Annotated in this window: 62 protein-coding genes (2 of these 62 running past the window's edge); 30 read left to right on the forward strand and 32 right to left on the reverse strand. The window is 34.2% G+C overall.

Translation table 11 applies throughout. The features are described 5' to 3' along the window. From acpP to accA, 3 genes are all read left to right on the forward strand, one after another. Window positions 1-197, forward strand: the 3' portion of a protein-coding gene (gene acpP, locus CVO_RS02080; protein WP_137013889.1) for an acyl carrier protein. Its footprint begins 31 nt before the window's first position; 197 of the gene's 228 nt are visible here — the last part of the coding sequence; its start codon lies beyond the left edge, outside the window; it ends in the stop codon at window positions 195-197. Window positions 198-295: 98 nt separating this feature from the next. Then, the gene (locus CVO_RS02085; RefSeq protein ID WP_159569722.1) at window positions 296-1,513 is read left to right on the forward strand and encodes a beta-ketoacyl-ACP synthase II; all 1,218 of its coding nucleotides are present in this window, start codon (window positions 296-298) and stop codon (window positions 1,511-1,513) included. A gap of 15 nt (window positions 1,514-1,528) precedes the next feature. Then, the gene (gene accA, locus CVO_RS02090) at window positions 1,529-2,464 is read left to right on the forward strand and encodes an acetyl-CoA carboxylase carboxyl transferase subunit alpha (protein ID WP_159569724.1); all 936 of its coding nucleotides are present in this window, start codon (window positions 1,529-1,531) and stop codon (window positions 2,462-2,464) included. Window positions 2,465-2,485: 21 nt separating this feature from the next. On the opposite strand, the gene CVO_RS02095 is transcribed toward accA, so the two are convergent. The 3 genes from CVO_RS02095 to rpe are packed head-to-tail and all read right to left on the reverse strand — an operon-like array spanning window position 2,486 to window position 4,561. Beyond that, window positions 2,486-3,319 (reverse strand): 3'-5' exonuclease, encoded by an 834-nt coding sequence (locus CVO_RS02095; RefSeq protein ID WP_241690988.1) that lies wholly within the window; start codon window positions 3,317-3,319, stop codon window positions 2,486-2,488. Between the two features lie 13 nt (window positions 3,320-3,332). Next, a complete protein-coding gene (locus CVO_RS02100) occupies window positions 3,333-3,917 on the reverse strand; it encodes a phosphoribosylanthranilate isomerase (protein ID WP_152299793.1) in 585 nt (194 codons plus the stop codon). Window positions 3,918-3,919: 2 nt separating this feature from the next. Further along, window positions 3,920-4,561 (reverse strand): ribulose-phosphate 3-epimerase, encoded by a 642-nt coding sequence (gene rpe / locus CVO_RS02105; protein ID WP_152299792.1) that lies wholly within the window; start codon window positions 4,559-4,561, stop codon window positions 3,920-3,922. A 181-nt stretch (window positions 4,562-4,742) separates the two neighbouring features. Here rpe and rpmB point away from each other — a divergent pair, with 181 nt between their 5' ends. From rpmB to argJ, 3 genes are read left to right on the forward strand one after another with little or no spacing between them, the layout of a single operon-like run. Further along, the gene (gene rpmB / locus CVO_RS02110) at window positions 4,743-4,931 is read left to right on the forward strand and encodes a 50S ribosomal protein L28 (protein WP_152299791.1); all 189 of its coding nucleotides are present in this window, start codon (window positions 4,743-4,745) and stop codon (window positions 4,929-4,931) included. Window positions 4,932-4,949: 18 nt separating this feature from the next. Next, entirely contained in the window at window positions 4,950-6,086 is a 1,137-nt protein-coding gene (locus CVO_RS02115) for a potassium channel family protein (protein WP_188093709.1), read from the forward strand. Continuing rightward, on the forward strand, window positions 6,079-7,257 hold the full coding sequence (gene argJ, locus CVO_RS02120; RefSeq protein ID WP_152299790.1) for a bifunctional glutamate N-acetyltransferase/amino-acid acetyltransferase ArgJ: 1,179 nt from the start codon (window positions 6,079-6,081) through the stop codon (window positions 7,255-7,257). Before CVO_RS02115 ends, argJ begins: the two co-directional genes overlap by 8 nt. 78 nt (window positions 7,258-7,335) lie before the next feature. Here argJ and CVO_RS02125 read toward each other — a convergent pair whose 3' ends face one another. From CVO_RS02125 to CVO_RS02140, 4 genes are all read right to left on the reverse strand, one after another. Then, entirely contained in the window at window positions 7,336-7,950 is a 615-nt protein-coding gene (locus CVO_RS02125) for a trimeric intracellular cation channel family protein (protein ID WP_159569726.1), read from the reverse strand. Window positions 7,951-7,958: 8 nt separating this feature from the next. Next, window positions 7,959-8,486, reverse strand: coding sequence for a gamma carbonic anhydrase family protein (locus CVO_RS02130; RefSeq protein WP_159569728.1), 528 nt, complete (start codon window positions 8,484-8,486; stop codon window positions 7,959-7,961). A gap of 3 nt (window positions 8,487-8,489) precedes the next feature. Beyond that, entirely contained in the window at window positions 8,490-10,589 is a 2,100-nt protein-coding gene (locus CVO_RS02135; protein ID WP_152299787.1) for an RNA degradosome polyphosphate kinase, read from the reverse strand. A gap of 82 nt (window positions 10,590-10,671) precedes the next feature. Beyond that, a complete protein-coding gene (locus tag CVO_RS02140) occupies window positions 10,672-11,910 on the reverse strand; it encodes an apolipoprotein N-acyltransferase (protein WP_152299786.1) in 1,239 nt (412 codons plus the stop codon). A 101-nt stretch (window positions 11,911-12,011) separates the two neighbouring features. On the opposite strand from CVO_RS02140, the gene yajC reads away from it, so the two are divergent. The 12 genes from yajC to CVO_RS02200 all read left to right on the forward strand — a co-directional run bounded on the left by yajC (window position 12,012) and on the right by CVO_RS02200 (window position 26,471). Then, entirely contained in the window at window positions 12,012-12,278 is a 267-nt protein-coding gene (gene yajC / locus CVO_RS02145) for a preprotein translocase subunit YajC (RefSeq protein WP_152299785.1), read from the forward strand. Beyond that, complete coding sequence (secD, locus tag CVO_RS02150; RefSeq protein WP_152299784.1) at window positions 12,268-13,833, forward strand: protein translocase subunit SecD; 1,566 nt, start codon at window positions 12,268-12,270, stop codon at window positions 13,831-13,833. The genes yajC and secD overlap by 11 nt, the downstream gene beginning before the upstream one ends. Window positions 13,834-13,835: 2 nt before the next feature. Continuing rightward, a complete protein-coding gene (secF, locus tag CVO_RS02155) occupies window positions 13,836-14,807 on the forward strand; it encodes a protein translocase subunit SecF (RefSeq protein WP_152299783.1) in 972 nt (323 codons plus the stop codon). 168 nt (window positions 14,808-14,975) lie between these two features. Continuing rightward, window positions 14,976-15,314, forward strand: coding sequence for a DUF6394 family protein (locus CVO_RS02160; protein ID WP_152299782.1), 339 nt, complete (start codon window positions 14,976-14,978; stop codon window positions 15,312-15,314). 10 nt (window positions 15,315-15,324) lie between these two features. Then, window positions 15,325-17,793: a leucine--tRNA ligase gene (leuS, locus tag CVO_RS02165; protein WP_159569730.1), complete on the forward strand. Its 2,469-nt coding sequence runs from the start codon at window positions 15,325-15,327 to the stop codon at window positions 17,791-17,793. Window position 17,794: 1 nt separating this feature from the next. Beyond that, window positions 17,795-18,325: an LPS assembly lipoprotein LptE gene (locus tag CVO_RS02170; protein ID WP_241690989.1), complete on the forward strand. Its 531-nt coding sequence runs from the start codon at window positions 17,795-17,797 to the stop codon at window positions 18,323-18,325. A 53-nt stretch (window positions 18,326-18,378) separates the two neighbouring features. Continuing rightward, window positions 18,379-19,527 (forward strand): bifunctional folylpolyglutamate synthase/dihydrofolate synthase, encoded by a 1,149-nt coding sequence (locus CVO_RS02175; RefSeq protein ID WP_159569732.1) that lies wholly within the window; start codon window positions 18,379-18,381, stop codon window positions 19,525-19,527. Beyond that, window positions 19,520-20,467 (forward strand): M23 family metallopeptidase, encoded by a 948-nt coding sequence (locus CVO_RS02180; protein ID WP_159569734.1) that lies wholly within the window; start codon window positions 19,520-19,522, stop codon window positions 20,465-20,467. The genes CVO_RS02175 and CVO_RS02180 overlap by 8 nt, the downstream gene beginning before the upstream one ends. Before the next feature lie 60 nt (window positions 20,468-20,527). Next, complete coding sequence (mfd, locus tag CVO_RS02185; protein WP_159569736.1) at window positions 20,528-23,518, forward strand: transcription-repair coupling factor; 2,991 nt, start codon at window positions 20,528-20,530, stop codon at window positions 23,516-23,518. Continuing rightward, window positions 23,518-24,327: a TIGR00282 family metallophosphoesterase gene (locus CVO_RS02190; protein ID WP_152299777.1), complete on the forward strand. Its 810-nt coding sequence runs from the start codon at window positions 23,518-23,520 to the stop codon at window positions 24,325-24,327. Before mfd ends, CVO_RS02190 begins: the two co-directional genes overlap by 1 nt. A gap of 81 nt (window positions 24,328-24,408) precedes the next feature. After that, a complete protein-coding gene (locus CVO_RS02195) occupies window positions 24,409-25,083 on the forward strand; it encodes a response regulator (protein WP_159569738.1) in 675 nt (224 codons plus the stop codon). Then, the gene (locus CVO_RS02200; RefSeq protein ID WP_159569740.1) at window positions 25,077-26,471 is read left to right on the forward strand and encodes a sensor histidine kinase; all 1,395 of its coding nucleotides are present in this window, start codon (window positions 25,077-25,079) and stop codon (window positions 26,469-26,471) included. The genes CVO_RS02195 and CVO_RS02200 overlap by 7 nt, the downstream gene beginning before the upstream one ends. Here CVO_RS02200 and CVO_RS02205 read toward each other — a convergent pair. From CVO_RS02205 to CVO_RS02215, 3 genes are all read right to left on the reverse strand, one after another. Beyond that, the gene (locus CVO_RS02205; protein WP_159569742.1) at window positions 26,468-28,132 is read right to left on the reverse strand and encodes a DNA polymerase III subunit gamma/tau; all 1,665 of its coding nucleotides are present in this window, start codon (window positions 28,130-28,132) and stop codon (window positions 26,468-26,470) included. The two genes, CVO_RS02200 and CVO_RS02205, sit on opposite strands and share 4 nt — an antisense overlap. A 67-nt stretch (window positions 28,133-28,199) precedes the next feature. Further along, entirely contained in the window at window positions 28,200-29,753 is a 1,554-nt protein-coding gene (locus tag CVO_RS02210) for a GGDEF domain-containing protein (protein WP_159569744.1), read from the reverse strand. Window positions 29,754-29,794: 41 nt separating this feature from the next. Next, a complete protein-coding gene (locus tag CVO_RS02215; protein ID WP_152299772.1) occupies window positions 29,795-30,076 on the reverse strand; it encodes a hypothetical protein in 282 nt (93 codons plus the stop codon). 133 nt (window positions 30,077-30,209) lie between these two features. On the opposite strand from CVO_RS02215, the gene CVO_RS02220 reads away from it, so the two are divergent. After that, window positions 30,210-30,401: a histone protein gene (locus CVO_RS02220; protein ID WP_152299771.1), complete on the forward strand. Its 192-nt coding sequence runs from the start codon at window positions 30,210-30,212 to the stop codon at window positions 30,399-30,401. Window positions 30,402-30,449: 48 nt separating this feature from the next. On the opposite strand, the gene murI is transcribed toward CVO_RS02220, so the two are convergent. From murI to CVO_RS02280, 12 genes are all read right to left on the reverse strand, one after another. Continuing rightward, entirely contained in the window at window positions 30,450-31,193 is a 744-nt protein-coding gene (murI, locus tag CVO_RS02225; RefSeq protein ID WP_152299770.1) for a glutamate racemase, read from the reverse strand. Between the two features lies 1 nt (window position 31,194). Next, window positions 31,195-32,532 (reverse strand): transcription termination factor Rho, encoded by a 1,338-nt coding sequence (gene rho / locus CVO_RS02230; RefSeq protein WP_152299769.1) that lies wholly within the window; start codon window positions 32,530-32,532, stop codon window positions 31,195-31,197. 117 nt (window positions 32,533-32,649) lie between these two features. Next, the gene (locus CVO_RS02235; RefSeq protein WP_152299768.1) at window positions 32,650-33,471 is read right to left on the reverse strand and encodes a sulfite exporter TauE/SafE family protein; all 822 of its coding nucleotides are present in this window, start codon (window positions 33,469-33,471) and stop codon (window positions 32,650-32,652) included. Continuing rightward, window positions 33,468-34,256, reverse strand: a complete 789-nt coding sequence (locus CVO_RS02240; protein ID WP_152299767.1) for an ABC transporter ATP-binding protein — start codon at window positions 34,254-34,256, stop codon at window positions 33,468-33,470. Before CVO_RS02240 ends, CVO_RS02235 begins: the two co-directional genes overlap by 4 nt. Then, the gene (locus CVO_RS02245; protein ID WP_159569745.1) at window positions 34,247-35,272 is read right to left on the reverse strand and encodes a FecCD family ABC transporter permease; all 1,026 of its coding nucleotides are present in this window, start codon (window positions 35,270-35,272) and stop codon (window positions 34,247-34,249) included. Before CVO_RS02245 ends, CVO_RS02240 begins: the two co-directional genes overlap by 10 nt. Before the next feature lie 8 nt (window positions 35,273-35,280). Further along, window positions 35,281-37,518 carry a TonB-dependent receptor gene (locus tag CVO_RS02250; RefSeq protein ID WP_159569746.1) on the reverse strand — a complete coding sequence of 746 codons (2,238 nt, stop codon included), beginning with the start codon at window positions 37,516-37,518 and terminating at the stop codon, window positions 35,281-35,283. Further along, window positions 37,511-38,515 (reverse strand): ABC transporter substrate-binding protein, encoded by a 1,005-nt coding sequence (locus CVO_RS02255; RefSeq protein WP_159569747.1) that lies wholly within the window; start codon window positions 38,513-38,515, stop codon window positions 37,511-37,513. The genes CVO_RS02250 and CVO_RS02255 overlap by 8 nt, the downstream gene beginning before the upstream one ends. Before the next feature lie 10 nt (window positions 38,516-38,525). Further along, a complete protein-coding gene (locus tag CVO_RS02260; protein ID WP_159569748.1) occupies window positions 38,526-38,837 on the reverse strand; it encodes a hypothetical protein in 312 nt (103 codons plus the stop codon). A gap of 132 nt (window positions 38,838-38,969) precedes the next feature. Then, on the reverse strand, window positions 38,970-39,746 hold the full coding sequence (locus CVO_RS02265) for a TOBE domain-containing protein (RefSeq protein WP_159569749.1): 777 nt from the start codon (window positions 39,744-39,746) through the stop codon (window positions 38,970-38,972). Window positions 39,747-39,758: 12 nt separating this feature from the next. Continuing rightward, the gene (locus CVO_RS02270; RefSeq protein ID WP_159569751.1) at window positions 39,759-40,559 is read right to left on the reverse strand and encodes a metal ABC transporter permease; all 801 of its coding nucleotides are present in this window, start codon (window positions 40,557-40,559) and stop codon (window positions 39,759-39,761) included. Next, window positions 40,556-41,308 (reverse strand): metal ABC transporter ATP-binding protein, encoded by a 753-nt coding sequence (locus tag CVO_RS02275; RefSeq protein WP_241690990.1) that lies wholly within the window; start codon window positions 41,306-41,308, stop codon window positions 40,556-40,558. Before CVO_RS02275 ends, CVO_RS02270 begins: the two co-directional genes overlap by 4 nt. Continuing rightward, window positions 41,298-42,125 (reverse strand): metal ABC transporter solute-binding protein, Zn/Mn family, encoded by an 828-nt coding sequence (locus tag CVO_RS02280; RefSeq protein WP_159569753.1) that lies wholly within the window; start codon window positions 42,123-42,125, stop codon window positions 41,298-41,300. Before CVO_RS02280 ends, CVO_RS02275 begins: the two co-directional genes overlap by 11 nt. A gap of 116 nt (window positions 42,126-42,241) precedes the next feature. Between CVO_RS02280 and surE the strand changes: the two genes are divergently transcribed. Genes surE through CVO_RS02335 form a run of 11 tightly spaced genes read left to right on the forward strand, consistent with a single transcriptional unit; the run spans window position 42,242 to window position 51,003 of the window. Further along, the gene (gene surE / locus CVO_RS02285) at window positions 42,242-43,045 is read left to right on the forward strand and encodes a 5'/3'-nucleotidase SurE (RefSeq protein ID WP_152299759.1); all 804 of its coding nucleotides are present in this window, start codon (window positions 42,242-42,244) and stop codon (window positions 43,043-43,045) included. After that, window positions 43,035-43,694: a ThiF family adenylyltransferase gene (locus tag CVO_RS02290; protein ID WP_152299758.1), complete on the forward strand. Its 660-nt coding sequence runs from the start codon at window positions 43,035-43,037 to the stop codon at window positions 43,692-43,694. Before surE ends, CVO_RS02290 begins: the two co-directional genes overlap by 11 nt. Further along, the gene (locus CVO_RS02295) at window positions 43,691-43,942 is read left to right on the forward strand and encodes a thiamine biosynthesis protein ThiF (protein WP_159569755.1); all 252 of its coding nucleotides are present in this window, start codon (window positions 43,691-43,693) and stop codon (window positions 43,940-43,942) included. The genes CVO_RS02290 and CVO_RS02295 overlap by 4 nt, the downstream gene beginning before the upstream one ends. Before the next feature lie 50 nt (window positions 43,943-43,992). Beyond that, window positions 43,993-44,490, forward strand: coding sequence for a transcription elongation factor GreA (gene greA, locus CVO_RS02300; RefSeq protein WP_159569757.1), 498 nt, complete (start codon window positions 43,993-43,995; stop codon window positions 44,488-44,490). Continuing rightward, the gene (gene argC / locus CVO_RS02305) at window positions 44,477-45,481 is read left to right on the forward strand and encodes an N-acetyl-gamma-glutamyl-phosphate reductase (RefSeq protein ID WP_159569759.1); all 1,005 of its coding nucleotides are present in this window, start codon (window positions 44,477-44,479) and stop codon (window positions 45,479-45,481) included. The genes greA and argC overlap by 14 nt, the downstream gene beginning before the upstream one ends. Then, the gene (locus CVO_RS02310) at window positions 45,471-46,217 is read left to right on the forward strand and encodes a UDP-2,3-diacylglucosamine diphosphatase (protein ID WP_159569761.1); all 747 of its coding nucleotides are present in this window, start codon (window positions 45,471-45,473) and stop codon (window positions 46,215-46,217) included. The genes argC and CVO_RS02310 overlap by 11 nt, the downstream gene beginning before the upstream one ends. A gap of 34 nt (window positions 46,218-46,251) precedes the next feature. After that, window positions 46,252-47,376 (forward strand): ABC transporter permease, encoded by a 1,125-nt coding sequence (locus tag CVO_RS02315; protein WP_152299753.1) that lies wholly within the window; start codon window positions 46,252-46,254, stop codon window positions 47,374-47,376. Continuing rightward, window positions 47,376-48,119: an ABC transporter ATP-binding protein gene (locus CVO_RS02320; RefSeq protein ID WP_152299752.1), complete on the forward strand. Its 744-nt coding sequence runs from the start codon at window positions 47,376-47,378 to the stop codon at window positions 48,117-48,119. The genes CVO_RS02315 and CVO_RS02320 overlap by 1 nt, the downstream gene beginning before the upstream one ends. A 39-nt stretch (window positions 48,120-48,158) precedes the next feature. Beyond that, a complete protein-coding gene (locus CVO_RS02325; RefSeq protein WP_241690991.1) occupies window positions 48,159-49,121 on the forward strand; it encodes an MlaD family protein in 963 nt (320 codons plus the stop codon). Window positions 49,122-49,123: 2 nt separating this feature from the next. Then, window positions 49,124-49,726 (forward strand): ABC-type transport auxiliary lipoprotein family protein, encoded by a 603-nt coding sequence (locus CVO_RS02330; protein WP_159569763.1) that lies wholly within the window; start codon window positions 49,124-49,126, stop codon window positions 49,724-49,726. Beyond that, entirely contained in the window at window positions 49,723-51,003 is a 1,281-nt protein-coding gene (locus tag CVO_RS02335) for an aminopeptidase P N-terminal domain-containing protein (protein WP_159569765.1), read from the forward strand. The genes CVO_RS02330 and CVO_RS02335 overlap by 4 nt, the downstream gene beginning before the upstream one ends. Here the strand turns inward: CVO_RS02335 and CVO_RS02340 are convergent. From CVO_RS02340 to napA, 10 genes are all read right to left on the reverse strand, one after another. Then, window positions 50,997-51,428 carry a hypothetical protein gene (locus tag CVO_RS02340; protein WP_152299749.1) on the reverse strand — a complete coding sequence of 144 codons (432 nt, stop codon included), beginning with the start codon at window positions 51,426-51,428 and terminating at the stop codon, window positions 50,997-50,999. The two genes, CVO_RS02335 and CVO_RS02340, sit on opposite strands and share 7 nt — an antisense overlap. Continuing rightward, on the reverse strand, window positions 51,429-51,728 hold the full coding sequence (locus tag CVO_RS02345; protein WP_159569767.1) for a hypothetical protein: 300 nt from the start codon (window positions 51,726-51,728) through the stop codon (window positions 51,429-51,431). Between the two features lie 3 nt (window positions 51,729-51,731). After that, entirely contained in the window at window positions 51,732-52,121 is a 390-nt protein-coding gene (locus CVO_RS02350) for a chaperone NapD (protein ID WP_159569769.1), read from the reverse strand. 82 nt (window positions 52,122-52,203) lie between these two features. Next, window positions 52,204-52,647, reverse strand: coding sequence for a PAS domain-containing protein (locus tag CVO_RS02355; RefSeq protein WP_159569771.1), 444 nt, complete (start codon window positions 52,645-52,647; stop codon window positions 52,204-52,206). 18 nt (window positions 52,648-52,665) lie between these two features. Then, window positions 52,666-53,616 carry a WD40 repeat domain-containing protein gene (locus tag CVO_RS02360; RefSeq protein WP_152299745.1) on the reverse strand — a complete coding sequence of 317 codons (951 nt, stop codon included), beginning with the start codon at window positions 53,614-53,616 and terminating at the stop codon, window positions 52,666-52,668. Continuing rightward, complete coding sequence (locus CVO_RS02365) at window positions 53,616-54,098, reverse strand: ferredoxin-type protein NapF (RefSeq protein ID WP_152299744.1); 483 nt, start codon at window positions 54,096-54,098, stop codon at window positions 53,616-53,618. Before CVO_RS02365 ends, CVO_RS02360 begins: the two co-directional genes overlap by 1 nt. Beyond that, on the reverse strand, window positions 54,098-54,811 hold the full coding sequence (locus CVO_RS02370) for a nitrate reductase cytochrome c-type subunit (RefSeq protein ID WP_152299743.1): 714 nt from the start codon (window positions 54,809-54,811) through the stop codon (window positions 54,098-54,100). The genes CVO_RS02365 and CVO_RS02370 overlap by 1 nt, the downstream gene beginning before the upstream one ends. 2 nt (window positions 54,812-54,813) lie before the next feature. Next, window positions 54,814-55,641 (reverse strand): quinol dehydrogenase ferredoxin subunit NapH, encoded by an 828-nt coding sequence (gene napH / locus CVO_RS02375; RefSeq protein WP_152299742.1) that lies wholly within the window; start codon window positions 55,639-55,641, stop codon window positions 54,814-54,816. Continuing rightward, complete coding sequence (gene napG / locus CVO_RS02380) at window positions 55,641-56,432, reverse strand: ferredoxin-type protein NapG (protein ID WP_152299741.1); 792 nt, start codon at window positions 56,430-56,432, stop codon at window positions 55,641-55,643. Before napG ends, napH begins: the two co-directional genes overlap by 1 nt. Before the next feature lie 57 nt (window positions 56,433-56,489). Beyond that, window positions 56,490-57,671, reverse strand: the 3' portion of a protein-coding gene (gene napA / locus CVO_RS02385; RefSeq protein ID WP_152299740.1) for a nitrate reductase catalytic subunit NapA. The gene runs 1,641 nt beyond the window's last position; 1,182 of the gene's 2,823 nt are visible here — the last part of the coding sequence; its start codon lies off the right edge, out of view; the stop codon is at window positions 56,490-56,492.

Genomic DNA, 57,671 nt, shown 5'->3' on the forward strand with positions numbered 1-57,671 from the left:
TAGTTGAGCAATTAGGCGTTAACGCTGATGAGGTAAAAGAGGATGCAAAGTTTGTTGAAGATTTAGGTGCTGATAGCCTTGATGTAGTTGAATTAGTAATGGCTCTTGAGGAAAAATTTGATATTGAAATTCCTGATGATGAAGCGGAAAAAATTCAAACTGTTAAAGATGTAGTAAACTATATCGAAAACAAGTAATTGTTTTAAACTCTACTGAGGACTCCTCAGTAGTAAGTATTTTTTAGTAATCATTTTTTTGATTTTTAAAAAGTATTTATATTTTTACGGAGATTTTAATGAGAAGAGTTGTAGTTACTGGACTGGGTACGATAAATGCAGTTGGAAATGATAAAGAGAGTTCTTTTAAAGCTATTTGTGAGGGTGAGTGTGGAATTGACACGATCACTCTCTTTGATCCGGAAAATTATAGTGTAAAAATAGCAGCTGAAGTTAAAAACTTTGATCCCTCAACTGTTATGGAAGCAAAAGAGGTTAAAAAAGCTGATAGATTTATTCATCTTGGATTAAAAGCTGCTCAAGAAGCGATGAATGAAGCTAACTTTTCTGAAGACACAGATATGGAAAGATTTGGTATAAGCGCAGCTTCTGGAATTGGCGGTCTTCCCTCTATTGAAAAAAATTCAATTATTATAGAGACAAAAGGTCCAAGAAGAATAAGCCCGTTTTTTATTCCGGGTGCGCTTGTAAATATGCTTGGCGGTTTTATATCTATAGCACAAGGAACAAAAGGACCAAACTTATCAAGTGTAACTGCATGTGCTGCGGGAACACACGCAATCAGTGAAGCTGTAAAAACAATTATGTGTGGCGGTGCGGATAAAATGTTGGTAGTTTCAGCTGAATGCGCTATTACAGGTGCCGGTGTCGGCGGATTTGCTTCTATGAAAGCGCTTTCAACAAGAAATGATGACCCTAAAAAAGCGTCTCGTCCGTTTGATGCAGATCGTGACGGTTTTATTATGGGAGAAGGAGCTGCTGCACTTGTACTAGAGGTATACGAGGATGCTGTTGCTCGTGGAGCAAATATTTATGCTGAAATTGTTGGTTTTGGTGAAAGCGGTGATGCAAATCATATTACTACTCCAAGTCTTGACGGTCCGGCTCGTGCAATGAAAGCTGCTTACAAAATGGCAGGTGAACCTAAAATTGATTATATAAATGCGCATGGAACAAGTACTCCTATCAATGATAAAAATGAAACAGCAGCCATAAAAGAGTTGTTTGGAGGCAAAGAAAATTGTCCTCCGGTAAGTTCTATCAAAGGGCAAATAGGTCATTGTCTCGGAGCTGCAGGAGGTATAGAAGCTGTAATCTCTTTAATGGCAATGCGTGATGGAATAATTCCTCCTACTATAAATTATGAAAATCCAGATGAAAATTGTGATTTAGATGTAGTTCCAAATAAAGCTAGAAAAGCAGAATTAAATACAATAATGAGTAACTCTTTTGGTTTTGGCGGAACAAATGGTGTTATTATATTCAAAAAAATCTAAGTATAAGGATCTGATTTGGCAACATATTTAGACTTTGAGTACAAGATTAAGTTTCTTCAAGAAGATATTATATCTGCGCAGGTTCGTCACGATGAGGGTGCAGTTAAAACACTTCAAGAAAACTTGAATAAAGAAGTTTCAAAAATATTTAATAATTTATCACCTTTTCAGAAGCTTCAACTCGCGCGTCACTTAGATAGGCCATATGCACTTGATTATATTAATTTAATTATGAGAGATAAATATGAGATTCACGGAGATAGACATTTTCGTGATGACGCTGCTATTTTGTGTTATTTAGGATATATCGGTAATGAAAAAGTTATGGTTATCGGTGAGCAGAAAGGTCGTGGAACTAAAAATAAGATAAAAAGAAATTTCGGTATGCCTCATCCGGAGGGATATAGAAAAGCGCTGCGTGCTGCAAAGCTGGCAGAAAAATTCAACATACCTGTTCTTATGCTTATAGACACTCCGGGTGCGTATCCAGGAATTGGAGCTGAAGAGAGAAACCAGAGTGAAGCAATTGCTAGAAATCTGCTTGAACTCTCAGCGCTGAAAACTCCTACTATTTCTGTAGTTATTGGAGAGGGTGGAAGCGGTGGAGCTCTTGCTATAGGGGTTGCAGATAAATTTGCTATGATGCGATACTCTGTGTTTAGTGTAATCTCTCCTGAGGGTTGTTCTGCTATTTTATGGAATGATCCCGCAAAAGCAGAAGCTGCAACAAATGCTATGAAAATAACCAGTCAAGATTTAAAAGAGTTAAACCTTATAGATGACATCGTGGCTGAGCCTTTAATTGGTGCTCATAGAGACAGAGATGGTGCTGCTGCTGCAATAGGCGAGTATTTTTTATCTGAATTATCAAAACTTCGTGAAATGTCTGATGAAGAGAGAATGGAAACTAGATATAAAAAGCTTGTAAGTGTTGGAGCTTTCAGCGAGTAAGTATGCTTTTTTTAGCATTAGTTATTTGATTTTTAATTTATCTTCTTGCGTTTTGCATTGAGACTCTTTTTCTAAAAAAGGGTCAAATTTTAATCTTTTTAATTTTTTTGCCTCTTTAGTGAATTTTATAAAGTCTTCAACTGTCTTCACATCTTTTTTTATATTTGCCATTGATAACTTAAAGAGTTCGTAAGTTGTAAGGACATCGCTCATTGCTCTATGATGTGTTGCACTGGGATGCAGTCCAAATGATTTGTTTAAGTAAGAAAGGGCATATCTATATGATTCTATAGTTCTTTCTGCTAATGATAATGAGCACAAACTTCTATTTAAAAGTGGCGCTAAACCAATTTTTTGCATACTTAATGATATAAATTTATAATCAAACTTTACATCATGCGCAACAAAAACAGCATCTCCCAAAAAGTTTTTAAAATCATACATGACTTTTTTCAGATCTGGTGCATCGCTTGTGTCTTCTGCAGTTATGCCTGTTATTTCTGTTATATGCGGGTTTATCTCTTTGCAGCGAACAAGAGATTCATAGCTATCAATAATTTTGCTATTTTTTACTTTTATGGCAGCTAATTCTATTATTTGATGTTTATCTATTTTGGACCCATTTGTTTCTATGTCAACGATACAAAACTCAGCATCTTCAAGAGAGATAAATTTTGTTGCAAAATAAAAATTTCCCTGGTGTTTTAAAATCTCTAGACCTTGTGAATGCCAAAGTTCAAGCAGGAAATCCAAATCTTCATCTATCTGCTCTTTTAAGGTTTTTAAAGAGAGCCCTTTTGAAGATAATTTATATATGCTTTTAGCATCTAAAGAAAAATTATTATTAAGCAGCATCTACTATAATCCGTTATTTTGCATTTTTTATAAACTCTCTAACTTTAGATGCATCTTTTTTTCCATATGAGAGTTCTACACCGCTGCTTACATCAACAGCGTAAAAACCATACTGTTTAAGAGAGGATACATTTTGAGGATCGAGTCCGCCTGCTAAAATGATTTTGGAACAATCTACATGTTTAAACCACTCTATATTTAGTTTTTTTCCGCTTCCGCCATATGTTTCACAATAGGCATCAATAAGTCTATACTCATTACTAAATTGTAAAATATCTTTAGCCTCTTTTGCTCGTACAACTTTTATATATGGGACGAACAACTGTTCATAAAGTTCATATGGAGCTTCAAAGTGAACCTGGGCAAGTGTCGCCCCGGCTTCTTGGCAGTATGAGTTTATTACCTGTGCATCGCTGTTAACGAAAAGAGCCACTTTTTCTATAAACGGAGGCAGTTTGGCTATAATTTTTTTTGCATCCGATACAGAGATATATCTAGGAGATTTTTCATAAAATACAAATCCCAAAGCATCTGCGCCGGCATCTATTGCTGTCATAGCATCCTCATAAGAAGTAATACCGCAGATTTTAGTACGCATAGTTAAATTTTTAAAGAGGCAATTGCCTCTTTTTTGTCAAAATGATTAAAAACATAACTGCCTGCAACTACGATATCAACGCCCGCATCTTTTAAAAGAGCTATGTTTTTATCATTTACTCCGCCGTCTACTTCTATAAGGCAGTTCGGATTTATTTTATCCCTCATGGCACTTAATTTTTTTGCTTTAGGAATAACACTATCGATAAAACTTTGACCGCCAAAACCCGGGTTTACACTCATTAAAAGAATCATATCCAAATCAGCAAGCAGGTACTCTACAGACTCGGGAAGCGTATGAGGGTTTAAAACGATTGCCGGTTTTATGCCAAGTGAGCGGATTTTTTGGATCAATCTGTGGGGGTGTTTCTCCTCTTCTATATGAAAAGAGATATATTCAGGTTTTAAAGGAGCAAAAAGATCTACAAAAAATGTATTGTTTTCAACCATAAGATGAATATCAAGCGGTTTTGTAGCACATGCGGCAATAGCAGAGACTACAACCGGACCTATTGTCAGATTTGGAACAAAATGTCCATCCATTACATCTACATGTACAAAATCACAACCAGCTTCACAGATGGCTTTAACATCTCTTTCAAGATTGCCAAAATTAGCAGACAGGACACTTGGGGCTACATACATTATATTTCCTTTTTAGCATATAGAGACTTTTTTTGTTATTCTACTGTTTTGGTATTTAGAAGTTGCTTTTATTTTCTTAATTTAACAAAATAAAAATATTTATATTTGCCCTTAAGCAGAAGTTTTGTTTGGGCTTGATATAATTCGCAACTTTAATTAAACCTAACACAAGGAAGCTAAGATGGCAAGAAGATGTGCTATAAGCGGCAAAGGCCCGATGAGCGGGAATAATGTTTCTCATGCTAAAAATAGAACAAAACGTCGTTTTTTATTAAACCTTAGAACAGTGCGTATAACTTTAGAAGATGGCACTACAAAAAAGGTTAAAATCTCTGCAAAAGAACTACGCACGCTTAAGAAAAATTCTTAAGACTAACAGGAAATAAACTTGAATCTCTTAGAGAAGATTCGAAAATTCCTACATTGGGAGTCATCTCCCAAACCTCATATAACACTCAATAATGAGCTGTACTCTCAACTTTTACCATTTAGAACACCTTTAGTATTAATTCAACTTCTTATGATTATAGGAACTTTAGGCTATATTTATATTGAAGATTACACCATAATGAATGCAATTTTTCAAACCGGATATACTTTTACTACAGTCGGATTCGGTGCATTAAATGAGGGAGAATTTTCAGCAGCAGGGCAGATATTTACGGTAACTCTGATTATTTTAGGATTTACGGTATTTACGATTGCAATCGGTATTGTTGTTGATGTTGTCGGAAAAGGAAATCTTAGTAAAATAATTAAGGAGAGAAGAATGTTATATAGTGTAGCAAGATTAAAAAAGCATTTTGTTGTATGTTATCATAATGACTATACCCTTGAAGTCACAAAAGAGTTAAGAAAAAATCATATACCTTTTGTAGTTGTAGATCCAAGAGAAGAGATACATCAATGGGCCGAAGAGCATAACTATACTACATATTTAAAAGCTGAACCGCACGCAGAGCTCACCATGCTTAAAGCGCATCTCTCATCAGCAAAAGGTCTGATAACGCTCTCTAACTCTATATCTGACAATATAGCTTTGATAGCTTCAGTTAGACTTTTTGAAAAAGAGCATTTTTTGCCAAGACCTTATTATGTTATCTCTTCAGCTGAAACGGTAAGTGATATTGGAAAATTAAGAAAACTTGGTGCTGATACTGTCGTCTCTCCTACAAAGTTAACTGCTCAAAGAGTAAGCGCAATGGCAGCTCGTCCAGATATGGAAAATCTGCTTGAAGAATTTTTATATAAAAGCGATAATCCTCTTGATATGGAAGAGATAGAAGTACCAAAATATAGCTGGTCGGTTCTTAAAAAATTAAGAGAGACACATATTAGAGAGATAACAAATACATCTGTAGTAGGTATTACTAAAAAAGATGGTAAATTTTTAGCTATGCCAAAAGGAGATGTTTTGATTACAAGTGAATGCAAACTACTTGTTATAGGAACACAACAAGGTATTAATGTAACAAAAGAGCTCTTAAGAAGAAGAGACAAGCCAAAGGAGCTAAGATTTGTATAATATAGTATATTCGCAAGGCGGAGTATGCGCTAGTGACGGTTTTTTTGCAGATGGCATAAGTGCAGGACTTAAAAAAGGTAACGCTAAAGATATGGCATTTATTTATAGCGAAGATTTGTGTGAGGTGGCTTCTGTTTTTACAACAAACAAGATGTATGCGGCACCAATTAGACATTTTCGCCAAATGGGAGATTTTAAGACAAATTTTGTTCTTATAAATTCTAAAAATGCAAATGCAATGACCGGCCAGGCAGGAGTTGAAGATATAAAAGAGGTACTCTCCTTCTGTCCCTTACAAGCCAAAAATCCTATTATGAGTTCAACAGGTGTAATCGGTGTTCGACTTCCAAAAGCTAAAATTATAGATGGGATGAAACTTTTTGATTTGAGCCGAAGAGATTCTGCTTGCGCAGCAAAAGCTATTATGACAACAGATACATTTCCTAAAGAGATAGCTTTTAAAGTTGAGTTGGATGATGGAAGCAGTTTTAGTATGGGAGCTATAGCAAAAGGTGCCGGGATGATAAATCCTGCCATGGCTACAATGCTATGTTTTATCACAACTGATGCAAATGTTAGTAAAAGTGAAATGCAAGAGGCTTTAGATGAGATAAAAACTACGACCTTTAATGCCATAAGCGTAGATGGAGACACCTCTACAAATGATACTGTTTTGCTTTTATCAAATGGTAGAAGCGGTGCTTACAATAAAGAGGCATTTAAAGAAGTTCTTTTTAAAATTATGCATTTTTTAGCATTAGAGATGGTGCGTGACGGTGAGGGTGCAACAAAACTTGTAACCTACAAAGTAACAGGTGCAAAAGATGATAGAGAGGCGGAGATTGCTGCTAAAGCGCTCTCGGATTCGCTTTTGGTAAAGACTGCACTTTTTGGCGAAGATCCAAACTGGGGAAGAATCGCTTCGACGGTTGGTGCAAGCGGGGTAGAGGCTTATGAAGAGAAGTTGAAAATCTCATTTGACAATCTATGCGTTTATGACAGGGGAGAGATTCTTTTTGATGCTGAGATGGAGAAGAAGTGCGCTGTTATTATGCAGCATCAAAAATTTACTATTTCATGCGACTTAGGTGTTGGAGAGGGCAGTTTTAAAGCGTATGGATGTGATTTAGGACATGAGTATGTAAAGATAAATGCAGATTATAGAACATAAAATCTATTTTTTGCATAATATATTTAATTGACGCTTTTTTTTGCTAGCAAAGAGAGCTGTCCTTTACTTGAAATCTTCTTATTTGTTAAGCCTTGGCAGATGCCATCCTCTTTTAAATGCTAAGAGTCTTAGTGTTATGCTAAGAAGAGCGACAATAATGATATTAAATTCATTAATTGCATTAAAAAAGTTAAGCGCTCCAAGCAAAAACGCTACAATTACTGCGATAGAACCGTAAAAATCGCTAACAAGAACTGTAGGAACTTGATTTATCATAATATCTCTGCTAACTCCTCCGCCTACCGCCGTAATAAAGCTTAAAATAACTATGCCAAAGAAATTATACTCTGCATTTATAGCTAAAAGTGCGCCAGTTATACTAAAAGCGACAAGACCGATTGTATCGCTTACTACAAACATCCACTTTCTTTCTATAGAGTCTTTTTTATAAAGCTTAAATATATATGCAATGAAAATAGTTGTTATAAGTGTCAGAGCAGGATGTAAAGTTGTAAATGCAAAGGGAGCAGAGCTAAGTATGGCATCTCTAATGATTCCGCCTCCAAGAGCAGTAAGTGACGACGCTATTAGCACACCCAAAATATCAAGATCATTTTTAATAGCGATTAAAAAGCCGCTTATAGTAAAAGCAGCAATTCCGATGATATCTGCAAATATAAAATATTCAGGCATAAATCTATCTATTTTTGATAGTGAGACTTAAACTCTACATAGCGTGATGCAGAAGCGTAGAGCTCTTTAACCTCTTCATCGTTTAGCTCTCTTATAACCTTTGCAGGGCTTCCCATGATTAGCGAACGGGGAGGAAAGATTTTATTTTTTGTTACAAGCGCGCCGGCGCCTACAATAGACTCTTTTCCAATGACAGCACCGTCAAGTATAGTAGCACTCATCCCTATAAGGCAGGCATCTTCTATTGTGCATCCATGAAGCATCACACGATGGCCAATTGTTACATCATTGCCGATTATAGTAGGATTTCCATCACTCCTGTCCTCTTTTTTATAGTGAGTTACATGAACCATACTAAGATCTTGTATGCTTACTCTATCGCCTATTTTTATATAGTGAACATCACCTCTTACAACCGTTCCAAACCATATAGAGCAATCTTCTCCGCATGTAACATCACCTATAACATCAGCTGATTGTGCAATCCAGGTATTAGCGCCAAGTTTTGGTTTTATGTTTTTAAATTCATATAACATAAGTTACTCATTTTCCATAAATATGCGAGATGCTAATTCTTCAATTGAACTTGCAGTTTCTTTTGTTGTGGCTTTAACAATTTTATTTACATAATCTTCTAAAAGTTTATGATTGTTTATAGTTTTTGCACTCTCATCTTTTATCTTTATATATGAACCATCGCTTTGAAGTTCATGTGCTAAAGAGTTGTCCGCACATTGAAGATTAAGTATTTGTATAATCTTATCTTTAGATGTTTTATCTTTAATCGCAGTTAAAAGTTCTATACGCCTCATTAGATTTCTTGGCATCCAGTCAGCGCTTGAGATATAAACTTGAGATTCGTCATTTTTGAAATAAAATGCTCTTGCATGTTCAAGATATTTGCCTAAAATGGAGACAACTCTGATGTTTTCGCTTACATCTTTTATCCCTGGTTTTAAACAACATATACCTCGAACGATAAGATCAATCTTTACGCCGGCTCCACTTGCTTTATATAGAGCTTTGATTACATCTTCATCAACAAGTGAGTTTATCTTTGCAATAATACGGCCTTCAGGACCCCTTCTTGTCTCATTTTGAATAAGTGAAAGCAATTTAGGTTTAATTTGTGATGGAGACATATAGAGCTCATTTAGCTTGCCTTTTTTGCTAAAACCTGTCAAAAAGTGAAAAAATCGTGTCATATCGTTTGTAATTACATCTTTTGAGGTTAGGTAACTCATATCTGTATAGATTTTTGCAGTAGAAGGGTTATAGTTTCCAGTTCCTAAATGAGCATATTGCTTAAGTTTACCGTTTTTTCTTCTTGTAATTAGTGTTGCTTTTGCATGAACTTTAAAACCTTTGATTCCGTAGATAACATGTGCACCAGCTTTTTCAAGTGCTTTTGCCCAGATAAGATTGTTCTCTTCATCAAATCTTGCTTTAAGTTCAACCATAACTGTTACCTGCTTGCCCGATTCGCTTGCACTCATAAGAGCTTTAACGATTGGTGAATCAGTTCCCGAACGATAGAGTGTCATTTTTATAGAAACAACATCTGGATCTTTTGCAGCACTTTGAATCAGTTTTACAACAGGATCAAAGCTTTCATAAGGATGATAAAGCAAAATATCCTGTTTTTCCAAAGTAGTAAAAATGTTTTCACTCCCCTCTAAAGGCGGAATTGTTTTTGGTTTAAAAGGCTCTGTTAAAAGATGGGCAAGCTGTTTATTTGAAACTATCTGCCAAAGACCCGATAGGTTTAAAAAAGTATGATATTTATAGATATCATCTTTATATACATTTGTATGACGGTTAAAGAAATTAATAACTTCTTCATCAACATCACTTCCGATTTCAAGTCTAACCATAGCCCCTTTTTTACGAAGCTTCAATCCCTCTTCAAGTATTTCCAGAAAATCATCAGCTTCCTCTTCTTCAATCTCAATATCAGCATTTCTGGTAACTCTAAAAGAGGCATATTTTATAAGTGTATATCCCGGGAAAAGACTCTCTATATGTTGTGCTATAACGCTCTCTATAGGGATATAAACATTATTTTCAAGTTCTACAAATCTGTTTAAAACCCTAGGAACACGAATAATTCCAAATCTTTCTATGGATGTGTTGTCACTATCTTTTAATTTTACTATAAGTCCAAAACTAAGATTATTTAAATGCGGAAATGGATGTGTTGCATCAACAGCGATAGGAATAATAACCGGATAGATATTTTCATTAAAAAATCTGTTAAGTTGTTTTTTTTGATGCTGGCTTGCATCGTTATAAGATTTGATGCTGACATTTTGGGATTCAAGCTTTTTTAAGATACCGTTCATACAGTGCTCTAGTACTTGCTGCTCTTGGTGAAGATATTTTCTTATTTCACGAAGTTGTTGCAAAGGAGTTAATTTATCAGCACCCGAAACTATAATACCGGCAGCAAAAAGCTTTTTAAGTCCAGCTACTCTTATCATATAAAATTCATCTAAATTTGTTCCATAAATAGCTAAAAATTTAAGGCGCTCCAAAAGAGGAAGAGATTCATCTTGTGCTTGTTTTAAAACTCTTGTATTAAATTGAAGCCATGATAGTTCACGGTTGTTATACAAAACTGGGTTTTTTAGATTTAACATTAGCAAAAACTCCAAATAATTATTTTCTCTTATTATATCTAAGAAGTTGTTACATAAAAATTACAAATAGAGACACTTTTTATTATTTTATAACACTTGTACCTCTGTAATTGGCTGAATGATAGATAGTAGTTTTATTTTTACGCGCATAATATTTCATAAGAAGTTTTTGCAGAGTTGGCTCAATTGAGGGAGCGAACCAGGCATTGTTGCTTATAGCTATAACAAAATTCACATTACCTTCATAAATTTCTTGACATGTAGCTTCATAACAGATGGCATTTCTAAATTTTACATTTTTAATAATAAAATCAGTTGCCTTGTCAGCAGTTTTAAAATCAGATGCTCCCGCAAAAAAGAAGTCGTTTATAAATTTTTGTGCAAATTTCGGCAGGGGAATGTATTCGCCAAAGGGAACCAAAACCAATTTTTTTGCCACTTCATAATGGCCGTTGTTAAATATGTAGGTTACATTATAGTGCATATTCTCTTCACTAAGCAGAGAACCTGCAACGATGGCTATATCATATGATAATGTTTTTAACTTTTCTATAATAAGGGGCGCTTTGTTCATGTAAAAAGGAAAAACTGATTCAGGTAAAACAACGATGTCATATCCGCTGTTTTTTGCATCTTCTATCTCTCTAAAAATCAACTCAATAGTTGCAGATAGATTCCTTTTCTCCCATTTTTGGTCCTGTTTAATATCTGTAGCAACAAGTTTTATCTTTAAGGGAGCTTCTTTGTTTACTGGAGGATTAAAGTTTATAGTGAGTGCTAAAAGCAGCAGAGGAGTAAATTTATATCTTTTTTTTATGTAATTTGGTAAAGAGAGAGCAAGAAGTATAAGAAAAAGATGGTATTTAAATATTCCCAAATAGCTCTCTACAAACAGTAGTTCAATTTGAAGCCAGTTAAAATCAAAAGGTTCAATAAAGCTTAAACAAAAGAGTAAAACAGCTCGAAGCGCCACACTGTTTGTTAATGCCAAAATTCCGAAAAAAAGCATATAGACAATAGCAAAAAGTATGGTAATCAAAGGCTCCATATAACCAACGCCATTGTATTTGAAGCTATATCCAATCCAGTAAAACCAAAATAAACCTATAAAAAAACCTGCTACTAAAAGAGCTCTCTTTGGCATATATAAAAGCATAGACAGAGCCATAAGCCCAAAAATTGTATTTACTATTTTTATGGTTATGTCAAAATGTTCAAAATAGATAAATGCACTAAAAAAAGTCGAAGCTATAACTCCGCATAGTAAATCAAAGAGTGCAGGATTGTAATTATTTTTAATTTTTTGAAATTTTTCGATCATATTTTTACTCTATTTTTAGTGCAAATTATAGCAGTATTCAGTCTTTTATTAATATACTTTTTGTATAATCGTCTCAATTTATTCAAAGGAAACCCTAACTCATGGAAATATTAAGTCAGTTACTGCCATTTATAATTTTAATTGCAATTATGTATTTTGTAATTATCCGCCCACAGCAAAAAGAGGCAAAAAATAGACAAGAGATGATAGCATCTCTTAAAAAAGGTGACAAAATAGTTACTGCTGGCGGAGTAATAGCAGTGGTTTACAAAGTTGAAGAGCAATTTTTCAGTGTTAAAATCAATGATGAAACTATTGTAAAAATAACTAAAGAAGCAGTTGCTAGAAAGTATGAGGATGAAGCTTAATTATCGCGTAGTTATTTTTGCTTTATCTATAATATTTGGTCTTTTTTTTTCAGCTCCGTCTCTGTTTCAGATGCAAGACGGAAAAAAAATTACTTTAGGGCTTGATCTTCAAGGCGGACTTCATATGCTTCTTGGTGTAAAAACTGAAGAAGCTGTAAAATCCCGTATTAAATCAATTGCTGCAAGTATTAAACACTTTAGTGAGAGAAAAGATATCCTAATCGATTCTCTTCATTTTGATGAAAATGAGATAACATTTACTCTTTTAGATAAAGATGATGCAAAAACTGTTCAAACATTTTTACATGAAATAGAGGGTGCCGTTGTAGTTGTTGTTGATGAAAAAATTTCTCTGAGTCTTACTAATGAAGAGATAGCAGAGACAGAGAAACAGGCAATTTCTCAGGCGATTGAAACAATAAGAAACAGACTTGATCAATTTGGTTTGACAGAACCGGTGGTTGCTCGTCAAGGCGAAGAAAAAATTCTTGTGCAATTAGCAGGAATTAAGAGTGCTGATGAAGAGCAGCGTGCCCGTGAACTTATATCTCGTGCTGCAAAACTTGAGCTTATGGCTGTTGATGAAGATAGAGCTGCCAGAGTTCATACTATGAGCGAAAGTGATGCCGCAGCTTATGGAGATGTTATTTTAGAAGATGCCGCAAATCCGGAAATAAAACATTTGGTGCATGAAATTCCCATATTAGACGGAGGAATGCTTACAGATGCTCATGTAGGTTTTGATCAAAACAATCGTCCTCTTATTAATTTTTCACTTAATGCTGAAGGTGCTGAGATATTTGGCGATTTTACCGGTAAGAATGTTGGAAAACGCTTAGCTGTTGTTTTAGATGGCAAGGTTTATTCTGCTCCGGTGATAAATGAGAGAATTGGCGGCGGAAGTGGACAAATTTCAGGCAGCTACTCTGTTATGGAAGCAAAAGATTTAGCTATTGCTCTTCGTTCAGGTTCTTTATTGGCGCCAATTTATCTTATGGAAAAGCGTTCAGTCGGGCCAAGTCTTGGCGCTGACAGCATTAAAGCAAGTATGATTGCGCTTATTGGCGGATTTATATTGGTAATTGTATTTATGATTGCTTACTACAGAGTTGCAGGAATTATTGCAAATATTGCTTTGATTGCAAATCTCTTTATTATTTTAGCGGTTATGAGTCTCTTTGGCGCAACATTGACACTTCCGGGTATGGCGGGTATTGTTTTAACAGTCGGTATGGCAGTTGATGCCAATGTTATCATATCAGAGCGTATACGCGAGCTTATACATGAGGGTGTATCGACTCATAGAGCAATAGAAGAGGGTTATTCGAATGCAATGAGAGCTATTTTGGATGCAAATATTACCACACTTATTGCTGCTGTTGTTTTGTATGCGTACGGAACAGGAGCAATTAAAGGTTTTGCAATCACGATAAGTATCGGTATTTTAGCTTCAATGATTACTGCGATTCTTGGAACACATGGGATTTATCAAATGTTAGAAAAAAGAATTCAAAAAAGCAAAAACAATCTTTTATGGTTTGGAATTAAGGGTTAATTATGGAATTTTTTAAATATACAAGAACCTTTAATTTTATGGGCAAGTCAAAACTTGCAATGATTTTATCAATAGTTTTAGTTTTAAGTTCATTCGCTCTTTTGGCAACAAAAGGTCTTAATTACGGTGTAGATTTTGCCGGAGGAACAATAGTTCAGGTGAAGTACACAACAGATGCGCCAATTGATGATATGAGAGAGAAGCTAAAGGGTAACAAAATTTTTGAGGATGCCACGATTACAGAATTTGGTTCTGCCGAAGAGGTCGTTATCCGTATGAAAACAACTACCGGAAATGTTACCGTCGATATAGGCGATGTTACTCGTGAGTCACTTAAAGATACGGGAGAATTTGAGGTTCGTCGTGTTGATATAGTTGGTCCAAAAGTCGGAAGCGAGTTAAAAGAAAAAGGGATCATGTCTCTTATCTTGGCTATTGTGGGAATTTTAATCTATGTTGCATTTAGATTTGAGTGGAGATTTGCCGTTGCTTCTATTATCGCTCTTGTTCATGATGTCTCTATCGCTCTTGGTGCTATAGTTTTGGTCGGCTTGGAGGTAAACTTAGATGTTTTAGCTGCACTTCTTACGATTCTTGGTTACTCGCTTAATGATACAATAATTGTTTTTGACAGAATTCGTGAGAGTGTAGTAAAAACCAGAGAGAGTGAACTCTCAGAAATTATAGATGATTCTATTACAAAAACATTAGCTAGAACAACTCTGACTTCACTTACAACACTTTTTGTTGTGTTTACGCTTTTTATGTTTGGCGGTGAAATTATTCATGCTTTTGCATTTACTCTTTTGGTAGGTATTGTTATTGGAACTTATTCATCAATTTTTGTAGCTTCACCTATTTTGCTTCTATTTGGTTTTGATGTGAAAAAATATCATATTAAACTCGCTGAGAAAGCAAAAAGAGAAGCGGAGAAAGAGAGAATGAGATCTCAATTTGAATCTGGAGTTATGTAAAAAATTAAAAAGTCTCTATCTTCTTCTTTATATTTATTTTTTCTAGGCTTTTGCCTGGATAATATTTTCATAAAAATTATTTCAAAAACAACTCAATAAACACTTCAGTCACTACTTAAGATACTTTTTGTATAATCCTTCTAATTAATTTAAAACTAAGGTGTTGCTATGGATTGGGGTAAGGTAATATATGTATTTTTCTCGTTAATGAGTTTAACATCAATTGCGGGATTTTTGTATGAGCACAGTGCTGTGGCGCTATTTGTCGCGGGAAGTTTAAATTTAGTTTCAACATTTTTAAAAATAGGTGTTAGAAATCTTCTTTCTGCTGAGCTATTGGCTTCATCTCTCGTAGCTGATTTACATCTTATACCGGCATTTATATATTTGGAAGTTGTTGGAAATTTAGAGTGGGCTATCGCTTTGACTATCGGTGCATTGATAGCAAATTTATTCTCTATGGGACTTGTTTATATAGAGAGTTCGAAAAATCGTGATGAGTATTAGGAGATTATAGTTGGAATACAGTTCAAAAGAGTTAGAAAAAAAGTGGCAGGAGTATTGGGCAAAAAACAGAAGTTTTGAGCCTAATGAAAATTTTACAAAAAAGAAAAAATATATCTTAAGTATGTTTCCCTTCCCAAGCGGAAGATTGCATATGGGACATGTTAGAAATTATACTTTAAGTGATGCTTTTGCAAGATATTACCGCCAACAAGGTTTTAATGTTCTTCATCCAATCGGCTTTGACAGTTTTGGCATGCCTGCTGAAAATGCAGCTATAAAAAATGGCTCGCATCCAAAAAAATGGACTTATGACAATATTGATTATATGAAAGAGGAATTTAAATCTCTTGGATTCTCTTTTTCAAAAGAGAGAGAATTTGCAACAAGTGATGAGCTCTATACAAAGTTTGAACAGGGTTTTATCATCGATATGTATGAAAAAGGACTTCTTTATCGTAAAAAAGGATTTTTAAACTGGTGCCCTAGTTGTCAGACTGTGTTGGCTAACGAACAGGTAATTGAGGGCTGCTGCTGGAGATGTGATACGCAGGTAATTAAAAAAGATATGAATCAATACTATTTTAAAATTACCCAGTATGCAGATGAGCTTCTTTGTGATTTAAGTAAACTTGAAAAGGGCTGGCCTAAACAGGTTTTAACAATGCAGGAAAACTGGATAGGCAAATCAAACGGTTTGGAGTTTAAGCTTTGTTTTAATGAAGCATCTTTAAGTAAGCTAGATAGCAAATTTGATGGTTTTGATGTGTTTACAACTCGCCCTGATACAATTTACGGAGTAAGTTATGCAGCTTTGGCTCCTGAGCATGATATTGTAACTTATATGATTGAGAACTCACTTTTAGATGATGAGACAGTTGTAAAAATCAAAGAGATGAAAAATGCGTCATCTATTGATAGACAAAAAACAAAAAGCGGTGTAGCTTTAGATATAGATGTAGTTCACCCTCTAACAAAAGAGAAGATTCCTGTATGGGTAGCAAATTTTGTTTTAATGGATTATGGAAGCGGCGGAGTAATGGCAGTTCCTGCTCATGATGAGAGAGATTTTGAATTTGCCAAAAAGTACAATCTGCCAATTCGCCCAGTAATCAAATCTTTTGAGGGCGAATTAAGTGATGATCAAGCATTTACAGAAGTGGGTGAATTGTTTAACTCTGCTCAATTTGATGGGCTAAACTCCAAAGATGCACAATCAAAGATAATAGAGTATTTTGAAACAGAAAAAATAGGTAAAAAAACAACCAATTATAAACTAAAAGATTGGGGTGTTTCGCGTCAAAGATACTGGGGAGCACCTATTCCTTTTATTCATTGTGATAAATGCGGCATAGTTATGGAGAAAAAAGAGAATCTTCCAGTAGCGCTTCCTGAAGATATCGAGATTACGGGTGAGGGAAATCCGCTTGAGAAACATCCGACATGGAAGCATTGCAAATGTCCTAAGTGCGGAGAGGATGCAATTCGTGAAACAGATACAATGGATACATTTGTAGAGTCTTCATGGTATTTTTTAAGATTTTGTGCATCATCTAAAAATTGGGAAAAAGAGGCTTTTTCAAAAGAGCAGATTCAGTACTGGATGCACCAGAAAGGGCATCAAGGTGTTGATCAATATATCGGCGGTATTGAACATGCAATTTTGCATCTTTTGTATGCAAGATTTTTTACAAAAGTTTTTCGTGATTTAGGTTATTTGGATTTTGACGAACCTTTTGATAAACTTCTCACTCAAGGCATGGTGTTAAAAGACGGTGCCAAAATGAGCAAGTCCAAAGGCAATACGGTTGACCCCGATGCTATAATAGAGAAGTATGGAGCAGATACAGCAAGACTCTTTATTCTTTTTGCAGCTCCTCCAACACAGGAGTTGGAGTGGAATGACAGTGCTGTTGAGGGTGCGTATAAGTTTATAAAAAGATTTTATGACAGAAGTTCAAATATTTATGAAACAGATGCTGTTCCTGTTATTGAACATGCATCTCTCTTAAAAGAGGAAAAGTTTGCCAGAAAAAAGGTGTATGAAGCATTGGTTCGTTCTATTGATGTTTATACAGAAAAATACACTTTTAATACTATGATAGCCGGTGTTATGGAAGCAATGAATGCTCTGAATCTTCAAACAAATAGAGATGTCTGGTGTGAGGGTTATTGGATTTTAACTTCTATTATGGAGCCAGTAATTCCGCATGTATGTTCTGAAATAAGCAATAAATACTTTAATCTTAAAAACTTGACACCGCAAAAAGTTATAGAAGATGTTTTTGTTGAAGAGGCTGTAACACTCGCTGTTTCAATCAATGGAAAAAGAAGATGCGAGATAGAAGTTGCTGTTGATGCAGATCAGAATAGTATTCTTGAAGCTGCTAAAGAGAAGGCACAAAAATGGCTGGAAGGAAAAACTATAATCAAAGAGATCGTAGTTCCTAAAAAATTAGTAAATTTAGTTATCAAGGGTTAAATTGAAACTGTTTTATAATATTAAAATCTTTTTATTACTATTTTTAGTTTTCATCATATTAAGCGGTTGCGGGTATAAACCCAGTGCTAAATTTTCTCGGGATGTATTAGGAGAGAAGATAAGCACAAGCGTTATAATCTCTGTGCAAGATCCTGAAAATACAGTTGTAATAAAAGATGAGATTGATAGAGCAGTTGTAGAAGTTTTCCAGGCATCGCTAGTAAGCAGATCAGTATCAGATACGCATTTGGTAATAAAAATGAATGAACCTAGTTACGCGCCAATTACCTATGATGTAAATGGTTATATAACAGGCTATCGAATGAGTGTTGTGTTAAATATTGAAAAATACACAAACGGCTCTTCAAAAAATTATACCACAAGAGGGTTTTATGATTTTTCAGTAGCACCAAATGCTATAGTTACTGATCAAGATAGATTTGAGGCTATTGGATTTGCTGCACAAAGAGCTATTAAATCATTTGCAGCTCAAGTTTCTGCTGAAGGAGCAAGAGCTGAAAAACAGCAGTAACTAAAGTTAATCAAAATAAAGCAAAAAAATTCGAAAGAAAGAATAATCTATAAATGACACTACAAGAGTATTTAAATACTAAACCGCTCTATTATGAGAAGATTGATTATACTCGTATGCCGCGAGTATATGAAAAAATTAAATCATTTTTAAATCATCCTAAGATAATTCATATAATTGGAACAAATGGAAAAGGCACAACCGGCCGTTTTTTGGCTAATGCTTTGTACTCAATGGGTTTTAGTACAGGTCATTATACATCTCCGCATATTTTAGAGTTTAATGAAAGAATATGGAAAAATGGTAAAAATGTAACTAATGCAGAGTTGGAAGAGGCATATGCAGAGCTTCAAAAAATTTTGAGCAAAAATGATGCATCTTCACTTAGTTACTTTGAATACACTACACTTTTAGCAGTGATAATTTTTAAAAAGTGTGATTATATTATAATGGAAGCTGGCCTTGGCGGAGAGTTTGATGCAACTGCGGTATTTGCTAAAACATTAACACTTGTAACTCCTATCGCATATGACCATGAAACTTTTTTAGGCTCAGATATAGAGCAGATAGCTGCTACAAAATTAAATGCAATTCAAAACAATGCTATATTGGCTATGCAAAACTACAAAGATGTTTATAAGGTTGCTGATAAATTATGTAGTGAAAAAAAACTCAATATTTACAGAGTTGAAGAGCTTTTAAGTAGTGCAGATAAGCAAAAAATAGAAGAAATTTCAAAAAAACTCTCTCTAGTGCCGTATTTAATAGAAAATTTATCATTAAGTATAGCTGCATTGAACTTTTTAAAGCTTGAATATACAGCAGCAAATTTCCAAAATCCGCCTCTTTTTGGAAGAGTGACAAAAATAAATGAAAATATAATAGTTGATGTGGGGCATAATGTCTTAGCGGCAAAAAGCTTGGTAGACGCACTAAGAGGAAACAAATATATTGTGATTTATAATAGTTACAAAGATAAAAATTACAAAGAAATCTTATCAATACTTAAGCCAATTATTTTGCAAGTGGAGATAATTGTTATACATGATCAAAGAGCTGCCAAAATAGAGGATATTCAAAGCACTTTAAATAATTTAGAGATAAAACATACTATTTTTCAAGAGATAAAACCTGGATATAAATATTTGGTTTTTGGTTCTTTTAGTGTTGTTGAAACATTTTTAAAGAAGTACTATGAATAACCATTTTACAATTACAATAGAGGATGATAGAGGGATAAAAGAGTTTAATCTTCATAAATTTATAAAAAAAGTTATTTATTACGCTCTTTTATTTATAGGAACTTCTGCTTTTATTGCTGTGGGGACAATTTTATACTTAAATTATACAGTAGAAAAGATAGAATTAAAACGACAAAATATGCAAAAAGCGTATCTGGCGCTTAAAGAAAAAAACAGAGTATTAGATGAGAACATAAAAGAGACGCAATTATCTCTTATCGATAAAAAAAGAGAACTTGCGGAGGTTTCAGAATCACTTTCTGAGATAGAGACATTAATTGGTTTGACTCCCGCAGCAGAGATGACGCTTGCCGAGAGAGTGAATTTAACAAAGTTAAATTCTGAACATATGACAACGCTTATGCAGTTTGTGCCAAGTGGTTCTCCTGTAGAGTATAAAGGAATTACAAGCAAATTTGGTTATAGAGTACATCCTATATTAAGATCAAAAGAGTTTCATCGAGGCATCGATTTGCGAGCAGCGATTAATACCCCTGTTTACGCAACAGCTGATGGAATTGTTGAATGGGCGGGTTATCATAAGAAGAGCGGCTTCGGCAATCTCGTGATTCTTCAGCATAATTATGGCTTTAGAACTTATTTTGGGCATTTAAACAAAATTGTGATAAAATCAGGAAAATTTGTAAAAAAAGGTGATTTGATTGCATATACCGGCAACTCAGGTAAAAGCAGCGGTCCACATCTTCATTATGAAATCAGATTTATTCAAAGAGCGGTTAATCCTTTGGAATTTGTAAAGTGGAGTCTTAAAAATTATAAAGATATATTTGAAAAAGAAAATAAAATACCATGGCATTCTTTAATAGAAGCTACCGTTTATATAAAAGTTTCAAACCCGACACAATCACTGCCCTCATTACAAATGGATTTACAGCAGTAACATGATTGAATGGTTGCAAAAATATAATAATTTTAATAAAGATTGGTATAAATTAAATTAATGTCACAAAATACACTTTTCCAATACTATAAAACTGATAAAAAACAAGATTTAGAACTCTTGATCTGTCAAGACTCCAAAGAAGCCCATGAACTTGAAAATGTAGCTAAATTCTTCAAGCAGGATGTTTTGGTTTTTCCCGACTTTAGAGCTGCTTTTGGAGATGATTTAAGAGTATATAAAGAGGAGCTTCATCAACTTTTTTCTTGTTTGAGAAGATATTATGCTCTGAAAAAAAAGCCTTTGATTATATCGCCTCTTAAGACACTTTTGTTCTATCTGCCAAATGAGAGTTTGTTTGACTCTGTTTCTTTGGAGTTTGGTGCAAAGATAGAGCTGAAAAAATTTCAGAAAAAGATGCTGTTTTGGGGATACAATTTTGTAGATATGGTGCAAGTTGAGGGGGAGATATCTTTTCGCGGAGATATTATAGACATATATCCGCCTTCAAGTAAAATGCCTTTAAGAATTTCACTTTTTGATGATGAGATAGAGCAGATAAAGTATTTTGAATTAGAGTCTCAAAGAACCCAGAAAGACGAGATTGAGAGCATTGAAATAACACCTGCTTTTTACTCTTTGAGCGAGGAAAAGTTTGACAGTTTAAATGAAAAAATCAAACAGAGTGAATTTAACTCTTTAGTCAAAGATATAGCATCTTTGGGTTTATGGTATCTTGGTGATAGTGCCATAAATTTTTTAGAGGATAAAAACGCAAAATTAGTCAGAAATTTAGATGCTCTTTTGACTGATGCTTATGTGCTTAATAAACCTATGCTCTCAAGAGAGTCTTTTGATCTTGAAATTTTACCGACTTCTGATGATTTTAAAGAGCTGGCCGTAACAGATGTTCACTCTCTTTTAAGAGTGCATAAAGATAAAAAAACAACTATTATTGCTTCAAATGAGGCTGTTGTAAAGCAGGCCGGATTGTTTGATTTAAATAAGATTGAGATAGTTTATGCTCCATATATTTTAAATATTCTCAGTAAAGATGAGCTTGTTATTTCTCTTAATAAACCTCAAAAGGCTAAACGAAGAAGAAAAAGCTCAATTTTGCTTGATGATTTAAAAACGGGTGATTATGTTGTTCATGAAGATTATGGCGTCGGTATATTTGAAACCATAGAGCAGACTGAGATTTTAGGCGGTGTTAAAGATTTTATTGTTATCAAATATGTCGGTGATGATAAAATTTTGCTCCCCGTGGAAAATTTAGATGCGATAGACCGCTATATTGCATCAAGCGGTTCGATTCCTGTTTTGGACAGACTTGGTAAAGGGAGTTTTGGCAAACTAAAAGAGAGTGTTAAAAAAAGGCTTATGGAGATTGCAGGTCAAATAGTCAATACTGCAGCTGCAAGAGAGTTGATTCAAGCTCCTAAGATTAGCATCGATACCAATGAACTAAAAGAGTTTCAAAAACTCTCAGGTTTTGAGTATACAGATGACCAGACACAATCTATCAATGAGATAATTGCGCAGATGAGTTCCGGGCATATTATGGACAGGCTTCTTAGCGGAGATGTCGGTTTTGGCAAAACTGAAGTAGCTATGAACACCATATTTGCGGCATATAAATCAGGTTTTCAGTCAGCTCTTATTGTTCCTACAACACTTCTTTCGGCGCAGCACTACCGTTCACTGCATGAAAGATTTGATGCTTTTGGCATTAAATGCTCAAAACTCGATCGCTTTGTAAGCGCAAAAGATAAAAAAAATATTATTAAAGCTTTGGCAAGCGGAGATCTGGATGTGGTTGTCGGGACACATACTCTTTTTGATCTGGATTTTAAAAATCTGGGCGTTGTTATTATAGATGAAGAGCATAAGTTTGGCGTAAAGCAAAAAGAGAAGATAAAAGAGCTTTATCACAATGTGCATCTTCTTAGCATGAGTGCAACACCGATTCCCCGCTCTCTCAATCAGGCACTTAGTTCGATAAAAACTATGTCACAGCTGCTTACTCCGCCAAGCGAGAGAGAGCCGGTGAGAACATTTGTTAAAGAGTATGAAGAAAAATTTATTAAAGAGATTATTTTAAGAGAGATTAGACGCGGCGGGCAGATATTTTATGTTCATAATTCAATTGATCATATGCCGATAAAGTTTGGCGAATTAAAAGCACTTCTGCCGGAGTTGAGAGTCGTAATGCTTCATTCAAAAATTTCAGCAACAGAAACAGAGAAAGAGCTCTTAAAGTTTGAAGCAGGCGAGTATGATTTGATGCTTGCTACCTCTATTATAGAGTCAGGTATTCATATGCCTCGTGTAAATACCATAATAGTTGACGGTGCAGACAGATTTGGAATGGCAGATCTACATCAGCTGCGAGGTCGCGTAGGAAGAGGAAAGATAGAAGGATTTGCATATTTTATTGTAGAAAATAGAGAAAATTTAACAGATGATGCAAAAAAAAGACTTTTAGCTCTTGAGTCAAACTCATTTTTGGGAAGCGGCTCAATTTTAGCATACCATGATTTAGAGATTCGAGGCGGCGGAAACCTGGTAGGCGACGCTCAGAGCGGGCATATTAAAAATATAGGCTACTCTTTGTATCTTAGAATGTTAGAAGATGCTATAAAATTACTGAGCAATCAGGCACAGAGCCAAAAGATAAAGGTTGATATAAAACTCACCATCTCAGCTTATATTTCTGATGAGGTTGTAAAAGAGGATAGACTTCGTTTGGATATCTATAGACGCCTCTCGGCGTGTGAGCAGAGTGTAGAGATATATGAGATACAAGAGGAAGTGATAGACAGATTTGGGGAGATTGATACTCCTACAAAACAGTTTTTTGAACTAATGGTTATTAAACTTTTAAGTCTAGAAAAAAAGATAAAAAGTGTAACAAATTATGGACAAAATATTACATTTACATATATGGATGAGAAAAAAGAGAGCATAAAATCAGACTCCAAAGATGATGATGACATTATTAGAGCAACGCTTCTTTATCTTAGAAACAATACATTAAAGGCAGTATGATGAGAGTGGCATTTATAGGCGATATAGTGGGGAGCCCCGGCAGAGAAATGTTAAAGAGTTATTTGTTAAAAACGAAAGAGGAGTATAAAATAGATTTTGTTATAGCAAATTATGAAAATGCTTCTCATGGTTTTGGGCTAACTACAAAAAATGCAAATGAGATTGTTAGTTATGGTGTTGATTGTATGAGCGGCGGAAACCACACATGGGATAAAAAAGAGATTGAAGCACTTTTTGATACCCATGAAATTTTAAGACCGCATAACTATCCAGATGAGGTAAAAGGAACAGGCTGCAAGGTTTATGATGTAGCTGGGGAAAAACTTGCAGTTTTAAATCTGATGGGTCATTATGCAATGCCATATACAGATAATGCTTTTAAAAAGGCAAAAGAGAGCGTTGAAAAGCTTCATTTAGATGGAGTTAAAAATATTTTTATAGATTTTCACGCAGAAGCAACAAGTGAAAAAAGAGCGATGATGATGCTGCTTCAAGGAAGTGTGAGTGCAATAATCGGAACACATACCCATGTAGGAACTGATGATTTTCAGATAGCAGATTCAACTGCATACCTAACTGATATGGGACTTACAGGATGTAGAGATAATGTAATAGGTATGGATAAAAAAGTACCGCTTAAACAGTTCCTTACAGGTCTAAGAGGTCATTTTGATATTTCAAAAAAGTGTAAAAAAATATTTCAGATAGCTATAATGGATTTCAATGAGGGTAGATGCAACAGCGCTTTTAAGTTAAAAATATTTGATGACGGAAGGGTTTTTAAAACGCAAGCTTGGATTGAAGAGTAAGCGTTTGTTTTATGATTTTAAGTGTAATAAAAAAGAGATTCTTTTTTGATACAATAGTAAAAATAAATTTAGGAACGCTTTATGAGTGCAAAAATTGTTATTGTAGAAGATGAAGAGGATATTCTAGAGCTCATTGAGTATAATTTACAAAAAGAGGGGTATGAAGTTATAGGCTTTTTAAATACAAAAAGCGTAGAGCAGATGCTCGTTGAAGAGGATGTCGATCTTCTTATCATGGATAGAAATCTTCCGGGTGTTGAGGGAAGTGAATTTGTCCAGACTCTTAGAAAAGAGGGGTTTGCAACGCCTGTTATTTATCTAAGCGCAAAAAATCTTGACTCTGAGGTAGAAGAAGGTTTTTTAAGAGGCGCAGATGACTATATAACAAAACCTTTTAATATGAAAGAGTTGATGCTTCGTGTTAAGGCGGTTTTGCGCAGAACTTCTAAAAAAATAGAAGATGGTATTTTAAGTTATAGAGACCTAGTTTTGGATAAGAGCTCAAGAACTCTAAAAGTTGATGGCAAAAATGTAGATGTCACAAAACTGGAATTTAATCTGCTTAGTGAGTTTATTTTAAATAAAAACAGCGTGCTTGATCGCGACTATCTTTTGCAAAATGTTTGGGGCGAGGGTGAAGAGTATCAATATAGAACTGTAAATGTTGCCATAAACAGATTAAAAGAGAAAATAGATCCCGATAAAACAAAAGAGTATATATATACAGTTCGAGGTGTAGGTTATAAACTGTGCTAAAAATACATCAAATATTTATACTAAAATTTTTACTGCTTTTTATAAGCACACTGTTAATTACATCCATAATCAGTTATCTTGCTTTAAAAAATATAATAATAGAACATAATAAAAATCATTTAAAACATGCTATTGAGTTTATAGAAATTGAGTTGGAAAATATAGAAAATTTAGATAATTTTGTAATGAAAATCAACAAAAAAACCTCTCTGAGAGTTACAATTGTGGATAAAGATGGTTTTGTATTGGCAGAATCAAATGCAGATAAAAGTAAAATGGATAATCACGCTTCTAGATTTGAGATAATGCTCTCTAATCGAGAAGATTACGGAGATATAACTAGATACTCAAAGACTGTTAAAACTGATTTTTTATATGTAGCAAAAAAAACTGTATATAAAAATGAGCCGGTTTATGTAAGACTCTCTATGAGTTTAGCGCAGATAATGTATGATTTTTACTCTTTGTGGACAAAACTTTTGTTTGTTTTTTTCATAATTGTAATAATAGCTGCTTTTGTATCTAAAAGCATGAGCCAAAAGGTTCTCTATGATATTGATCAGATTACAAAATATTTAGATGAAGTTTCAAACAAAAACTATAAAGCCATTATAAAAACAAAATATTTTTATGAATTTTTACAAATCTCTTTACTCTTAAAAAATTTAGTAAAAAAATTGAGTAAGAATGAGAAAAAAAAGATAAAAAATATGGCTAAACTAAGGCTTATAAATAAACAGAGAAATGATATATTGTCGGCTATCTCGCATGAGTTTAAAAATCCTGTTGCCTCAATAATAGGATATGCTCAAACTATACAAGGCGATGCAGACATGCCGCAAAACATTAGAGATAAATTTTTGTCTAAAATTAACTCAAACGGTGAGAAGATATCAAAAATGCTAGACAGACTGGCTCTTTCTGTGAAGCTTGAAAACGGTGATTTGACTATAAATAAAAGCGAATTTGATTTAAAACAGCTATGCAATGAAGTGGCCCTAAACCTTGCAACAAAATATAAAAACAGAGAAGTGATTGTTCAAGTGGATCAAAAGATGATATTTAGCGATAAAACAATGATGGAATTAGTACTTATCAATTTAGTGGATAATGCTTTAAAGTATTCAAGCGGCGATGTTATTATAAAGCTTGAAGGAACTAATCTCTCAGTAGAAGACAGCGGAATAGGAATAAAAGAGGAATATTTAGAAAAAATTACAAATAAGTTTTACAGGGTAGATAAAAACAGCTGGGATAATTCTATGGGAATAGGTTTGGCGATGGTCAAATATATTTTAAAAGCACTTGGCTCTTTGTTGGATATAAAATCAGAGTTTGGCAAAGGTTCAATATTTAGTTTTAGTATAAAAGAGATGCTAAAGAGTTAAATTTTTGACTGGATAGTCATTTTTTTAGCTTCAAACAACTCTAATGCTTTTTTTACCATAGGCTCATCTTTGATTTCAAGTGCATCTATTTCTCTTGATGATTCACGACTATCGCACTCTGTAACACAACTCCCGCTTCCGCCAATCTCGGCTTCTTCAACCATAGAAGAAGATTGGGCATAAGGCATTGAGGGCTGCTCTAGATTTGAATCAAGATTCTCTTGTTCTATCTTGTTTTTTTTTTCTTCTTTTGGGTTTGTGCATAATTTATATTTTATTTTTGTTTCAAATCCAAACACCTCTCTTACTAATTGTTTTATAACAGAGTAGCCGTGAGTTAGGATTTTTTTACATGTTTCATCGGCACAGCTCTCCCATGTAAGTGTATTGTTTTCAAAAGAGATAAAAGAGATGCTTTTTTCAAAACACTCCCCAAGTTCAAAATTTCTATCTTTTATTTTGAGGATAAGTTTTGCAAATAGCTCTTTATAAGAGTTTTCTTCTATATTTTGTTTTTGTTTATTCTCTTTATCTTTAGGCTCTGGTAACTTGTCTTCAGAAATTGTGGATGTACACGATATGGCAGGTCTGTGAATCTCTTTTTGCAAAGACTCTATCATCTGATCTACCTCTTTTATGCGCAATGCTTCTACCATTTTAAAAAAGATAAGCGAGAGTACAAAAGAGCCATCCGCATTTATGCTAAAGAGATATTTAGAGTCACTTAATATTCTAAAAAATCTATCGAGAACAAGTGTGGAGAAGAGGGCATCGTCCTCGTACATTCTCTCTTTGAGGTAGGCTATAAGCTCATCTACTACCATTTCAGCTTCATAATCCTCTAAAACCTTAGCAAGCTCTATAAGAGTGTTATAGTCTTTTGCAAAAACTGCACGAAACAGATCAGAGATAAATTTTGGATCAACAAGCCCAAGCATATCTGTGACAGTGCGGACATCGACATGATTTTTTGAGTATATGATCGCTTGATCCAGCAGCGTAAGTGTGTCTCTAAGACTTCCGTTTCCGCTTCTAGCAAGAATTTCCAATGCTTCAGTTTCATACTTTATACCTTCAAGGTTAAGTATATGTGCTAAATGATCTGTTATTTTGTTTGCAGCTATTGATTTAAATCGAAAGTGCTGTGTACGGCTTAAAATAGTAGCTGGAAGCTTAAGAGGATCAGTTGTTGCAAGGATAAATTTTACATATGAGGGCGGCTCTTCTAATGTTTTAAGCAAAGCATTAAAAGCCTCTTTTGTAAGCATGTGAACTTCATCTATAATAAAAATTTTAAATCTTGCAGTTGTAGGTTTATACTTTGTCTGCTCTATTAAATCTCTTATATCATCTATTTTTCTCGATGAAGCCCCATCCATCTCTACAATATCCATATGACGATTTTCAAGCGAGAGTAGGCAGTTTTGGCATACGCCGCATGGTTGATGTGTAATTCCCTTCTCACAAATAAGAGCTTTTGCAAAAATACGCGCAGTAGATGTTTTACCGCTTCCCCGAAGCCCAGAAAAGAGGTAGGCGTGAGAGAGTCTGTTTGCATCAAGCGCAAGCGAGAGAGTTTGGGAAATAATCTCCTGCCCAATCAGCTCATCAAAACTTTTCGGTCTATATTTTCGCGCTAAAACTTCTGAACTCTCTCTCACATATACTCTCCATCTTTAGTTGAAGTGATTCTAACATTTATAGGGTTAAAAAATCATAACAGACAACTTATAGAGATGTGGCTGCTCTCCTGTTTTGCAATTTTTTTACTATTTTAGAGAGTGCTTCTGTGTACTTCTCTTCATTCTCTTTTGTCGATTCAACGGCTACAAAAAAATCATCTCCTCCGATATGCCCTTTAAAAAACTCTGTAGGCAGGTTTTTTCTCAAAATATCCGCAAAAAGCATAATCGCTCTATCTCCGTTTCTAAAGCCGTATACATCATTAAAGGCTTTAAAATTGTCTAAATCAAAGTAGCATAAAATATAAGTTTTTTTACTCTCTATAATCTCTGAGATAAGTTTTTCTATCATGGAGTTTCCGGGGAGTTTTGTCAGAGGATTTTGCTCCCTTGCATGGATGATATTTTGCTCGCTCATAATGGTAATAATTGCTCTTGCAGACAAAAAACCGTAATATTTAGAATTGTTTGTAAGGATAATGCCGATGGACTTCGAGTTGTTTGAAAATAGCTCAATAATTGTAGATATGTTGCAGTTTATCTCTGTTGTTCCGCACGGTTCTATAAGATTTACCAGTTTTGATCTTTTAACAGCTTTATTTGTCAGCAGTGATCTTCCATATGGAGAGTAGATAAACTCCTTAATCTTGTTCTCTTGCAAAATGCCCATCGGTTCGTTGTTGGAGTTTACAATAGTAACAGTTTCTGCTTGAGGATTTTTTTGAAAATGCTTTACGATGTTTTTTATTTCGGTATCAATAGAAAAAGGGGGTGTTTTATTTAAAAAGGTCTCAATTTTGTAACTACTCTCGGTCACTCTTTTCTCACTGTTTAAAATATTTAAAACATGAGGATACTCCTGCGCTATTTCCGATGCAAGCAGAGTCGGTATTTGAATAAAGTATCCCTGAACAAAATGACATCCTATATCTCTGCAGGTAAGAAACTCCTCTTTGCTCTCAATCCCCTCGGCAATTACTTTTATGCCAAGCTGAATCGCTAAATGAGTTATGCTTCTTGCCATAAGTTTTTTTTTCTCATCTTTTTGTATGTCGCTTAGGAAAAACCTGTCTATTTTTATGATGTCTGGTTTGCTCTCATAAAGAAGCTTATACCCCGAATAACCGACCCCAAAATCATCTATGGCTATACAAAAATTTTCGCTTTTATAGTGTTCTAAAACCTCTTGCATCCTTGAATTGTTTGAGATTTCATGTCTTTCCGAAATCTCAAAGCATATTCTGTTTTTCCCAATGCCGTATTGTTTTAAAAGCTTGCCGGTATTGCCCTGTTTAAAATTTGGCATCTCAAGGAGTCTGTTGTCAAGGTTGTAAAAGAGTTTTATGTTCTCATGAGCGTTGATAGTTGTAAATTTTTTAAAGGCTTTTTTTCTGAGTTTTAAGTCAAACGAGTAGAGCAGATTGTCTTTATACACAGCATCAAAAAGATCAAAAATGGAGTTGAAACCGACTTTCTCATAGTTTCTAAGAAGTGCCTCAACGGCAAAAATTTTCCCTGTATGAATATTAATAATAGGTTGAAATGCAACATCTAAAGTTTTTAAGTTATGAATCCATTTTTTAGGGAGCTCTAATCTCATAACAGAATAATAATGCTCAATTATTTCATAAATGTTACAGATTAAATCTTACTGTTTTCTTTCTCTTTAGGCTCTTTTTTGGCAAAACCAGCACCTTCTTTTGTTTTGGCTTTTAAATTTAATGCTTCTATGATCTCTTTATAGTCAATATTTGCATCTTTCATTGATGCAAAACATGCGGCAATTACAGCTATGGTATTTGGTATCTCTTTTTTCTTTTTGTATGCTTGAATATTTTTTTCGCTCACTTTTATAAGTTTACTAAATTTAGGCAGGCTTATATCTGCGTCAAGAAGTAATTTTTTAAAATCAATAAATGTCATATATCTTCTTTTTTGTAAATTAATATGAAATTATAACATATCTCTATATTTTCTTGACAAAGATATATATAAACTATATAATGACTATAAATTATTACTATTTTTTGGTGATAAAAAATTAAAGGAGTCCTAAATGGCAAAAGAGTTAAAGAAAAAAGATGTAAAAGCAATAGCAAAAAAAGCTATCAAAAAAGTTGATATTGCTAAAAAAGATGTTAAAAAAGCTACAAAGAAAGTGGCAAAAAAAGTTAGTAAAAAAGCTTTAAGTGAAAAAAAAGATGCTAAAAAATTAGCAAAAAAAGTTGCAAAGAAGATTGCAAAGTAGTTGATTTTTGAAAGTGGTTACAGAGCCACTTTCATTACTATGAACAAGCTACAGCTTTAGCCATTTTTTGGCAATTGATTTAAGTGCTTCGGGATTTTCTGAAGCAAAAAATTCAAGTTTGGGTTTTTTATGTTTTGTATTTAAATTAAAAGTTTTTTCTAAATACTCTACTATAGCATCACCAGAGTGAATAAGTATACTATCTTTTCCAAAATGATTTTGCAGTGCTTGAGCAATAAGAGGGAAGTGTGTACAACCTAGAATTATTGCATTTGGGGTTGCTGTGGTGTTAAAATAGTGTTTAAAAGCAGCATCTAGTATTTCACCCTCATAAATCTCCTCCTCAACTATCGGAACAAATAGTCCCGTAGCCTTTACCTGAAGATTATAAAAACCTTCCATTTTTAGTCCAATTTCATAAGCTTTAGAGTTAATAGTTGCTTTTGTCCCAAGTATAAGTATATTTGAGTTTTTATCCTTAAGCGCATTTGAAGTTGCTAAAATACCGGCTTCAACAACGCCTATAACAGGGCATGAAGAAACCTCTCTCATCTCATCAAGCGCATATGCGCTGACTGTGTTGCATGCTACAATAATTAAATCAATTTCAAAATTTTTAAAAAACTCTACAGCTTCTATTGCATAACGAATAATAGTTGTTTTGTCTTTTATACCATATGGAACGCGAGCAGTATCTCCATAATATATAATCTCTTCAAATAGTTGGTTTTCTAATAGTGATTTTACAACTGTCAAACCACCAATTCCACTGTCAAATACGCCGATTTTCATTTTAGTTTGTGTTCATACTCTCTAAAAATTCTTCGTTTGTAGCTTTTTTACCCATTGTAGAGTAGACAAACTTAAGTGCTTCTATCTCATTTTCTTGTTTGTGGATCATTTGACGCAGGATAAATACTTTTTGCAGAACTTCGGGACCGATAAGGAGTTCATCTTTTCTTGTTCCTGATTTAAGAATGTCTATAGCAGGGAAAATGCGTCTGTCTGCTATTTTACGATCAAGAACAACCTCTGAGTTTCCTGTTCCTTTAAACTCTTCGAAAATAACTTCATCCATTCTGCTCCCTGTATCTACAAGAGCAGTCGCAATAATAGTCAAACTTCCGCCGTTTTCTATGTTTCTTGCAGCACCGAAGAATCTTTTTGGTTTGTGTAGAGCGTTTGCGTCAACACCGCCTGAGAGAACCTTGCCGCTTGAGGGTGTAACTGTATTATAGGCGCGGGCAAGGCGGGTAATGGAGTCAAGTAGAATAACTACATTGCGACCGAGTTCAACGCGTCTTTTTGCCTTTTCTATTACCATCTCTGCAACTTTTACATGATTTTTTGCAGGCATATCAAAAGTGGAGCTGTAAACCTCGCCTTTAACGCTTCTTTCCATATCTGTTACCTCTTCAGGTCTCTCATCAACAAGTAAAACCATTAAATCAATTTCGGGATGGTTAGCAGTTATACCGTGAGCAATCTCTTTTAAAAGTTCGGTTTTACCGCTTCTTGGAGGGGCAACGATAAGTCCGCGTTGACCTTTTCCTATAGGAGCAAAAAGATCCATCATACGGCCTGTTAAACCTTTTTCTCTGTATTCAAGCTTGATTTGATCTGTTGCATAGAGTGGAGTGAGATTTTCAAAGAGAGGTCTTTTTTTGCTCTCTTCAGGAGGGAGGCCGTTAACTGCTTCTATCTTGATGAGCGCGTAATATCTCTCCTGCTCTTTTGGAGGACGAACCTGTCCGGTGACAACATCACCGTTTCTTAGGGCAAAGCGTCGAATCTGGGTATTTGAAACATAAGCATCGTTTATACTCTCATCAAAACTTTTGTCAATCGAGCGGATAAAACCGTATCCATCCTGCATAATTTCCAAGATACCGCTAAAGAGGATAAACCCTCCCTGTTCGGTTTGTGCTTTTAAAATTTCAAAGATAAGATCTTGTCTTTTTAGCTCATTTGGATGTTCTACATTGAGTTCTGCCGCAATAGCCGTTAACTCTTCTATGCTTTTTATACGCAAATCATCTACACTTGCGCCTTTTGCCGGTTTGTGAGTTCTTGTTTTTGTGTTGTTTTTGTTACTGTTTTTGCGAGGTTGTTGTGGAGTATTTTCGCTCATACGATTAGCTGCCTTAGTTTTTTTAGATTTTGCCCAGTAGGTATTTCTTGTAAGAAGTATAGGGAAAGTGTAAGAGTTCTTTACACAATTTGATGCCGTATTTTACACTAATAGAAGCTATGATGTCAAGTTTTTGTTTTTTTTAAAGAGTTTGTACGCCGATAACAGCAGTATAAAGCTTAATCCTGCTTCAAGAAATAGAGCATTTACCATGCCAAACAAGAGTGAGCCTAAAAACGCTCCTAAAATAGATCCCAGAGTCATAAAAATAATAATATTTTTAAAAGTTAATACTTCGATCAATCTCTTATTTTTGTGATACTTAAAAAGTGAAACAATAAGAGTTGGAAGTGAAATTGCCAAACTTAATGTTCCAGCCAATTTTATATCGGTTCCGTAAAGAAGTATAATTGTGGGAATAAGCAGCTCTCCGCCTGCAACGCCTAAGAGCGAACTAATTATGCCGATTCCAAGGCCGGTTATAAAGCCGATGCTAAGCTGCAGGATATATGGAAGCTTTATTGTCTGTGTAAAATCAAGGAAAATATGACTAAAAAGAACAATGCTTAAAAAAAGCAAAAGATAAAAAATATAAGTATTGAGTCTCTCTTTATTGACACTTGTGGCAAAATTTACTCCTATCCATGCACCTGCAAGAGTTCCTAAAAGCAGATTTAAAACAATATAGCCATAAGAGAAAATATGCGCATCTACACCTCTAAAAGCAAGGGCAAAAATTACCGTAACAAGTGAGATTAAAAGATTTAAAATAATAGCATGGAGTGTATCTATCTTTAAAATTCCTACTAAAAAGGGAAGTCTAAACTCTGCTCCGCCAAGACCGATAAGTCCGCCAAGTGATCCAATAATCGCTCCTCCTAAAAAACTTTTTGTTTTTAAAGAGATTGTATTTTTAGAAAATTTTTGTTGAGATTTCATTTTATTCCTTGTGCAAAAATCGGTACACATCTTTTGTGTCTATCGTGTGTAATAATGTCGGCGTTAATGCCGTAAACATCTTCTATAATAGAGGATGTTATGATTTTATCGGGTGCTCCGTCTGCAATGATTTTTCCGCCTCTCATAACGATTATGCGGCTGGATATAAGAAGAGCGTGATCCGGATAGTGGGTGGTTTTTAAAAATGTATAACCTTCACGGTTTAGTTCATTTATAAGTTCTAAAAGTCTGATTTGGTTTCCATAGTCAAGGCCGTTTACAGGCTCATCCATAAGAAAAACAGTTACCTCTTGAGCAATAGCACGGGCAAGCAGTACAAGCTGTTTCTGCCCGCCGCTAAGTTCGCTAAAGGCTCTGTCTTTTAAATCTAAAATACCGATTTTATCAAGGGCGTTATGCGCTGTTTCATAGTCATAAGCTGACGGAGATGCAAATATTGAAAGTTTTGAGACGCGTCCCATAAGAACCATTTCAAGCACTGTGTAGTTAAATGGTACGGTATGGTATTGCGGAATATATGCAATATGCGAAGCAATCTCTTTGTGAGAATAGTTTTCTAACTCTCTGTCGTGCAGGGTTATACTGCCATAAGCAGGAAGAAGTTTGAGCATTAAACGCATAAGTGTACTTTTTCCGCATCCGTTTGGTCCTAGAAGCGATATCACTTCCCCTTTATATAGATTTAAATTTATTCCGGACAATACAGGGTTGTTTTTGTATGAGAAATGAAGATCTTTTATTTCAATAAGCGGTCTTAGTTCCATGCTGCCCTCGCTTTTTTTAATACAATGATGAAGATAGGAATCCCTATAAGAGAAGTTAAAATTCCAATTGGTATCTCAACACTAAAAGTCAGTCTGGATACAGCATCAACAAGAAGTAAAAATGCTCCTCCAAAAATCGCTGATAAAGGAATCAGCAGACGATGAGAAGGCCCCACTGCCATACGGATAATATGCGGTATGATAAGTCCTACCCAGCCTATAATTCCTGCCATTACAACAGCAAGAGAGCTTGCAATTGTAGCAAAGAGTATTGCAAGAGTGCGTATAAGTTTTACATTGATGCCGAGTGCTTTTGCCTCCTCATCCCCCAAACTTAAAAGATCAAAATATTTACTCATAAATATCATTGCAAAAATACTAAAAAGTATGGGAGCAGCTATAAGAAGAACTTCATTCAGCTCTGCCATGGAGAGTGAACCCATCAGCCAATGAACAATTGCGGGAAGTGTACTGTATGGATCTGCTATATATTTTATAATTGAAAGTAGCGAAGTAAAGAGTGACCCGCTGATAACACCGCCAAGAACAAGCATAACCGTTGAGCGTGAGGCAGTTATGGTTGAGCCGATAAGCAGGGCAATTGCAACGGCGACAAAACCAAAACAAAAAGCAAATATTTGAACTATATACCAATGCTCACTTATAAGCATGCCCAAAGCCGCTCCAAAAGATGCTCCACTGAGCACTCCGAGTATTCCAGGAGAGACAAGCGGATTGACAAACATTGCTTGAAAAACAGCCCCGGAAGTTGCAAGTGCCGCTCCTATCAAGAGGGCTAAAAGGATTCTGGGAAGACGAATTTGCAAAATAATATTATCTATAAGCGCAAAAGCATCAGCTTCCATAGTAGTGCTGCCCAAAAATTTATACTCTAAATATTTTATAAAAGTTGTCATATCTATAGGATACTGCCCCCATAAAAGGGAGAAAGTTGCTGCTGCTAGTAAAAGCATCGCTGCAAAGATTAAATATTTGCTATAACTTGTTTGATGCATCAAAAACCTTAATATTTTAGATTTGCACTAAAGTAGATAGCAAAAGGTGCACCTGTTTGATAGGTGCTTGCTGTTGTTGATGCTGCTAAAATATTATCTGCTGCATTAATGGTAGAGATATATTTTTCATCTGTTATATTTGTAGCAGTTGCTCTGAAAATGGTATTTTTTGAACCCATAAATGAGGATGCCTTATAGGAGATATCCATATCTACAAGAGTAAAAGCATCTATTTTTTGTGTATTTTCTACATCCCCATAACGGCTTGATGTATAACGAATGCTTGGAGTGAAGCTCCATTTCCCCAAGTAGTACGAGATCGCTGTTTTTGCCATATATTTGGGTGCATCCGGGAGCTGATTGCCTTTAATATTTGTAGTGGAGGCGGCTGAGCTTTGAAAATTTTGACTATAAGAGTATCTGTTATAGGATAAGCCGAGTAAAAATTCTGTATTTTCACCTATAAGTCCAGATGCTGAAAATTCAGCTCCGTAGCCAAAAGCATCTCCAACATTTGCAGGATAGTTTACATTGTAAGATGAGTCATAAATATTTGCCTGTTTGTTTTTCACAAATGAAACAAAAAGAGACGGATTTAAAGTAATTGCACCTAGATTTATTTTAGCACCAAAATCTATATTATCTGAAGTTTCAAGCTCCAGTGTATCCCACAGTTCTTGAAGAGTCACCCCTTTGCTTACAAAGTTACTTCTTTTATTGAGATAGGTTGAAAAAAGATTAACATCAAAGCCATATGTACGAGAGTAGTCCATATAAAGAGCACTATTCTCAGTAGCTCTATATCCCAAATAGAGTGATGGAAGATAGGTTTTAAATGTTTTTGTATCTACACTTGAGTAGGGATCAAACGCGGCGCTTGTAATCGCTGTATCATAATCACTGCTTGTTGAAGCGTCTGATGCATAACTTTTAATAGCACCTACTTCAAATGTTTGGTACTGAACTCCTGCACTATAATTAAACCTCTCAAATTTGCCGCTAAATTCTAAAAAAGGAGACTGAATGATATGATCATCAGTTTTGGCAAGCGTTGCATAACCATTAAAGACAAGCTCACCATCTACAACTGCATATTTTTTTTGATCGCTTGCAGGTCCAGGAGGCTCTTGACGATGATAAGAGTAGCCGATTTTGCTTTTTAAAGCAGGCGAAAAGATATGCTCATACGCGGCAATTGCACCATATACTTCATGATCTATATCCCAATTTATAACACGGTTCTTTGATACATCAGCATTTTCTCTTGAAAACCAGTACTCTCCTTTGTCTTTTTTATAATATGGTTTAAAGGTTACAAGATCATCTAAAGTCGCTTGAAGTTTTAAATTTGCCACAACTGTTGTCGTGTCAAAGTCCTGCTTATTCCAGTCATAGTAGTTTATGTCATTTGAGGTCGTTGGTTTTATGGTAGCATAATCTTTATTGAAATATCTCTCTAGATCTTGTGTCTGTTGGTAGGTTAAACTATCGTAATTATGATGTTCATCACTGTTTTTTATTGCGTAAATATCAGCTTGAAAAGTATCATTTGGATTATATGAAACTCCAACCATTGCGTTTGTTCTTTCTAAATCTCCGGCGCCTTTTGTTTTATTGTTGGAGAGAGTAGATAGTGAGCCAAAAACTCTAAAATCTCCTATTTTTCCGCCATCAACTCTAATAAAGGTTCTTTGAAAGTTATCAGAACCAAAGGATTGCAAGAGAGTTGTTTTCGTCTCTTCTGAGGGCGCTAAAATATTCATATTCACTTTTCCGATGAGACTTGAAAACCCTAGATTTTTATCAACGCTCATATACCCTTTTAGCAGGTCAATAGATGCAATATTTTGTATATCTACCATCTGTTTTCCGCCGCCTGGATTGCTTGATACAGGCATAGAGTTTATCATAAAAACTCCACCAGGACCTGTCTGTGATTTGCCGCGGATACGAATAGGATCATGAAATGAGGGTTCATTTGAGCCTGCTGCATCGGCCGGAGTAAAATTAACAGAGGGCGAAAATGCTATTACCGTGTAAGGGTTCATGTTGGCATGTGTGCTAAGTGTTGAGATACTTCTTGATGTAAAAGTTTGTATGTTTTTTGCATCTGATAGATTTGTATCATCTACAAAAAAATAAGCATCCTCCTGTACACCGTTTACAACTATCTGTTCTATACTAATCTGGTTGGCGGCAAGTATACCTGCTGTAATGAAAGATAGAACGATACTTTTTTTATTCATCTATTTCTCCCAATAACTGTTTTATATCTTTATCTGTTAGTTCTACATTAAAAAAGAGCTTATAAAACTCAGCTGTTTTTTTGTGAATGTTTACTGCGTACTCTTTTGGATGAAAGAGGTTTGCCAGCCACTGAATTCCCATGATGCGCATAAAAGATGTAGGTCTGTCTACCCAGTTAAAAGGATTGTTTGGGATAAGATGGATATTTTTGTTTTTTACGGCCTGCAGATGCTTCCAAAGAGGATTATTTATAATCTTGTTGTAAGTGAGGCTATCTTGGACTATTATAATCTCTGGATTGTAGGATAAAAGCGTCTCAAAATTTATTTTTTCCAGCCCTAAAAGTCCTCTTTGCTGGCATTTATGAACATTTTCTCCATTTGCAAAGTTGAGTGCCTCTACATGAAAAGAGCTGTCGCATTCGGTTGAGAGTCCATCAAGCCCTTCAGCATAGTAGTAGCGAATCGGTTTTGTATCTTTTAGAGATGATTTGATTTCATCAATAATATTATCGGTATAAGAGCTAAGAAGTTCTCCTCTTTGCTCCTCGTCTATAGTTGTTGCGGCTAATCTAATCGATTTTGGCATATCTTCTATTTTTCTAAAAGGGATGGAGATGGTCGGTATATCTGTTTTTGCTATCTCTTTGGAAATTTTTTCTATTAACATATCATCTTCCCAGACAAGAATTAAATCCGGTTTATGCTTAAGAAGCTTTTCAAGGTTTATGCCTTGTCCCTCGCCGTGAAAAGTACCAAGAATAGGCAAAGATAAAAATCTATTGTTAAGAAACTGCTTACCAGCACAGCTGTTTTGCTCTTTTATTTTAAAATTTAATCCTACTGTTTTTTCCGGGTTGAGTGCGTATATAAGATAGTTCATAGGCGGCGATGAACCAAAGACTTTTTTTGTTGTATTTAAATCTTTGATTACTCCGGCATTTAATGATACATTTAAGAGAAGTAGAAAAATAATTGATTTTATGAGCATAGACATTTTATGTTCCTTATGATTTTTTGTTGAAAAAAGAAAATTGATTTAAAAAAGAGAGTTGTAATCTAGTGAAGTGCTTTTTTTGTTGTATGGCTGCAACTTGTTTTGGACATCTAACAAGAGAATATAATAAGAAAGGAGAAATTTGCTTCATTTCGCATGGAGCATAAAAAGATTCACTAGATAAATGAGGCGCAGACGCCTCAGAAAATAGTGCAAAAAAAAGCACTATTTTCTGAAGAGTCTTTGCTTTAATTTGAAATATTTTATATTTCAGCATGAAGTATATCTTTTCTGATATAACGGTAAAATTAAAAGAATTCACTTTTTTCCTTTTTTAAGTTTTTATAAAGATATATAAACAAATAACTTCTTAGCTTTGGATAGTTTTCTTTATATCTTAAGTGATATAACGAATGATAAACAAAAATTTCTTATATATTTATTAAAGTTACACTCAAGAGCCTATAATTATATTTTTTTTGTTAATTATTGCGTAGGCTTTGGAGCCTATCTTTAGAGAGTCAATATCTGTTTTGTTTAAAATGGCTATTAATGTTATGTTTTTGTTTATAGCAAAAGATACTTCTGCGGAGTTTTTTGAGATTTCTATCGTTTTTATCATGCCTTCTAAGATATTTAAATCTTCACAGTCATCCGGAATCTTATTTGCTATATTTATATCGCTGGATTTGATAATTGCATAGATATCATCGCCGACACTCAGCCCCATGTTTTTAACAGATTTTGCTGTGATTATGGAGGTTAAAGAGGAGCCGCCGGAGAGTGACATAGCTATTTGGGCATTGAGTTCATTTAAATTAATAGCATCTATTTTGGAGGGTATCTGATTTCTAGCGCTTGTTGTTAAAAAGGTCCGCTTGAGTATTTTTGCTAATCGTTCCGGATCATCGCCGGCTTCAGCGAAGCGTTCGATAAATTGGCGGTGTAGCTCATCGAGGCGGTTGTATGTTTCTATAAGTTTATGTGCATAGGGAGTAAGTGTTGTCCCGCCGCCACCTTTTCCGCCGGTTTTTCTTTGAATCAGCGGCTCATCAGCAAGATTGTTCATTCCGTTGATTCTCTCCCATGCAGCTTTATAGCTCATTTTCATCTCTTTTGCCGCGGCATTGATCGAGCCTGTTTTTTCAATCTTTTTAAGAAGTTCAATGCGTCCGGCCCCTAAAAAACTCTCGTTATCTTTTGTAAGCCAAAATCGTCCATCTATCTTCATTTGCAAAAGCCTTTATTTAAATTTTGAGATAAACATAAAAATCATCAGCGACACAGCAGAGACTAAGATAATGCAGGCACCTGAAGTTAAATTAAAACTATAAGAGAACCAAAGACCGATAATTGTAAATAGAGATGCGATAAATCCGGAGATCAGCATCATGCTGTAGAGTGAAGAGGAGAGATTTTGTGCGATATATATAGGAATTGTAAGAAGCGCTATAACCAAAATCAATCCTACAACCTTTATGGCGATTACAACGGTTAATGCTGATAAGATAAGTATCAGTGTATAAAAAAATCTTACATTTATTCCGCTTAGTGCAGCATATTCGCTATCATAAGATACAGCCAAAATATCGCGGTACCAAAATGTTACAGCAAATAGAACAACTGCAAAAAGAATCCCCATAAAATAGAGGTCTTCGCTGTTTACTGCTAAGATAGAGCCAAAGAGATAGCTCATCAAATCTACATTATATCCCGGTGTCAAATCAACCAAAATGATCCCAATAGCCATTCCTACGGCCCAAATAAGCCCTATGAAGGTATCAGTTTTTTCCCTTTGATTTATAGTAACAAAAGCCATAAATAGCGCTGCGACAACGGCAAAAAGAGAGGTTCCTAAAAATATCGGGATGCCGGTAAAAACAGCTATTCCTATTCCGCCGTATGCCGCGTGCGCAATTCCGCCGGCTAAAAAAACCATTCTGTTAGCAACGATCAAAGAGCCGATAATTCCAGAAATAAGGCTGACAATTATTCCGGCAATTAAAGCATTTTGCATAAATTCATAAGATAAAGCTTCTATCATTTTTGCTTTCCTAACATTTGAAGAAGTTCAACTTCACAAAAGTGTTCACCGCTTGTATAAAACTCTTTTTTGATAGAACTTAAATCGTGAAAGAGCAGCTCTTTATTGATATAAGCCACTTTAGAAGCGTATTCTAAAATAATAGATATATCGTGGCTCACAACAACAATTGTTATTTTTTTATTTAACTCTTTTAAGAGTTCATAAATGCGTTTTTGCCCATCTGCATCAATACTTGAAGTTGGCTCATCAAGCAGAAGAATTTTTGGGTCCAAACAGAGAGCTCTTGCTATCATAACTCTTTGACGCTGACCTCCTGAGAGCGAACCTATTTTGCTGTGGGCAAAATTTTGCATGCCTACTTGCTTAAGCATCTCCATAGCATGTGAAACTTCCTCTCTTGAGTAACCAAAAAGAGGGCGTTTTTTTGAGCTTCTTCCCATCATCACGACCTCTATGGCTTTTATGGGAAAATTGAGATTTACATTTGTGTTTTGCGGAACATAGCCTATTTGTGAGATGCTTTTGTGTAAAGGTTTGTTTAAAATCTCTATAGAACCTTTTTGCATAGAATTTATACCAAGCATTAGTTTTATAAGAGTGCTTTTTCCACCCCCGTTTGGACCGATAAAAACCATAAAATCTTTTTCATAAATTTTAAGATTTATATCTTTTAATGTCAGTTCTTTATCATAAGCAAAAGAGAGATTTTTAATTTCTATAATAGGTGGATTTTTATCAGTTTGCAATTGCTTTTGCCATGTTTATTAGATTTTGTGACCAGTTCGGATTTAGTGGAGAGATTTTTTTAATCACAACGCCAGCCTCCTTCGCAATAATCTGAGCACTTTTATCTGAAAATTCAGGTTGAGTAAAAATTACTTTTATATTCTCTTTTTTTGCTTCATCGATAATTTTAATCATCTCTTTTGGTTTTGGCTCTTTGCCTTCTACTTCAACTGCTATTTGCGTGAGATTGTACTCATTTGCAAAATATCCCCATGATGGATGAAAAACCATAAATTTAGTTTTTGGTTCTGTTTCTTTAAGTATCTCTTTTATCTGTGTATCTGTATCTCTGATCTCTTTTATAAAATCATCAAAGTTTGACTTGTAAAGGTTTTTATTTTTCGGATCTACTGTAATAAGCGCTTTGTATATAGAGTTTGCCATTATCTCTACATTTTTTGGTGAAGTCCATATATGAGGATCGTTGTTGTTGTGTTTATGATTGTCTTTTTTTATGGCTATTTTAGGGATATTGTCGCTTATATTTATAAATGTAAGATTAGAGTTTTGTGATTTTATTTTACTTAGCCATACATTTTCAAATTCAACGCCTATACTAAAATATATATCAGCTTTAGAAACAGCTATCATTTGTGAAGATTTCGGTTCATAAGAGTGAGGAGAGTTCCCCGGTTCGACCATAACGGTTATATCTGCCATATCTTTTGTTATTTTTTGAACAAAAGTTTTTTGTGGAAGAATGCTGACTATAATGATAGGTTTAGCAAAAGCTAAAGATGTAAAGAATATAAACAGTAGAAATAAAATTTTTTTCACACACTATCCTTGTGCTATTTAAAAAGAATTGTACTTTTAAGCCACTTAAAGAGATCTTAGTTATATTTTACTTAAAAATTAAGCTCATTTGTAATTACAATGAGTAAAATATCGTTATGAAAAATAAGTATAAAATTTTAGTCACTAATGATGATGGGTATGAAGCAAAAGGTTTGCTCTGTTTAGTAGAAGCTTTAAAAGAGTTGGATGATGTTGAAGTAACAGTAGTAGCTCCCGCAAGTGAGAAGTCTGCATGCGGGCATTCTCTAACTATAATTCGTCCTCTTCGTTTTGTTGGAGTCGAGGATAACTTTTTTAAATTGGATGACGGAACTCCCAGTGATTGTATCTATCTTGCACTAAGTACAATGTTTGTAGATGTTAAACCGGATCTTTTAATTAGCGGTATAAATCGCGGTTCAAACATGGGCGAAGATATTACCTATTCGGGAACGGCGGCGGGAGCAATGGAGGGTGTTTTACATAATATTCCATCAATCGCCATCTCTCAAGTTATGGATTTTACAAATCCTCAGGGTGATTTTACTTTAGCGCAAAAAACTATTAAAAAATTGGTTTTAAAGATCAAAGAGGGCACATTTCCTTTACCTGAAAGAGAATTTTTAAATGTAAATATCCCTCCAAACATTGATTTAAAAGATCCAAAAATTTTTATAACATATGCCGGCTACAGGCTTTATGCAAACGATTCGCACCTTCATAGAAATCCTAGAGGAGAGGAGTATTACTGGCTTGGAACTCATCCTCTGAATTTTTCTGCTCGAAAAGGAAGAGAGGGCATAAGCGATTATGAAGCAATAACATCGGGAAATATTTCCATAACCCCGATCAAACTCGATATGAGTGCATATAAAAGCATGAAGAAGCTTAAAACATGGATAGAAGAGAATGAGATATGAGCGCATAAAATCTCTTTTGCAGGATGATTTTTACAAACTTAAAAATGCAAATATTTTACTTTTAGGCGTCGGCGGAGTCGGAGGACATTGCCTTGACTGTTTAAGCAGAAGCGGTGTTACAAATATAACAATTGTAGATTTTGATATATATGATGAAACAAATCAAAATCGTCAAATACACTCAGAAATGCACATAGATGAATTTAAAGTTGAAGCTCTTCAAAAACACTATCCGCATATAAAGATTATAAATGCAAGAGTTGATGAAGAGTGGATAATAAATTTTGATTTTGATGAATATGATTTGGTTTTAGATGCTATAGATGATACAAAAGCAAAACTTGCTCTTGCTCAAAAGTGTCATAAAAAACTGATCTCATCATTTGGTTCAGCAAAAAGACTTGATCCCACAAAGGTTCAAGTATCAGATATCTGGAAGAGTTATGGCGATAAATTCGGTTCAAAAATTCGTTATGAGTTAAGAAAAAAAGGTTTTGACAAAAAGTATAAAGTTATCTTTAGCTCAGAAGAGGCAAAAGTAAAAGATAAGGGTAGTTTTATTGGTGTGACTGCCACTTTTGGACTTGTTATGTGTAGTGAAGCAGTTAAGATGATAGTGTCAAAAACAAAAAAGGAAATATTTGAATGATTTATGGTTTTAGTTTAGATAGTCCGCTTGCGTGCGAAGGCATTATTGGCGACGGCTGCGGGGGCGGAAGATGGTTTTTGGTAGATGATGAGATGCTTAAAGCATATGATCCGCAAAGCAAAGAAGTTATAGTTTTGCTGCAAAATGTAAAAAATGCGAAAAAGATAAGCAAAAGCGGATGCGACATTACGATTGAATGTAGAGATAAAAATATAAAATTTAACCTCTCTACCATGAGAGAGGGTTGATTTTTTTTGCTATAATGATTTAAAAATTTATTTCTCAGGGTGATTTATTAATGGAAAAAATTGAGCCGATGACACTGTTTGGATATAAAAAACTCCAAGCAGAAGTAAAGTATTTAAAAGAGGTAAAAAGACCTCAGATAGTTAAAGATATAGAAGAGGCGCTCGAACATGGCGATTTAAAAGAGAATGCAGAGTATCACGCCGCAAAAGAGCAGCAAAGATTGACAGATGATAGAATTGCAGAACTTGCAGAGCTTATCGGAGCATCTAAAATAGTTGATCCAAGCGAGCTTGAGCACTCAAGAGTAAGCTTTGGTTCAACTGTTGTGATGAGTGATACTCAAACAGATGAAGAGGTTACATATACAATTGTTGGTGGTTGTGAAAGTAATCCAAATATTGGTTTAATCTCTTTTAATTCGCCCTTGGCAAAACAGCTTTTAGGCAAAGAAGAGGGAGACGAGGTTAAAGTACAGCTTCCAGGGGGCAAAAAAGAGCTAGAGATAGTTGAAATAAGATATCAGGAGATAGTCTTTGAGTGTCACTAAAGTCGGTGTTATAGGTGCAAGCGGTTATACCGGGCTTGAACTTTTAAAAATTCTTATAAATCATCCAAAATTTCAGCTCAGTTATGTAGCAAACTCGGAAGGAAATACAACTTTAAGCCAACTTCATCATTCTTTAAATAAAGTATATGAGTGCGATGTTTTAAAAGCTGATATAGATGAGTGTGCAAGTAGCTGTGAGCTTGTTTTTTTAGCACTTCCACATAAAACAGCTATGGTGTATGTAAAACCTCTGATATCAAAAGGCTTAAAGGTTGTTGATCTTTCAGCTGATTATAGACTGCCGCAGGATATTTACGAGCAGTTTTACTGTCCTCATACAGATACAGAAAATCTTTCTCATGCGGTTTATGGTCTGCCTGAGCTCTTTCGCGATGAGCTTCGCAGCGCAAAACTTGTGGCAAATCCGGGATGTTTCCCTACTTCTGCAATTTTGGGTGTTTTGCCATTTATGAGCAGAAGAGTTAAAAACACTCCAATTATAGTAGATGCAAAAACCGGTGTCAGCGGAGCCGGCAAAAAGTTAAGCGATAATACGCACTTTGTAAATGTAAATGATAATCTTTTTGCATATAACCCTCTTATGCATAGACATGCACCTGAAATTGCGCAAAAACTTGGGGTTGATTTTGATGAGGTTCATTTTGTCCCTCATTTAGTACCTCTTACTCGTGGGATGATAAGTTCAATATATATACAGGTAAACAGTGATTTTGATGCTTATAAAGTTCTTGAAGAGTTCTATAAAGAGGCGAAGCATATAAGAGTATGTAAAAATCCTGTAGATATGAAGAGCGTGGCTGGAACAAATTTTTGCGATATTTATGTCAAAAGAAAATCAAATATGCTTTTTATTTCAAGTGCGATAGATAATCTAATGAGAGGTGCATCATCCGCTGCAGTCGTTAATGCAAATTTGATGATGGGATTTGATGAAGATTTAGGAATACCAAATATAGCCTATGTCCCATAGTTTAGAGATAAGAGAGGGTGCATTTGTTGTTGCAGATGCGCACTGCTCATATAAACGCCCGGATTTTTTAGAATTTTTAAAAGATATTTCTGCAAAAAAACTCTCTCCTACACAATTAATTCTTATGGGAGATATTTTTGATGCTCTTTTTGGAGAGATTCCCTACACACATAAAAAAAATCAAGAAGCTATTAAAATTTTAAATAAGATATCTTTTGATATAGAAGTTATCTATTTAGAGGGAAATCATGATTTTAATCTTAAGAGTATATTTCCAAATATAAAAGTATTTCCAATCTCTCTTCAGCCTGTTGCGTGCAGATTTGAAAATAAAAAAGTTTTGCTTGCACATGGTGATATAGAGAGTGATTTTGGGTATAAAATATATACGACTATTATTAGAAATTTTGCTGTTTTGTACTTTTTAAGGATAGTTGATTTTTTAAGCGGGCATTATATTTTAAAACGCTTAGATCTATATCTGGGTAAAAAAGATGATTGTAAAGAGTTTACAGGATTAGATAAATTTATGTCGCAAAGACTAGATGGAAAGTATAGCTGTGATTATTTTGTAGAGGGTCATTTTCATCAAAATAAAATGATACAATTAAAAAATTTCACTTATATTAATTTAGGTGCTTTTGTATGCAATCAAAGATATTTTATTGTAAAATCAGACGGAGATAGAGGATTTTTACAAGAAAATTTATTTAAAATGGATTTAGAATATGAATAAAACAATAAAACAGAGAGATTGTTGACTTTTTATTATGCATGACTCATCTTTGGATATTTTATATATTGACAATAAGCTTTTTTTAAAATTTAAAGGAGAGCTTACTCTTTATAATCTTACAAAATATGAAAAAAGAGTAAACACTGCAGATTTAAGTAAAGTCCATAGTGTAGTTATAGATTTAATGCAATTGCACTTTTTAGACAGTGCTGCATCTATTTTTATATATAATTTACAACAACAACTCTTATCAAAAAATATTTTGCTTGAAGGTCTGCTTTGTGATAATCAAGAAATTTCAGATATGCTAGAACTTGTAAAAAAACAAAAGCTACAGTCTAAAAAAGTTTTACATCGTAAAAAAAGAGGTTTTTTAGAAAAACTGGGCGAAGATACATATAAAAATTATTTTGTTTTTTTATCTTTTTTATCATTTATGGGTGAACTTTTTGCAAATAAAATACAATATCTTATATATTATAAAAATATAAGATACAAAGAGATAGCTTTTGAAATAAATGAAACTGCTGTAAAAGCATTTGGTATTGTTGCTTTGACAAGTTTTTTGATTGGTCTTGTTGTGGCGTATCAATCAGCCTATCAGTTAAAAATATATGGTGCAAATATATTTATAGTTGATATGCTTGGAATATCTATTTTTAGAGAACTCTCACCACTTATTACGGCAATAGTTATTGCAGGAAGAAGCGGTTCGGCATTTACAGCGCAGATAGGAGCAATGAAGATAACGCAAGAATTGGATGCAATGCAAACAATGGGTTTTGATCCTTATAAATTTTTGGTTATTCCAAAGATTGTTGCTCTTATGATTGCTATGCCGATACTTATTTTTATATCAGATATCATGGCAATTATTGGCGGAATGGTTATTGCAAATTTAGATTTAGGCATTACAACTGATATGTTTTTAGATAGATTCAATAGTGTTGTTGCACTGAAGCATTTCCTTGTCGGTATAGCAAAGGGACCGTTTTTTGCTTTTTTAATTGCTTCAATTGCAATATATAGAGGAATGCTTGTAAAGGACAATACGCAAAGCATAGGACTCAATACAACAAAAAGTGTTGTAGAGTCAATTTTTGCCGTTATTATATGTGATGCGATTTTTTCAATTGCTTTTACAAATTTGGGAATATAATGAATAATATTATTGAAGTAAAAGATATAGAAACTAAATTTGGAGATAAAGTTGTCCATGATAAAATTAGTTTAAGTGTGCCAAAAGGGAGTATATATGGACTTTTGGGTCCAAGCGGATGTGGAAAAACAACTCTTTTACGAGAGATGCTTATGCTTCAAAAATTTCAAGATGGAGAAATTGAAATATTGGGGCATAAACTTAGTTCTATTAAGTATAAAGAAGCAGTAAAGTTAAGAAAAGAGTGGGGTGTTTTGTTTCAATCGGGAGCACTTTTTTCATCATTGAGCTTAAAAGAAAATATAGCGCTGGCACTTGTTGAGTATAGTGATTTATCAAAAGCTATGATTGATGATATAGTGGAATTTAAGATAGCTCTTGTCGGATTAAACTCTAGCGATGCAGATCTCTACCCATCTCAAATAAGCGGCGGAATGAAAAAAAAAGCAGCATTGGCTCGTTCTCTTGCAATGGATCCAAAACTTCTATTTTTGGATGAACCTACAAGCGGGCTTGATCCAATTTCTGCTAGAGAATTTGATGCTTTAATATTAAAACTTCGTGATTTACTTGGTTTAACAATTGTTATGATTTCACATGATTTGCAATCAATTTATGATACACTCGATAAAGTTGCAGTTATTGATAATAAAAAAATAGTGTATGAAGGTGATTTGGACAATATATTTGTTGTTGAAAATAGATTTGTTAAAACTTTTTTTAAAGGGACAAAAAGTGTATGATAATAAAAAATATTTGTTACATGAAAGAGAAAAAAAATTATGAATAATAGAGTAAACTATAGCCTAATCGGGTTTTTAGTACTTTTTTCTTTATCTCTTATGATGGCATTTGGGTATTGGCTTTTAAAGCCCTCTAAAGAGATTGAAATGAGAATGTATGCTATCTATTTTAATGAGTCAGTTTCAGGTTTAAACTTAGATTCTCCGGTAAAATACAGAGGTATTGATGTCGGTAAAGTTACAGCACTAAATATTAATCCGAAAAATCCGGAACAAATTGAAGTTTTAGTAAGTATTTTAAAATCCACTCCCATAAAATCATCTACGGTTGCACAACTTACTTCACAAGGAATTACAGGACTTAGCTATATCAATTTAAGTTTTGGCAATGAAAATGCTGAACCTATAATAGTTCAAAAAGGTGAGAAGTATCCGGTTATCAAAACAATTCCTTCACTACTTATAAAAATTGAAAATACATTTGGAAATGTATCTATAAATATGGTTGAGATACTTCAGAGAATACAGCATTTATTAAAAGATGAAAATCAGGAAAATATCTCTTTAGTGCTAGAAAATAGCGCTCTTTTGCTCTCTAAAATGAATCAGATATTAGATGATAAAACAATTCTTAATTTTAAACAAACTATTGAAAATTTAAATAACTCTTCAAAAAAACTTGATGAAATGATGCCAAAAATAACTGTTTTAATAGAAAAAAGTACTAAATTTGAAGATAATATGGCTTTATCGCTCAATTCAATAATGAATAGTTACCTTGAAGTAGAAGATTCAATGTCAACATTTAAATCCGCATTACAAAGCGGAGAATTTAATATAAAAGCAATTACGAGTGAGATGGTGCATAATATAAACGGAACACTTTTTGAGATGCAGCAGTTGATTGTAAAAACTCAAGAAGTTATTGACAAATATGAAAGAAGTCCGGCTGATGCTATATTTTTACAAGAAGAAATTAAAAAAGGACCTGGAGAGGAGTAGAGATGAAAACAGCTCTAGCTATAATTATGATCCTGTTTATATCAGGATGTACAACAATTAAACCTGCTGTTACAAAGTATAAGCTTGTTTCAGCAGATAATTCAAAGATATTTAGTGCCGATGTAGATGGATGCAAAGATAAGACAATAAAGATTTCTCAAGCATTTAGTTTATCGTCTTTAATGCATTCAGATATGAAATATACAGAGTTTCAAAATAGAGTTTTTTCATATTCTCAAGCTCAGTGGCAAGAGTCACCTAATGATTTTATAACTTTAGAAATTTTAAAAAGCATACGAAACTCTAACTTATTTAAAAGTGTTCAATCTTCAAAATCAAGAGGGGAAAATGATTTTATATTAGAGAGTAATATAGAAGAGTTTATGCAGTTTTACAGTGAAGATTTAAAAAATTCATATGTCAATATGGTTATAAGCTTTACGCTGATTGATTCTAAAACAAACACTATAATTGAATCAAAAACTTTTAATTCAAGAGTTGATGTTAAAACTCCTAATGCACAAGGTGGTGTGGAGGCTTTAAATATTGCTTTGTCTGAAATAATTTTTAAAAATATAGAGTGGCTTAATGGAGTTTGCAGATGATAAAAGAGAGTGAGTATAAAAAAAGAAGAGATCTTCTGGCTAAAAAAATGCTAAATAATTCAGTTGGAATTATTTTTAGTGCTGAGTATACAACAAGGTCCCATGATACACAGCACCCTTTCAGACAAGATAGTAACTTTTACTATTTGACCGGTTTTAAGGAGGACAATGCTGTTTTGGTTTTTATAAAAACTAAAAACAAATATAAAACAGCTCTTTTTGTTCAAAAAAAAGATGAATTATTAGAGCTTTGGACAGGAAAAAGGCTTGGCGAAAAAGAAGCTAAAAAAAGATTTCAAGTGGATAAGGTATATACAAGCGATAAATTAAAAAAAAGATTTAAAAGCTTTGTAAAGAATAAAAAAAATATCTATTGTGAAGTAAATTCAAAAAAACAAGAATTTAAAAAGATTTTAAAATTAGTAAAAGATTTTAAAAATAGATATGACATTACACAAATAGTACAAAAAATGAGATTATTTAAATCTCCTGCAGAAATAGAATTGATTAAAGAATCAATCGCTATAACAGCCAAAGCACATCACAGAGCTATGTGTTTAAATAAAAGAAACAAATATGAGCACGAGCTTCAAGCAGAGATAGAGCATGAGTTTAAAGTAAATGCTGCTTACAGTGATGCGTATACATCTATCGTTGCATGCGGCAATAATGCAAATACGCTTCATTATATAGAAAATGATAAGCCTTTGATAGACAAAGAGCTGATTCTGATTGATGCAGGCTGTGAACATAACTATTATGCAAGCGATATAACAAGAACAATTCCAGTAAACGGAAGGTATACACAGCCACAAAAAGAGCTCTATAATCTTGTTTTAAATACACAGCTAAAAATTATCAACATGATAAAACCGGGAGTAAAAAGAACTCACTTGCAGGAGATTGCAGAAAAGATGTTGACAAAAGGGATGGTTGAATTGGGAATTTTAAAGGGTGATTATAAAAAATTGATAAAACAGCAAAAGCATAAGAGATATTATCCTCATGGAATAGGGCACTGGATGGGAATAGATGTTCATGATCCTGCGCCATACAAAGATACAAAAAACCAAGAAATACCACTCCAAAAAGGCATGGTTTTAACTATAGAACCGGGTTTGTATATAGATAAAAATGATAAAAGTGTGCCGAAAAAATATCGTGGTATCGGAATAAGAATAGAAGATGATATTCTGGTTATAAAAGATGGAGCGCAAAACCTCTCTAATGCTATCGTAAAAAGTATAGAGGAGATAGAGGCTTTAGCTAATTATTGATTATAAGAGTAGCTCCAACCGGTTAAACTTTTCTCTTTTGCTTCATGAAAATTTTCGGAATCAGCGAGAAAATCTATAACAAACATAGGCACATTCGGTATATCTTTTTTGTCTTCTTGCTTAATTAAAAGCATAGGCATAAAAGTTTCTTGAGTTCCTTGAGAAAATCCTACAGGCATAATTTTGCTCATAACTTCTGCAGGATTTTTTATACTGTTTTCATTTAAAAATTTATTAAAAATGGCTTCTTGAATATCTCTTGGCAACTCTTCATGTGTATTTAAAAATATAGTAAAATGAATAGGCGTATTTTTAAAATGCTCAGGAGCGGGTGCTGCCATAATAATATATTCAACACTATTTAAATGCTTTTTAATTTCAGGGATACTTAAATATTTGAGAGTTTTTATAGCTTTTGCTTCCACTTAGCTATTTTCCTCTTTAATAATAGGTTCACCTCTCTCTTCTTCAATCTCCTTTTGGAGTTGCGCCATTTTAAATCTGATTTCATTTATTATTATGGGATGAATATCTTCATTTTTATTCCATTTGACTTCATCTATAATGCCGCCATATTTATTACCAAGTTCTTCTATTTTTTTGGAGTACTCTTGTAAATCTTTGCATATTTCAATAGTGCCATCAATAGTATCTTTGAGTTCAATATACCAATCAGTTTTACTACCTTCAACCATTTTTATAGTTGATTCAAATATAACAGACAAAACTTATCTCTCCGTTTTATCAAAATTTTTAGCAAATGTTGTTAAATCTTCTTTTTTCTTTAAATCACCATTGTATCTTATTGCAGATGCAGGAATACTGTCATCATTTAACATTTTTGGAACTGCATCGCCATTAGCAATAACTTCCATATGTGCATCAAGCTCATCTTCACTATAAGACATCTGCATATCAGCAGCTATTACATGCGGGATATCTTCAATGACTCTTAGTTTTTCTAACTCTTCTGAAACTGCTTCACCTTCAATTGTTATAATAATTCGCCCTTTTTCATCATGCATATGATAATCACATACTTCACAATCTTTAAGATTTTGTACCACTTCGTCTAAATATTTTGGTAATGTTTGAACGACTATGCTTGAAATATTCATTTTTTTTCCTTTTGTTTTTAAATTGCCTGTAAAATAGTTTTTCACAAGCTTTCTCAACTCTCTTCTTAAAAGAGTTTTTCAGTTATTCGTAAATTACTCTTCTTATTTTTTCACCATTTTCTTTGCGTATTTTATCGTATAATCTTTGATGTTCTAACTTTTCGTCATACTCTATCGGAGTTCTTAATGATTTATATTCAACAAGCTCTCCATCTTTGTAAACACCAGAAACTATAGCTTTAACCCAATAGTGACCTTTGTCTTTTCGTAGATTTTTAACAACACCTATCCATTGATTTCCACTTTTTAGTGTGTCCCACAACTCTTTGTAAACGCTCTTTGGCATATCAGGATGTCTAACAATGTTATGAGGTTTTCCTAAAAGTTCTTCAAGAGAATAACCGCTTATTTCACAAAAAATTTCATTTGCATAAGTAATATTACCTTTTAAATCAGTTCTTGATGTTATAACTTCATCGTAAGGTACTTCTGTCTCTATTAAAAATTCACTTTCATTATACTGCATCTTTTTCCTCCTGGTTTGTTATTTTACATTATATAAATTAATAACATTTGCATCACTTGAAACTAAAAATTCTTTTTCATTTATAAAAACTATTTTTGAAATTGTCATAGGATTGCCGCCGTATATACCGATCTTGGATTTAGTAATAGTATTTACTAAAGTTACATTGTTGGCTTCATCGCTATAGTATCCTACAATTTTACCGCTTGGAGATAGCCCAACACTGTAAATTAAAAAATCAGATTCTAAATAATAGGATGAGTTTAATTTTGGAGTATATATAACAGTTCTTCTATCTTGGCCGGCTGTTGCAATAATACCGTTTTTATAATCCACCTGAAATACATTGTCTAGGTTTTGACCGGCTAATAGTTTTATGCGTTTTCCATCTTTCGTACTATGAATTTTTAAATCTCCGCTCTCATCAGCAACTACAACTTCAGATTTTGACTCATTTAAAACAAAGTCTGAAAATTTTGCGGCTGAAACTTGAATTATCCAATTATTAGAATTATTTTTTATATTGTATGAAACAAGCTCGTTGCTTAACAATCCCAATAAAATAGTATCGCTATTTAAAAATTTAGCTTTTGCTATTGTAAGTGCTTTATTATAATCAAATAAAAGTTCAGTTTTTCCGTTTTGATGAAGATGAACTCTTCTAAAACCTTGTTTGTCCTGTGATAAAATTAGTATTTTATCATCGATAACATCAACAGAGTAAACCTTTGAGTGCACAACATCACCCATAAAATCTGTTATTTTAGGTATCTCTATTTTTTTGATAAGTTCTCTGCTTTTAAAATCAAAAATATCTACACAGCTGGCATTTGTTGCACTGTATACCTTTCCATCTTTATATAACAGATCTACAACTGGTCCGCTTGAAGTAAATTGAGAGACAGGTTGTTTAATCTCCTGTGAAAAAAGAAGTGTTAACAGTAGTGTTATTAGAGTAATGATTTTCATTATAGTACCTTTATATGTATTGCATTTGTCGGACACCTGCTTATGCAAAACCCACAAGCTGTGCATTTATCATTTATTGTCGGCATAAACATAGCCTGAAAATCTATCGCATTATCTAAACATGGATCTTTGCAAGAAAAACACATTGTATGATTCCAACTTAAGCAACTGTTTTTATTTATCGTTATTGTAGCATTAATGAGCTTTTTGTTTTCTATATTTAATACTCCAAATTTACATGCTTCAGCACACTTGTCGCAATATGTGCAACCACTATTTGAAAATACTAAATATGGTGTTTTATCATCTGAAATTTTAATTATATCTTCTTCACAAACAGTGGCGCACGCTGCATCACATTTGCTACACTCATTATGAAAAAGAGATTCATCTGTATAATATGGCGGTCTTAATAATTTCTCTTGCTTTCTGCTGCTTTTTAAAGAGGAAGCAAGAGAGCTAAAGAGCTCTCTTCTTTGCATTAGTGAGCTGCACCCTCTAAAACACCAGCTTTTGATTCGCTGTTGTCAAGATCTTCTTCAGTTACATAGCTTGGACCGCCAATAACAGTATCTAAAGATTCAGTAAGCTTTGTTCCGTTCCAGCTTGATTTTTCTGCACCGTCTGCCGATGTATACACAGGCTCAAATGTATTTTCTACAAGTAGATTACCTTGAGATTGCGGAGCATGACATTGTGAACAGTTGTATCTTGCACCTTGAAGTTGTTTATTCTCTTTAATAGCAACTTCATTTTTTAAGTTATCTACTGCTTTTGTAAAAACACCGTTAACCATCTTATGTTTAGGTCTAAAATCCGTGAAATGTGATACAGGAATTGGTGTAGCACCCATTGCAGTAGCTATTTCCGGCATATGGCAGCCAGTACACTGATTGTCACCGATCTTAATCGGTAGCATACCAGTTGTATCATGAGGAACCATTGGCGGAGCATCTTGAAATGCTCTTTGGATTCTTGAACTTGTTGTAGCTTGCGCTGTTCTATATTCAGTTTTTGTAGATACAGTAGCATCTTCAGAGTATAGGTCAGTTTTTCTTAAACCTAATGACTCTTCAGATACAGTTTGTACTACTTCTGTTTTTGATGAAGATTTAGCATTAGTATCACCTACACAACCAGTCATTAGCAGTGTAGCAGCAACTAAACCAACCGATATTTTTATCATTGTTTTCATTATTACTCTCCCTTTTTTTTATCATTTACTAGTTTTCTTATTGAAAAACCAAGAGCATCATCATCACATACTTCTATACATCTTCCACAATTCGTACACTCTCCAGAGAGTACAGGAATGCTTTCTTTACCAATCATATATAGAACCTGCTGCTCAGGACAAACAACTTTGCATTTCATGCATAAAGTACAATTTTCTTCATTGTGATGTACTCTTACTAAGCTGTTCTTGCCTATTAATGAATAAAATCCACCAAGTGGGCAGATATGTCCACACCAACCATTTTTTAAAACAAAAAGATCAAAAAGAAAAATAATGAGCATTGCTGCCCACCCAAAGCCAAAACCAAATATAACACCTCTATGTAACATAGAAATAGGTGATATGTATTCAAAAGCTGTAACACCCATCATAAAGGATATAATCAGACTTAGTCCTAAAACCCAATATCGCATATCGCGTGAGGCTGGTTGTTTTTTTGCAATGTTGTCAATTTTCAACTTTCTTCTTAGTAGAGCTGCTGCATCCGTTATGAGATTTACAGGGCAAACCCAGCTACAAAATGCACGACCGCCGACTATCAGATAAAATATTGCAATTATCAAAGCACCTATTAGTAAATCTGTTGCTATTACAGCACCAGCTGCAAACATTTGTAATGCTGCGTAAGGATCACTTAAAGGAATGATTTCAAATACTAATGATGAACTGAGATTTCCCATAAGGACAGTCCAACCCCATGCATTTGCTCCAAAATACAAAAACAACAAGCCAATTTGAGTGGTTCTTCTAAAGAAAAGATAGCGATATTTATTCCAAAGTGTTTTCATTAGTATAAATCTCCCATCCCGCTATTTAAAGAGTCCATGGCTTTCTCTTTGCTTAGCTCTGTTTCTGTTTTTATTTCTGTAGCTTCTTCCATACGGCTTTCATCAGATTTATCCCAGCCTTTTATGTAGTAATTACCAGCTTTACCCATTGCCACCTCTCTTGGAAGTACAAAGATAGATGCTTTTTCCGTAACACAAGCTTTTTCACAAAGTCCACAACCCGTACAAGCATCTGCATGAACAACAGGTGTCAAATATGCGTGTTTTCCTGTTCTCTCATTTTTGTTGTATTCGACAGTTATTGCTTCACCTAATATCGGACAAGCTCTATAACATGCATCACATTGAATACCCCAAAAAGCAATACAAGTTTCTCTGTCTATAACAGCAAGACCCATATCCGCGATGTTTATGTCAAGTTTACCATCCGTTGTAACACTTGCTTCATCAAGTGCACCTGTAGGACATACAGGCACACATGGAATATCTGGACACATATAACAAGGAATATCTCTAGGAATAAAATAAGGCGTACCTAAAGGTTTGTTATCACCTGGTTTTGCAAGTAATAGAGTATCATAAGGACATGCCTCAACACAAAGTCCGCATTTGATACAAGTTTTTAGAAAATCTTCTTCCTTTATGGCACCAGGCGGCCTGAGTATAAGAGAGCTAGCTGTAACTTCATCTACATATGCGCTCCATACTAAACCACCTAGAGCTGTAATACCAGCACCTCGAGCCATTGTTAAAATAAATTTTCTTCTATCACTTTCTGTTTTGTTTCTCATTCTATATAGATAGCTTTTTATTTATAAAAGCTATCTCTCCTTTTTGTTTTTAGTAAATTACGCTTTATAAATTTTTACAGCACATTTTTTATAGTCTGTTTGTTTTGACATTGGACATGTCGCATCTAAACAAACTTTATTGATAAATACTTTTTCATCGAACCACGGAACAAACACTAAACCTCTTGCAGGTCTGTTTCTACCACGAGTTTCAACTCTAGCTTTTACCTTTCCACGGCGTGATTCTACCCAGCATAAACCGCCTTGTTTAAGGCCTTTAGCTTCTGCATCTTTTGGATTCATGTAGCATAAAGCCTCTGGAACAGCACGATAAAGTTCAGGTACACGCATTGTCATAGTTCCTGAGTGCCAGTGTTCTAGTACACGACCTGTACATAACCAAGTGTCATATTCTTCATCCGGCATTTCCGGTGGATCCATATATGGACGAGCAAATATCTTCGCTTTGTTTGCTAATGATTTTTGTTCAGTATTTTTATCCATTCCAGTTAAGTTACCAAATTTAAGTGATTTAGCAAGTGTTCCATAGAACGCATGTGAATTACCTGTCTCTTTTGTAGCTTTAGCTGCATAAGGATCATATTTAGCGTTAAATCTCCATTGTGTTTCTTTACCGTCAACAACCGGCCATTTAAGACCACGAACTTTATGGTAAATATCAAACGGTGCAAGGTCATGACCATGTCCGCGTCCAAATGCCGCATACTCTTCAAAAAGATATTTCTGAATAAAGAAGCCATATCCTTTAAATACTTTTCCGTCACTTCCTACAACATTTCTGCTGTCTCCGTAACCTTCACTATTGTCATATCCTTTTTGAATTGGATCATTTTGGTCAAGTTTGTATGACTTAGCAATATCGTTTGCATAAAGAATTTCAAACATAGTAGTATCTTCACTATATCCCATTGCTTTTGCTTGTTCTATAACACTAGGAAGAGCTTTTTTTCTTGGACCTGAAGGTGCCCATTCACCCCATAAATCTTTAACTGTAAATCTTTTTGAGAGTTCAACCCACTGCCATGTATCACTCATAGCATTTCCTACTGGAAGAACTTGTTGTCTCCAAAGTTGTGTTCTTCTTTCAGCATTACCATATCCGCCCCATTTTTCATAAATCATCGCAGATGGTAAAACGAGGTCAGAAACTTTTGCAGAGATACCAGGGTATCCATCAGAAGTAACAATAAAGTTGTCCATCTCACGCGCTGCTTTAAT

Origin of the sequence: Sulfurimonas sp. CVO, from assembly GCF_009883775.1 — a bacterium.
Taxonomy (GTDB): domain Bacteria; phylum Campylobacterota; class Campylobacteria; order Campylobacterales; family Sulfurimonadaceae; genus Sulfurimonas; species Sulfurimonas xiamenensis.

Excerpts from the sequence above, each read along its gene's own strand:
- CVO_RS02355 (WP_159569771.1), bottom strand. The coding sequence starts at position 52,647 with ATGCAGTATAATGAAAGTGAATTTTTAATAGAGACAGAAGTACCTTAC.
- CVO_RS02350 (WP_159569769.1), bottom strand. The coding sequence starts at position 52,121 with ATGAATATTTCAAGCATAGTCGTTCAAACATTACCAAAATATTTAGAC.
- CVO_RS02325 (WP_241690991.1), top strand. The coding sequence starts at position 48,159 with ATGAATAATAGAGTAAACTATAGCCTAATCGGGTTTTTAGTACTTTTT.
- napH (WP_152299742.1), bottom strand. The coding sequence starts at position 55,641 with ATGAAAACACTTTGGAATAAATATCGCTATCTTTTCTTTAGAAGAACC.
- rho (WP_152299769.1), bottom strand. The coding sequence starts at position 32,532 with ATGAGCGAAAATACTCCACAACAACCTCGCAAAAACAGTAACAAAAAC.
- CVO_RS02175 (WP_159569732.1), top strand. The coding sequence starts at position 18,379 with ATGACACTACAAGAGTATTTAAATACTAAACCGCTCTATTATGAGAAG.
- CVO_RS02125 (WP_159569726.1), bottom strand. The coding sequence starts at position 7,950 with ATGCCTGAATATTTTATATTTGCAGATATCATCGGAATTGCTGCTTTT.
- CVO_RS02215 (WP_152299772.1), bottom strand. The coding sequence starts at position 30,076 with ATGACATTTATTGATTTTAAAAAATTACTTCTTGACGCAGATATAAGC.
- mfd (WP_159569736.1), top strand. The coding sequence starts at position 20,528 with ATGTCACAAAATACACTTTTCCAATACTATAAAACTGATAAAAAACAA.
- CVO_RS02315 (WP_152299753.1), top strand. The coding sequence starts at position 46,252 with ATGCATGACTCATCTTTGGATATTTTATATATTGACAATAAGCTTTTT.
- CVO_RS02270 (WP_159569751.1), bottom strand. The coding sequence starts at position 40,559 with ATGATAGAAGCTTTATCTTATGAATTTATGCAAAATGCTTTAATTGCC.
- CVO_RS02330 (WP_159569763.1), top strand. The coding sequence starts at position 49,124 with ATGAAAACAGCTCTAGCTATAATTATGATCCTGTTTATATCAGGATGT.
- CVO_RS02190 (WP_152299777.1), top strand. The coding sequence starts at position 23,518 with ATGAGAGTGGCATTTATAGGCGATATAGTGGGGAGCCCCGGCAGAGAA.
- secD (WP_152299784.1), top strand. The coding sequence starts at position 12,268 with ATGAAGCTTAATTATCGCGTAGTTATTTTTGCTTTATCTATAATATTT.
- CVO_RS02245 (WP_159569745.1), bottom strand. The coding sequence starts at position 35,272 with ATGCATCAAACAAGTTATAGCAAATATTTAATCTTTGCAGCGATGCTT.
- yajC (WP_152299785.1), top strand. The coding sequence starts at position 12,012 with ATGGAAATATTAAGTCAGTTACTGCCATTTATAATTTTAATTGCAATT.
- CVO_RS02295 (WP_159569755.1), top strand. The coding sequence starts at position 43,691 with ATGATTTATGGTTTTAGTTTAGATAGTCCGCTTGCGTGCGAAGGCATT.
- napG (WP_152299741.1), bottom strand. The coding sequence starts at position 56,432 with ATGAGAAACAAAACAGAAAGTGATAGAAGAAAATTTATTTTAACAATG.
- CVO_RS02255 (WP_159569747.1), bottom strand. The coding sequence starts at position 38,515 with ATGTCTATGCTCATAAAATCAATTATTTTTCTACTTCTCTTAAATGTA.
- CVO_RS02290 (WP_152299758.1), top strand. The coding sequence starts at position 43,035 with ATGAGATATGAGCGCATAAAATCTCTTTTGCAGGATGATTTTTACAAA.
- CVO_RS02310 (WP_159569761.1), top strand. The coding sequence starts at position 45,471 with ATGTCCCATAGTTTAGAGATAAGAGAGGGTGCATTTGTTGTTGCAGAT.
- CVO_RS02250 (WP_159569746.1), bottom strand. The coding sequence starts at position 37,518 with ATGAATAAAAAAAGTATCGTTCTATCTTTCATTACAGCAGGTATACTT.
- rpmB (WP_152299791.1), top strand. The coding sequence starts at position 4,743 with ATGGCAAGAAGATGTGCTATAAGCGGCAAAGGCCCGATGAGCGGGAAT.
- surE (WP_152299759.1), top strand. The coding sequence starts at position 42,242 with ATGAAAAATAAGTATAAAATTTTAGTCACTAATGATGATGGGTATGAA.
- CVO_RS02130 (WP_159569728.1), bottom strand. The coding sequence starts at position 8,486 with ATGTTATATGAATTTAAAAACATAAAACCAAAACTTGGCGCTAATACC.
- CVO_RS02335 (WP_159569765.1), top strand. The coding sequence starts at position 49,723 with ATGATAAAAGAGAGTGAGTATAAAAAAAGAAGAGATCTTCTGGCTAAA.
- CVO_RS02095 (WP_241690988.1), bottom strand. The coding sequence starts at position 3,319 with ATGCTGCTTAATAATAATTTTTCTTTAGATGCTAAAAGCATATATAAA.
- CVO_RS02160 (WP_152299782.1), top strand. The coding sequence starts at position 14,976 with ATGGATTGGGGTAAGGTAATATATGTATTTTTCTCGTTAATGAGTTTA.
- CVO_RS02180 (WP_159569734.1), top strand. The coding sequence starts at position 19,520 with ATGAATAACCATTTTACAATTACAATAGAGGATGATAGAGGGATAAAA.
- CVO_RS02370 (WP_152299743.1), bottom strand. The coding sequence starts at position 54,811 with ATGAAAACAATGATAAAAATATCGGTTGGTTTAGTTGCTGCTACACTG.
- CVO_RS02240 (WP_152299767.1), bottom strand. The coding sequence starts at position 34,256 with ATGGAACTAAGACCGCTTATTGAAATAAAAGATCTTCATTTCTCATAC.
- CVO_RS02265 (WP_159569749.1), bottom strand. The coding sequence starts at position 39,746 with ATGAAGATAGATGGACGATTTTGGCTTACAAAAGATAACGAGAGTTTT.
- CVO_RS02135 (WP_152299787.1), bottom strand. The coding sequence starts at position 10,589 with ATGTTAAATCTAAAAAACCCAGTTTTGTATAACAACCGTGAACTATCA.
- greA (WP_159569757.1), top strand. The coding sequence starts at position 43,993 with ATGGAAAAAATTGAGCCGATGACACTGTTTGGATATAAAAAACTCCAA.
- CVO_RS02320 (WP_152299752.1), top strand. The coding sequence starts at position 47,376 with ATGAATAATATTATTGAAGTAAAAGATATAGAAACTAAATTTGGAGAT.
- CVO_RS02195 (WP_159569738.1), top strand. The coding sequence starts at position 24,409 with ATGAGTGCAAAAATTGTTATTGTAGAAGATGAAGAGGATATTCTAGAG.
- CVO_RS02360 (WP_152299745.1), bottom strand. The coding sequence starts at position 53,616 with ATGAAAATCATTACTCTAATAACACTACTGTTAACACTTCTTTTTTCA.
- CVO_RS02100 (WP_152299793.1), bottom strand. The coding sequence starts at position 3,917 with ATGCGTACTAAAATCTGCGGTATTACTTCTTATGAGGATGCTATGACA.
- rpe (WP_152299792.1), bottom strand. The coding sequence starts at position 4,561 with ATGTATGTAGCCCCAAGTGTCCTGTCTGCTAATTTTGGCAATCTTGAA.
- CVO_RS02140 (WP_152299786.1), bottom strand. The coding sequence starts at position 11,910 with ATGATCGAAAAATTTCAAAAAATTAAAAATAATTACAATCCTGCACTC.
- secF (WP_152299783.1), top strand. The coding sequence starts at position 13,836 with ATGGAATTTTTTAAATATACAAGAACCTTTAATTTTATGGGCAAGTCA.
- CVO_RS02220 (WP_152299771.1), top strand. The coding sequence starts at position 30,210 with ATGGCAAAAGAGTTAAAGAAAAAAGATGTAAAAGCAATAGCAAAAAAA.
- CVO_RS02235 (WP_152299768.1), bottom strand. The coding sequence starts at position 33,471 with ATGAAATCTCAACAAAAATTTTCTAAAAATACAATCTCTTTAAAAACA.
- CVO_RS02210 (WP_159569744.1), bottom strand. The coding sequence starts at position 29,753 with ATGAGATTAGAGCTCCCTAAAAAATGGATTCATAACTTAAAAACTTTA.
- CVO_RS02365 (WP_152299744.1), bottom strand. The coding sequence starts at position 54,098 with ATGCAAAGAAGAGAGCTCTTTAGCTCTCTTGCTTCCTCTTTAAAAAGC.
- CVO_RS02085 (WP_159569722.1), top strand. The coding sequence starts at position 296 with ATGAGAAGAGTTGTAGTTACTGGACTGGGTACGATAAATGCAGTTGGA.
- murI (WP_152299770.1), bottom strand. The coding sequence starts at position 31,193 with ATGAAAATCGGCGTATTTGACAGTGGAATTGGTGGTTTGACAGTTGTA.